The sequence below is a fragment of the Dickeya lacustris genome (assembly GCF_029635795.1).
In the GTDB taxonomy this organism is placed as follows: domain Bacteria; phylum Pseudomonadota; class Gammaproteobacteria; order Enterobacterales; family Enterobacteriaceae; genus Dickeya; species Dickeya lacustris.
The window spans coordinates 230,686-286,565 of record NZ_CP114280.1 but is presented as its reverse complement, the minus strand read 5'-3'; the positions used below and the strand labels follow the sequence as shown (position 1 = coordinate 286,565).

Genomic DNA, 55,880 nt, shown 5'->3' with positions numbered 1-55,880 from the left:
AACGAAGCCCAAATGTTGTTGCACGCCTCAATGGCACGCTCAATGCGGCCCGCGATCACGTCATCCAGCGCCCGGCGCTCGCGAATCAACTGAATCGCCAGCGAGTCTTGAGAGTCGGGGCTGAAATCTGGCAGTTTTAGCTGCGCTTTGTACGTCGGCCAATAACGATAGAGCTGCTGATAGCGCCCGGCAGCAGTGGAGCGCAGCCCCTGTTTGCTGAAAATTTTTCCCGGACGACCGCTGGCAAACGGGTGATCATGGTAATCAGTAAAGATTTCCGGTTTGCCATCAAGACCGGTGACTATCACGTCATAGCCACGGTTACGCGTCAGTGGGTGGGTGGCGGTGCCTTCTGAAAAAGCCAACATATCCAGAAACGCGGATAAATTTTTATGCCATGGTGGATCCTGAGTCATGGTATTTACGCCTGTGGGTTATTGCCGCCAAAGCGGTTGCCAAGAATGCGCAGCGCCAGCGTGCGGATCTGCTCAACGCCGATAAAGCCGATGCTGCCGCCAATCGCAACAGTGAGCGTGCGCGGCAGGCTGAAATACTCCAGTGATGAAATCACCGTCAGCGTCAGCGCGCCGCACAGCGCCGCTTCCAACAGCATTTTTTTGTGGCCACCGCCCATATACGCAACCCGCAGGACGGTAATCAGGATAGACAGCAGTACGCCGCCGAGCGGCATATCACCGTTCCACCACATACGGAGCAAATCCCAGAAGTCCGTCCAGGTATGAACATTATTTTGCATCTTCACGATCTCCACCTCCCCTGAGGTCGGCGTGCTGTCTGAAATAAAAAAGCCGCTGGGCGAACCATGCGGCTTGAGGACTGACCAATAAAAAACCGGAGCAGCTTTTTAAGGCACACTCCGGTATCTTTCGCAAATTTAGCGCGTATGAGATATAAGGTCAATCAGGGTGCTGTAGTAAACCAGCGTCTTTCAGTGTCAAAACAACATCTATTTGCCCATTCTCGTTTTCCGCAGCATCAGGACAATCTTTCGTGGCGATTCGCCACAATTCAGCCCTTGAATATTTTCTGCTGGGTTCTTTCAGTACACATTCTGCCGCGACCACGGCATATCTTTTATTTGGGCTATCTGGTGGTAGATAATCTCCCTTCGGGATCCCCTTAACATACCCATCCTGACACAAGCCAAGAAATGCAGATTTTGGACACCCTTTTCTCTGGCTGTCCCTGCTATTGGTGAACAGGGTAATTGAATATTCCCAGCACTCTCTTGGGTCAGGCTTATTACTGCTATCGTATGCTGATACCACTGCTACCGCTGTTTTGCCGTAAATACCCATCTTACGTTTCTACCTCATCGTGTATTTTCTTACTGAGAATATAGACGGCTTCTGATTCTTCAACATACAACCAACGCAAGCACTGCTTCACCAGCCCCAGATACTGCGACCATTCTCCAGTTGCTATCACAGCCCCTATGTTAGCCAGCGACGCCCGCAAGTGCTCATACGTATACGTTGCCGTAATGCGCCCACTCCCGCCGCACTCATTACAGAGTGCAATGACCGGTCTATGCGTCCGGCCAGTACCGCTGCACCGGGGGCAGACATTACTGCGCATTGCCTGCCGGTTGGCCCATGCCCTCAGTCCTTGACGTTCCGCCTCAACCCCTGCTGACAATGCGACAATTTGCTGGCCGATCAGATGATATTCCTTATCTGCGGTTTTCACCTGGCTACGAGCCTTTTCCAGACGCTTAATCTCAGCACGCAGCAAATCAATATTCTTGCGCACCTGCGAAAATCTCGGCCCGTATTTGCACAACAATTTACTGATGTGATTTATCTGGGCTGGCAAATTACGCTCCAGCATCATATTAAGCGCCAATTGACAGGCACTCCTTGCATGATCTAAATCGGAATGAATAGTTACCCAATCTGTAATCGCGGCACGTATCCGCTGCTCGGCCTGATTATCGTGGCGATATTTCGCCATCAGCACATCATAGCCTATTGAGTTATGGCGTTGCGCGGTCGCGAGCGCCCCCAAGATTTGCTCTTTGGACAGGGAAGCACGTCCGCGCCCGACGTTGAGTGATTCAATACTCATGCAGCGTGGATCGTGCATTTTAATCAGTTGTTCTATGGCTATGGTCATTTGGTCAGTCCTGCAATTATTTGTCACAGGCTAATTCTATAGACCATGAACGATCGTTGCAAAATCAGGGATTAACAGCAGAACATTTCATATTCTGCAAATACCGTTCTATCTCATTGCGGGCGGAATCAAATCCATAGCAAATTTCAGCTCTGTAACCAGCCGCGCGCATTAACTCTTGCCATTCCAATTGGCCCGGCGTCGGCCGACCACCTGCCGCCTTCATCTCGATCCATAAGCCAGCATATCCACCATATGGCAATGCCAGGAATAAATCGTGAACACCCGCCCTCATTCCCAATCGTTTGGCATCCCGCGCTGCTTTTGGCCCGCGCTTTCCCTCATTAGGAATGTGGATCAGGTAGTTACCAGGGCGAATGCCATTGATGGTAGCCAGTTTCGCCCACTGGATAAGTGCCGCCTGTTCCTCCAGTTCGGGCTGGTGACAAACCTTACGCACGCCATCACCATACGTCTCAAGTTTCGCCCGGCTGCCAACCACTGCCAGAGCGTCAATTGAATTACGCAAACCGGCCTCCTTTTGCCGCCAGCAGGCTTTCATCAAACCAGATGCGCCACGTCGCGTGCAGCGCGGCCAGATAAGTTTCCTCTTTCTCACCCGGCCGCCAGTCATATGGCACGCGTCCATCAATCACATCATGACAAGAAGAACAGCCGAATACTGCAAAGAAGTCATCCGACTTATAGGCCATGCCGTGCGTTGGGCTGGGTAAATGGCAGAGCACCGTTGTTTCGCGATCGCAATTACAAACGCCTGAGATTTGCAGCGTACAGGCACACCCACGGGCAGAATCACGGAGGGCTTTCGAGCGATACGCTGGAGATTTAAACATTACTTTTATCCTTAATCATCCTCATGTCACCGACCCGCTTTAGCACAAATTGAAGTTCCTGATTCGCCGCATGGATCTGCCCGTTGATATCACTGAGGCGATTTTGAGCGTTGCGAAGTCGCCCTTTGCAATTCGCCTCTTCGCGCTTCAGCTTTTCCAATCCCTCCCTGTGTGACTTTATTTCATGGCGTAACCCGGTTAGCTCCCACTCGATGCGGGTTTCTTTCTTCGCCAAAGCCAGCAGGTGATCAAACGGTTCCAGCACTGCGCCGCACAAGCGACACGCCACCGATCGCTCATGTTCAGAAACCACAACCCGCTCATGGCGACATGTCAGCCCTTCTGGCTTTGGTGCCTCAACAAAATTTCGCATCTCTTTGATATCAGCATTGTCATCAAAACGCCTGGTAAACTGCAAAACGTTGTCGCTATCATCTGGAAAATCCACATTATCGGTCATTGGTCAGTCCTCAAAAATTCATCAACTGGTTAACGGCGTTTTCCATTTCTGCTTCATCAGCAAAATACTGGTTCATCGTCTCGTTCCAGATCACGCCAAATACACCACGGTATACCTTGTCGAATTTCTCCTGCCCCATATTCACAAACGCGATACTCCAGCGCTGCTTCAGCGTGCCGCCGTCGGGGTTCGGCGCTAGGTCGTAAAATCCGGCCTTTACCATGACGTGGTTCAGGTAGGCATCTTTGGTTTTAACCGCTTCGGGATCAAAGCGCCGGCGACGTTCACCAGCGACTTCGCTCAACACCTGGGCTGCGATTTCTTTAGTCACGTTCTCGTATAGCTCAGGGTTCCCTGCCATCTGCGCAGTGCGCCTGGCAACACGGTGCGCAATCCATTCTTCCGGTGCGCTGACGAATGCCCATTCAGGAACCCAATAAGCAAACCCCAGTTCGAGCAGCTTCCAGAATTTGCGGTGATGCTTGATGCTGCGGCGGTCGCCGATAGGTGTGAGCGAGATCGGGGTGCCGATTGGCACCCCTTTCATTACGTCGCGGTCATGATCAGTACAGTATTTGATACCACCGCCGGGCAGCAGTACGCCCAGCGCTTCGGTTTTGTGCTTCTTAGGTGATTTGGTGCGGGTAGCGGTTGTCATGCAGCCGCCCCTTCACGTTCGGCGCACATTTCTGGCAGATTTGCACGCACAAGCGCTTCGGCAAACTGAGGTGGAACGGCGTTACCGCACCGCGCAACCTGAGCGGTTTTCGTGTGCCGCACGCCGCGATAGTCTATGTCAATGACGTACCAGCAGGGAAAACCTTGGGCAGCGTATAACTCTGGCGGCTGGAGCATACGCAGGGTGATATCTACTAGTACCCACCAGGCACCGCGATACGTCATCAGTACCATTTCGGCGGATTCAGCGAAATATTCAGGAAGATGAGAATGAAGCAACTCCGCACAGCGGCGTGCCTTCTCACGCAGTTCAGGGGAAAGGGAACCAGCAGGGACTTTTATAACCTCAACAACTCCCGCGCGGTCCTTCGCTGTAATGGTGTGCAACGGTTCATCAGCACGCTGCCATTGCCCGCCAGAGCTGTAATACTTGATCAGGTAGGCTGTCACCAGCCGCTGATTACTGCCAGAAGCAGTAAGAGTAGACATAGGCACGTCGGCGGCATGGCCGTCGCCATCGTAAAACCCTCCATTCGCTTGCTCGAATAGTGCCGTTGTCAGCGCACTCGGCGCAGCACTGGCTGTAACCGTGTTCAGTGGTGTTTTCAGCGAGCGAATGCCATCACTCCAGCGCCGCGCGCCCGTGCCGCACGATTCGCCATGCCCCATATCTACCAAGCTGGCAGTAACCAGCGCATGGTGCGCCCCGCTGGCCGTCACCGTTGATAACGGGCGTTCTATGCTATGCCCAAAAAGTTGGTGCTCATTCGTTCCACGCAGCGGAATCATTGTCGGTGCAACAACGGAGAAATGGCCGCCTTTCACCTGGGCGCATAACGTCCGCACGGGTTCATCAATAGACATCGTGCGCTGATTGCTCGCATTCGCGTGCTCGTTGATGAATGGTGTTAATACGGGCGTTACCACTGCACGGTGGTTTTCAGTAGCAATAGTGCCGAAAGGCTGATTGATAGCGACCGGCTTACCAGAATATTCGGGGCCACCAGCCCCAACAATGAACGGTTCGGCATTGGTAAGGACGTGGCGCCACAGCCCCTTCGCAACTCGGCGTAGAGTGTTGTCGGCTAATGCCTTCTTGCGCTCAAAAATCGACGGAGACGAAATCGACCAGTCAATGCAATCCGCTGCTTTCCGCCATGGTTTCAGTTGCCCCGCTTGAACTTCCAGAGATTTCGGATCGCCGTGGGTAGGTTTAGGCCAAACGATAGGCTGGTCATCGCAGCGCATAACCATGAAAAAACGCTTGCGGCGCTGCGGCGTGCCGTAGTTGTCAGCTCGTAATTCACGGTGATCTACGTTATATCCCAACCCACGCACCAACCGCTGCGCTGGCTCACTATCAAGCGTAATGCCCAGAAATTCACAGCATTCCGCTAACGCTGGGTGATCTGCGGTTACGCCATCAGACAACATGCTGACGAATGCAGCGAACGTCTCCCCTGATCGCGCAGGGTCTGGCTGGCGTGTGCCGTCAGCATCAATCAGCAGCGGTCCCCATGTTTTGAATTCGACCACATTTTCTAACAGAATCACCCGTGGGCGAGTCGCCAACGCCCATCGCACAACGATCCAAGCCAATCCTCTGATTTCTTTTTTCACCGGTGCGCTACCACGCGCCTTAGAGAAGTGCGTGCAATCGGGGCTAAACCACGCCAAGCCCACAGGACGGCCAGCGGTCGCAGCAACCGGATCAATATCAAAGACGCTCTCGCAGTAATGCAGCGTGTCTGGATGATTTGTCGTGTGCATCGCAATCGCGTTCGGATCGTGATTAATCGCGATATCAACGCTGCGACCAATTGCCAGCTCAATACCCGTTGACGCGCCACCACCACCGGCGAAGTTATCGACAACGATTTCCCTGTTATTTTTCATGCCGCTGCTCCCATGGCTACGGATAATGTTTCTGCGGTCGTGATAATTGCCGAATCCGGTACGCCTTCGAGTTTCAGGCGATTGATATGACTGCGGAGTTTGTTTTGCAGGCCAGCAGGCAGCGTGATCGCTGCCGGGATCTGCTCGAACAGAAAATTAACTTCCGCAGGCCAGACGGTATTCTCGGTATCTGGAATGATGATCGACTGCTGAGGTGCTAACCGCCCCGCCTCACGCCGGATTTGCGCTAAAAACGCGTCACCCGTCGCCAGCAGTTTTTCCCGCTGAATGTAACTGATAGCCGGGCCACGCCATTCTTTATCAAACACCGCGATAGCTGCGCCAAAGCCCGCGCTACTGGGAATTTGCTTATCGTCTTTCGGTTTAAACCAGGCGGGAACCTCAAACGCAATACGCCCGCGAATGAACGCAACGTGATCCGCATACTCAGGCCACCAGACTTCAGACGTGGCTGATTTGATGAGAAACACATACCGCCCACCGCGCTCTCGCATTTTGGCTGTGTGGGCCATGATGTGGCGCATACCAGTGATGTACTCACCCTCATGCATTTTCGCTGTGCTGTACGGCGGGTTAGCAAACGCCGCGCCGTTCAGTTCTGCCAGGCGCGCTGACCAGTCCTGCACCAGCGCGTTATCCTCCGCCGTGTAATACGCCGGACACGTCGAGTTTTCCCCGTCGCTGAACAGATCGAGCACCAGCGGGCCAAACATGGCATTGATACCCCAAAAAAGGGTATCCGGTGTACGCCATTGATCGCCTACATCTTTCAGTAAGTGCGCATCTTCAGCTTTCTGAGCATTCAGAGTCTGCACGTACTCGGTTTGGGAGAAATCAGTCATGCCGCATCCCTCCCCGCGATGATCGCCAACAGATCATCAGCCCGAGATTCGAAAAAGTGTGGCTGTGTCTCGCGCGGGTTAGCCGGGCTGGTCATATTTTTGCCGTAACGCAGCCCCTGTGATGTCAGCGACCAGAACGATTTGGTTTTCTTGCCCGTGCTGGAGCGTGTTTTACGTTCAACAATTCCCGCCGCCTCAAGCCGCAGATAGGCGATCGCCGCCGTCATGGTGAAACCGTGCTGGCGTAACAAATCGGTAAGCGCTTTTGTTGTCCGGCTGGAGCCGTCCGCCGCGTCACTGGGTGCATCAATGGCGTAGTTAGGCATCAGGTTGATGCCGATAATGGACTGTAGTTTTTGATATGCACCGAGCTTTGAGCTGTTAGATAGGTTTAGTGTTCGGGCGGCAGACTCTACGATCATTATCCCCGCCTGAACTCGCTCACGGACATTCTCCGCCGTTGGGTTCGGATTAGCAGCCGCATCAAAAGTGCGGATCACCCTCAGGTTAAATGACGCGCTGATCCACATCGCATAGGCATAAACCAGCTCTCGACACACGAAGGTGCCACCGTTGCGTCCCTCAAGCCTAACTACCGGAATCCCGGTAGTTTCCAGCTCGGCAATTAGCGCTATGGTTTGCTTGTTCGCCAGCCAGTAGCTTGGGGCGTGGCGCTTTTCTCCGCCAGACGCACGATGCAGATCATTCAAGTTGTAACGGCCATCAGCATCGCGACGAATGGCGATATTGGCAATCACGATAGGCGTACTCATTGCGACGCCTCCCCGATCACTGTCCGTGTGCCGTCATGCGTCGGCGCAGAGACTACACCTTTGCTTTCCATCGCCTCAATCAAATGTGCTGCGCGGTTATACCCGATGCGGAAATGGCGCTGGAGACCGGATATCGTCGCCTGGCGTGAAGACTGCACGAACTGAACAGCCTCCGGGTAAAGCGGATCATCTTGCAAATCGTGATTTTCTGGCTCTGGTGCCACACGGTCAGCCTCCCCACCCAGCGCATCAACCAGACTTTCGATCAGCGAAGCAAGCGCCCCCGTCAGTAGTACGAAATCAGCGTCAAATCGCTGTGCCGTATCTTCCCGGTCGATATCGTCGTTCTGCTCGAGTAAAACATCAGAGAATTTCAGCTTTTTCAGGCTACCGTCATCGGCCAGCACAAAGCTGATGCGTTCGCACCATTCCAGCGCCAGCTTGGTGACGACTTTCCCCGCTTCGATATGCCCGGCGATTTCATCCGTGACCAAATCCTGATGCTTACTGCGCAGAATACCGCCGTCCTCCAGCACCGCTTTTAGCTCGGCTTCGTCCTGCAAGGCGAAGCCAGCAGGCGCAGCACCGGAGCGTACCCACTCCGTCAGTGTCAACTCAATGGGGGTTTCCAGCATCAAGGGCACAACAGGCAATGATCCCAGCGTCTTGCGCAGCAGCGCCAGCGCGTCTTCGGCTTTTTTGGCGCTGGCCGCATCAACGATGATTAACCCGGCCCCTGCGTTAATCCAGATTTGGGTGGTATGGTATTTACTGAAAGCGCGCGGCAGTAAGCTGTGCAGCACCTCGTCTTTCAGCGCATCCTTTTCGGTTTTCTTCAGTTTACGCCGCTGTGTGGCTTCCAGTTTTTCCACCCGGGTCGCCAGTTCGCGGGCAATCACCGGCGCTGGCAGAATTTTCTCTTCACGCTGCAACGTGAGGAGAATCTGCCCGTTGGCCTGGTGGGTTAATTCGCTATAACCTTCTCCCAGCGGCGATATCCAGCCGGTTTTCGCTCTGTCCTGGCTGCCACATGGCGCAAAAGAAAAAACAGCCAGTTTGTCGTTCAGATCATCGAATGCGATATCGCGGGTCAGGCGATAAATCAGCGCATTCTTGAAAATCATGGTCATTGGTGAGTCCTCGAGTTACGGGTTCATTAACTGGCTGTGGTCAGCAGCCTGATGACGTTGTTCTAACGCTTCGTTCAGTTGTGCCTTTCGTTCCTCCCATTCATGCCGTTTTTGTTCTTCACGCTGCCGCTTCAGATCCAACAGCACCCCGGAAAATGCCTGTATCTTTTCCAACATCCTTGCCTGCTTCTCTGGCTCTACCTTTGGCGGTGGCAGACTGGCGGGCGGTGATAAGTATTTGTCCGCCTCAGGTGCAGGCAGCAGCCCGGCATTCACCGCATGTTGCACCGCGCCAGGCAAAGTCTCTTTGTTCCAGCCTTCAGAAACCGTCCATACCGGCAGCACACCAGCAGCCTTGGCCGTATTTATCAGTCGTTCATAGACCGAGATAAACGCCATGCGCGCACCGACCCGATCGCCACCTGTCATGATTGGGCTGGCGACGCGCCACGCCTCAGCAATTTCTGCCGTCCACACAACGGTGTTGGCTTCGTCCTGCGCGGGTAATGCAATCGCCCAGGCTTCGTTTGCACCGATCCACGATGGCCTACCGATGATGTTTTGGATATTGCGAATAATGTCAGCTGGCTTTGGTGCAAACTGGCCCTGATCTGGATCGGTGATCCACTGGCTGAGAGCCTGCCGAATCAGTGCAATATCGAATGTGCCAACGGCATTCCAGTACAAACGGATAACCGGTTTTGACGAATCCTTGCCGTACACCGACAGCGTGGCTTTCATCAGCTCGGCAAACTCCCGCATGACGGCAAGCTCGTCAGACTTATCCGTGGTTAACATCCAGATTCCTCCTATTGGCCAGTGCCTGAGCTTCCTCCTGTAGCCACTCTTCGAACGCCTGCGCATTGCGGGCTTCCAGCGCCTCCTGTCGGTTTACCGCACCCGTGTTGCGCGCCGGATTATTCCGGTTTGTCAGCCATTCGAACTTGAGCCCCTGCCAGCCTGCCACCATCGCCTCACCCAGCGCATGATCAACACTCCACCCTGCCGCCATCGCCTTCGTGAGTTCGATACCCAGCATGTTCACCACCGTCTGAGTGATGGGTGCCCGCTTGGCCTTCCGGTGTTTCTCGTAATCCTGCCAAACCTGAACGCTGGGCAGTGTCGGGAATGACGAGAAATCGAATTCGCCAAAAGGGGATTTCCGCGCGGGCGTACCTTGTGGTTCATGTTTTGAATTTACTTGTGATTCATGTTTTGAATTTACTTGTGGATCCCCGCCAGATTCTGGAGGGTCAAAACACGCTTTAGTGCCAGATTCTGGAGGGTCAAAACCGTTTGAACCTCCAGATTTCAGAGGGTCAGATTCTGAACCGTCAGATTCTGGCGGGTGACAAATAGCTGATTTTTTCGCCAGCCGGGCGGCTTTAACTTTGGCAACTTCACGCAATGCAATCTCCTCCAGTCGCTCTGCGTTGAGGTAATACAGGTTAGAGCAGTTACGATTACCTTTGCGGCGGCTCTCACGACACAACCAGCCTGCTTTTTCCAATTCAGTAATGGCGCTACGAACGGTGCTGATCCCAGCCCCAAGTTGACGGGCTATTGTCTCTACGCTGGGGTAGCTCACTCCATCATCATTCGAGTAATCCGCCAGTCGCGCCATGATCAATAATTGGGTTCCCTTAATACCGGATGCGGCACAGGCATCCCATACGTGGCCCAGTAACTTGCTACTCATACATCAAGCCTCGTGAAATACTTCTGCACCTGCCACAACGGGCGGGCGCATGGATGTTCATATCCGGGGCGAGTGAAAATCACCCGCTTGGTTACAGGTTCGTACCCTGTGACATGCACAATCACGCCGTTTTTATCCCGGTAGCGGCGATTAAGGGGTTTGGTTATTTCCATGATTCACCGCCGCATTCGTTTCACTTGTCACCAAGTGACGTGAATAAAACGTGCGCGTCACTTGAGACAAAGCCCCTGTGATAGCCAAACACCGGGTTTTTTCCCCGGTGATATCCAGCTTGCTACCAACGATATTGGCGACAAGATCAACGCTTTGTGTGGCGCTCATTGGGGTTTCGTGGGTGTGCTTCATCGTGATGCCCTCCCTGCCAATGGCGGCAGCCAATCGGGGATAGGCAAACCGGCGGCAGTCAGTTCACGATGCACATGGGCGAGCATGTCTGGTGATTCGGCGAACATCGCCAGAAAGCCCCGGATCGCGGCGGTATTGGTTTCAACGGCAGGATTGGACGACATGGCACCCGCCACGCTTTTGATGGTGGCAGCCTCGCTCTCCGTCCACCTGGTCTTGATCTGGTCTTCGCGCACAACGTGGAACGGCAAGCCGTTTTTGCCTACTTTTTTGCGTGAAAGCAGCTCCTTGCGAACGCCGGACGCGATCGCAGCCCCTGCCGTATCACCGGCAGGTCGATGTATTGTGGTCATTGGTCAGTCCTTAACGTTACTGTTTTTCTGTTATTTCCGGCACTTGGTCAGGGTGTGGAAACAGGTGCGGTAGGTCAGGACGTAACTGGTAGCCTTTTACTGCACCATGGGTTGCCATAACAACCGCTTGTACATTTTCAGGTGCCACCTTGGCCTTGTTGTACAACCACTTTTGGACGGCAGCCTGTGTTAATCCACAGGCTTGGCCCAATTTACGCTGCGATCCAACAATGGCGATGGCGGTTTTGATTACTTCATTCATGAAACCTCCGTTTGCTTTACGGAATAATACAACTATAGTTTTTATTTTGTCAAAACTATATTCGTTTGATGAATGACAACCTAAGTTGTAGATTTATGTTATGAAAACGACACTTGCAGAAAGACTAAAACAAGCTAGAACAGAGGCAGGGCTCTCCCAAGAGGCTCTAGGTAAAGCCATTGGTCAAAGCCAAGCATCAATTCAGAAGATTGAGAAAGGGAAGACATCTGAGACAACAAAAATTTTTGAGTTGGCTAACGTTCTAAAAGTGCGCCCTGAATGGCTATCCAGGGGGGTTCTCCCTATGCGAGAAAGTGAACCTGAGCCGGTCAATATAAAAGAATCTCGATTGAAAGCGGTCGTTTGGGAGGATGTAGAACAAGATCATGATGAATTCGTGACTGTGCCATTGCTCAACGTATTACTTTCAGCAGGTAATGGAAGCTGTGAAGTGGAAGAATCCTCTGAGTTTTCTCTTGTGTTTAGGCGTTATTATCTAACAAAAATGGGTGTACCAGAATCGGCAGCAAAGTTGGTACGCGTGACGGGTAACAGTATGGAGCCGACATTGCATGATGGCGATGTTGTCGGAGTCAATACCCAGGATAGAGCTATAAGGGACGGGAAAACGTATGCGATATGCCAGGCAGACCTGCTGAGAGTTAAAACACTGGTTGCCACTCCTACATCGGTAATAATCCGCTCGATTAACAGAGACGAATATCCTGATGAGATCGTTCCACGAGAGGAATTCCAGAGAGACGTAAGAGTAATCGGGAAGGTTTTCTGGTCATCGCATAGCTGGTAACCAGCCTTTTATTATAAAAAAGATATTTTAACAGTGCTCGCTTACCGCATATCTATTGAGCACTATTAATTGCGAACGCTGATCGCCATGAAATTATTGGTTATATAGTTCATGTAACTTCGATAACAGAGAGTTTAAGATGAAAAAATTACTAATAGTCGGATTATTAGGAATCTCTTTTTTTTCGGATGCACGCTCATACTTCCATGATGGAAACGAGTTAAACCAATGGGTTGAAGCTGATGAGAGAACGAGAAATGGGCGTGCTATGGATAGTGACTTTCAGGATGCAGCCATGCTTCATGGATACTCAATAGGTATATTTGAGCTTGGAGAAGGAAAGATTTTTTGCTCTCCCAAAACGGGAAGTTTGGTTGTCGGGCAAGTCAGTGATGTAGTATCTCAATATATTAAAACTCATCCAGAGCAAAGAAATCTACCAGCCGTTATATTAACGACCAAAGCTCTAACTCAGGCGTTTCCATGCAATGAGAATCAATAAGGCTACTGGTTTGTTAAAATTGCATTCGAGAGATTAAAAAGCTGTTAATGCCCACCCACTATTATTCAAGGCTAACAACCTAAACTCCTCACTTCGATAATGAGTCCTGCTCTTTCTCAGTATAGGGCGACTTTTCGTATCTGTTTTATCATCATTTTCTGGTATCAGTATTATTTGCAAATCCCAACAGAATTTACACAAAGCATATACATGCTCCCATTCACTAGATTCAGTTCTTCAAAAAAATTTCTTTATTTTTCAGTCGAAAAACAACCCCAAAAACACAAAAAACAACCAATGTTGTTGACACAAAAACAACTATAGTTTTTAATATGCATATCCCAACCGGATACGCTCTTTAACAGTCAGGTTAAGTTGCACACACCAACGGTCTGCATGTACCGGTGCGACGGCTACGGCTAAACATGTCAGCGTTCTTACTCAGCATCCACCTTTCTGGGTGCTGCTATAAGACCACTACTCAAAGGCAATCATATGAATGAAAACAAAAATCAGCCCACACAGGAAGAGGTGCAACACTTTAAAAAATTGCTGGAAAAACACCCTCGTTTTGTGTTCCAACAGCTCAACATATGGATGAATCAAGACGGCCTTTGTCTTTCAATCCGTACTATCGACGAGGGAAAAGGTGGTGCTAACGGCGAACACTGATATGCCGGTGAGCAATGCGATTCCCTGTAGAAAGAACCTCGAACAAAATTTCCAATGTCTTCTCTGCTGGCGCTGATTCAATAAGTGAGACGTAGAATGCCCTGCGTTCCTGAGGCATTTCTTTCACTAGCCGTTCGGCGTGGATACTAACTTCGAAGATACCGCAATCAGGGCATGTGTAAGCCTTAAAGTTTTCAGCATCAGTGAATACATAGCTTGCAGAGCCGCCACATAGCGGGCAATCGGCATCAAATCGCTCTTTCATTCAAGAATCCTTACTTGTTGTAATGACAGCAAGGATAGCACGGCTGGGCGTGCCTAAATATCCCGGCACCCGCTCAAGACAGAGGACTGACTAATGACCAAACATAAGAAACGTCGCACCGCCATGACCAGGCAGTGCATGGAAAAAATCCAACGCATCGGCAAACGCAAAAGCGATCGTGTGGGCAAGGCTATTCTGCTCGCCGAGTGCTGCAAAAAGATGCAGGATTGCCCTGCGCCGAAGAAAGCACTCGAAAGCAGTGACAATCCTGAACGACATACCGGCTACACGGCCATTGGTCGCCAGAAAATGCGCGGCTGTAGCACCATCCCTCACGGGGTTTACTAAATACCTAAATCAAGCTCACTTCGGTGGGCTTTTTTTTCGCCTGAAAAGCGAGTTTTACGCCTCACCAGGGCAACACAGCGGCCACCTCCGGGTGGCCTTTTTATTGCTTGAAAAAAGGTAAAATCTCAATGACTGATTTCGTTTCTTTTCTTAAACAGCGCCGTATTGCGCACGTTGTTAACGGTGATGGTTCTGTGACCATTCCTGGCAGCCTGAACATGGCGTATGAGCGCGATATTAGGGCACTACCGGACGGCCTGCAGGTTGGCGGATGGCTGGACCTCACCGGCTGCACCGGGCTGACCGCGCTGCCGGACGGCCTGCAGGTTGGCGGATGGCTGGACCTCACCGGCTGCACCGGGCTGACCGCGCTGCCGGACGGCCTGCAAGTTGGTGGAGGGCTGCTCCTCACCGGCTGCACCGGGCTGACCGCGCTACCGGACGGCCTGCAAGTTGGCGGATGGCTGGACCTCACCGGCTGCACCGGGCTGACCGCGCTACCGGACGGCCTGCAAGTTGGTGGAGGGCTGCGCCTCACCGGCTGCACCGGGCTGACCGCGCTACCGGACGGCCTGCAAGTTGGTGGAGGGCTGCGCCTCACCGGCTGCACCGGGCTGACCGCGCTACCGGACGGCCTGCAGGTTGGCGGATGGCTGGACCTCACCGGCTGCACCGGGCTGACCGCGCTACCGGACGGCCTGCAGGTTGGCGGATGGCTGGACCTCACCGGCTGCACCGGGCTGACCGCGCTGCCGGACGGCCTGCAGGTTGGTGGAGGGCTGCGCCTCACCGGCTGCACCGGGCTGACCGCGCTGCCGGACGGCCTGCAAGTTGGTGGAGGGCTGCGCCTCACCGGCTGCACCGGGCTGACCGCGCTACCGGACGGCCTGCAAGTTGGTGGAGGGCTGCGCCTCACCGGCTGCACCGGGCTGACCGCGCTGCCGGACGGCCTGCAGGTTGGCGAATGGCTGGACCTCACCGGCTGCACCGGGTTAACCGCGCTACCGGACGGCCTGCAAGTTGGTGGAGGGCTGCTCCTCACCGGCTGCACCGGGCTGACCGCGCTACCGGACGGCCTGCAAGTTGGTGGAGGGCTGCTCCTCACCGGCTGCACCGGGCTGACCGCGCTGCCGGACAATTTCTCTTGCCAGTCGCTTTACTTGAACCCTGAGCATTTTAATAACGTCACCCACCGTCAACGGTGCGGCTACCACGACAGAGCAATTTTTGCCGTTTGGACGAAAAACAATTTCCAAATTGCTGCTGGTTGTTTTTTCGGCCCGCTCGATGTGTTTGAGAGCCGTGTCACCGAGAAGTACGGCAGCGGTAGTGCAGGCGCAGCTTATAAGCGCGCAGCGCAGGAATGTATCGCGGAATTAACGGAAAAACTGAACAAATCGGGAGCTGACAATGGCCTGTAAGTGCTTTCAGGAAACCAGGAAGGCAATGGATAAAAGATTGCGCGATGCAGCAGCAAGCAACTGTGCCGAAGTGGATGAATCTGACTTCGATAACAGGGTAATTGTCCTCGAAAAGGGTGATTACTGCGACGTCATGCTTTCTTATCGCTTCCGCTACCGCAAGCGTAAGAAAAATGGCGATCTCGAACAACGTTGCACGAATGGTGACACAAGAATCGCCATCAATTTTTGCCCATTCTGCGGCACCAAATTCAAGGGTAAAGCCGATGGGTGATGCTGGTGACTACTTCAGGGATATCAAACCATTTCTAAAAGAAAACCGCCGCAAAGCCCGTGATGGCGCACATGAACGCATTAAAGCGTTTTTTATCCGAAACGGCATAGAGCTGGAGGAAGGGAATAACACGCTGATATTCCGCACACCACACGGAACAGTTGCGTATTACCCACCCAGTAAGCGAATGCAACACAAAAACGAATGGAAAACATGCAGCCCGACCTACTGCATGAACTATGTACGCAAACTAAGAGGACTCACCAATGACCATTAACATGACCCCTGTTAAATCATCCCAGATCCATAGCATCGGACACGACCCTGTAACCAGCACACTGGCCATCCGCTTCAATGGCCGCGATAACGCGCCGGGCAGCCTGTACCACTACAGCAATGTGAGCGCCGATGATTTCGCCGCGTTCTCCGGCGCTGAGTCGGTTGGTTCGCATTTCTACCGCAATATCAAGCCACACGCTGATCGTTTCCCCTATCAGCGCATCAACGAAGACAAGAAATAAGCGGCTTTTCCCCCTGCGTCCGCTCCGGTGGGCGCATGAGTGAGGCCACTTACCTTAGGAGGCACTGATGAACGATTACAACCATCAACGCATGATTGAAGAAATATTGGAGGAATACGAAAGCAGGCTGGAGCAAAACCCGGAAGAACAGAAAATCCTGAACGAGCGCATCACCAACATGCACCGCAACGCACGGCTTATCGGTGACATGAAGGCGTTACTGAAAAATCGTTGCCACATCGCTGGCACCGATGACCGTCCCATTGGCGCGCTGGTCGAATTACCTCAGACAGAAAACTATCTGCTCGATGTGCAGGAAGAGATATTCCGCCGCGTCGCCATGATCGAGCGAGCAATGGAATTGTCCGGGCTGAGTATTGCCGCCTGAAAAGAGAAAAGCCCCAGCTTACGCCGGGGCTATCCCGGTTGTGCAGTGACCAAACCGCACAACCTTTAAGGACTGACCAATGACCACAAGGGTCATCAGCAGTTGATCGGAGACCAATCCGATCGCAAGGAGAATACCATGACCACCCGCTCCGTTAAACACATCCAATATCGGCACGGTATCGGTAGCCACAATATTCACCACCACCCGCAGCAGAAGAACGGTGTGATGTTCCCGTTGATCATCGTACTGGCCGCGCTTTCTGCGTTGTCACTGATTCTGTAATAAGGACTGACCATGACTTTCACTGATTCTCAAGCACTGACTGTACGTCAGGATTTTGGCGGCGTCAGCAATACCCTGGCAGCGCCAGAAACATCTGCCACTGCGGTGGCAGCACAAGCGAAGGCGATGGTTGAAGCCCGCTACATCATGGCACTTCGCCGCCCACGCCAGTGGGATCAAGTACGCCAAGACCTGTTGAAGGAATGCCGACGCCCCAGCTTTGCCAACAACAAAAGCGCGTATTACCGTAAACCCATCGGCAACGGCGTTGAAGGTTTGGGCATCCGATTCGTTGAGGTAGCACTGCGCTGCATGACGAACGTATTGGTAGAAACCAGTATGATTTTTGAGGATGACCACAAAGAGATCCACCGCGTCTCTGTGACCGACCTGGAATCCAATCTGACCTATCCATTGGATGTGCGCGTAACCAAAACAGTTGAACGGTCAAAGCCCTGCGATGACGGCAGTTACATTAGCGTGCGTAAGAATAGCTACAATAAAAACGTCTACACCGTTCCCGCCACCGATGACGACCTGCTGAACAAGCGATCGGCGCAAATCTCAAAAGCCATTCGCACCCTAGGGCTGCGCATTATCCCTGGCGATCTGCAAGATGAAGCAGAGTCCATCATCAAGGCTATCCGATTAGATGAAGCGGCACGCGACCCCGACACCGAGCGCAAGCGTATCGCCGATGCCTTCGCAGAAATCGGCGTTAAAGCGTCAGAACTGACTGAATTTTTAGGCCACAGCATTGATACTTGCTCGCCCTCAGAGTTGGTTAACCTGCGTGGTATCTATGGCGCAATTCGTGACGGTGAAGCCTCATGGAAAAGCGTCATGGAAAATAAAGCTGAACAGGCTCATTCAACCACCTCTTCCGCGAACGCCCTTCCCATATGCAGTGATGCCGCTTTCGAGCAGAAAAAAGCGGGATGGCGCAAGGCCATTGAAGGTGGCAAAGCGGCCGATGACCTGATCGCCATGATTCAGACAAAAGAGCAACTCACCGACGCACAACGCATGGAGATTGCCTCTTGGGTAAATAATGGGAGCGATCGGCAATGAAAATTCACCCCCTTGTACAAGGCACTGATGAGTGGGCGGCCTTCCGCCTAACTCACCACGGAGCCAGCGAAGCAGCCGCAATGTTAGGTCTTTCGAAGAAGACAACACGCTCCGAGCTGCTTCGCATCAAACACACCGGGACGCCTAAAGAATTCACCAACTGGGTAAGGGAAAATATTCTTGACTACGGGCATGAGGTTGAGGCGCTTGCCCGCCCGCTGGTTGAGAAAATCATTGGTGATGACCTCTATCCTGTCACCTGCTCTGACGAAGATGGAGGCGGGAAATTATCGGCATCGTGCGACGGCCTGACACTGCTCGAAGACACTGCATTTGAACACAAGCAGTGGAATACCGATCTGGCCGCTTCTGTGTCTAACAATGTGCTCCCCGACGACCACATGCCGCAGTGCCAGCAAATCATGCTGGTTACGGGCGCGCAGCGCGTCATTTTTACGGTATCTGATGGTACACCTGAGCGCCTGGTCTGGATGGAAGTGCGGCCTGATGCTAGCTGGTTCGAGCGAATTCGGGCTGGCTGGGCTCAGTTCGATCGCGATCTGGCTGAATACATATTGCCTGCCCCGGCTCCGACTGTTGTGGCCGAAGCGGTGCAAGATCTGCCAGCAGTGACTGTGCAAGTTAACGGTCAGATTGAGGTACGAGAGAATTTCAAAATTTTCGAAGTGGCACTACGCGATTTCATCGAAAACAAACTGATCAGAGAGCCACAGACCGATCAGGATTTTGCCGACCTTGATTTGCAAATCAAGGCCATGAAAAAGGCAGAAGAAACACTGAATGCCGCCGAGTCGATGATGCTGGCGCAAATTCAGCGTGTTGATGAGGCAAAGCGCCAGAAAGATATGCTGTCCAGGCTGGTGCGCGACAATCGGCTCATGGCCGAGAAACTGCTGGCCAGTGAGAAAGAACGCCGGCGCACGGAGAAAGTCGTCGCGGCACGTCAGGCATTTGCCGATCACGTCACCGAGCTACAGCGCGAAATTAGCAGTGTCCGCCTTGATATTGTCGTGCCGGATTTTGCAGGCGCGATCAAGGGACTGAAAACCATGTCCAGCATTCAGGACAAGTTAGACACCGCACTGGCGAATGGCAAAATCGCGGCTGACCAACAGGCCGCCGACCTGCGCACGAAGCTGGCATGGCTGGATGCCAACACCGCCGACTATCGCGCGCTACTGGCTGACCTGCAACAACTGGTTGCCAAGCCATTTGATGACTTCAAATTGGCAGTAACAGCGCGCATTGATGCACACAAGAAAGCGGAGGAAGCCCGACTGGAAGCGGAACGTGAGCGCATCCGCCAAGAGGAAGCGGCGCGACTGGAAGCGGCGCGACTGGAAGCGGAACAACACCAGCAGCAGGAACAGCAGCGCCCCAGCGAAACGGAAAGCACGACAACCATGGCGCCGTGTCGCATAGCAATGAGCAGCAGCAAGCAGATTGAGCCGAATGAACCACCTGCGTTGCGTCTGGAGCAAATCAACGACCGTCTGGCACCACTCTCTCTGACTGTTGATGGTCTGGCGCGTCTTGGCATCATGCATGCCGCTACGGACAAATCCGCAAAACTGTATCACGAGCACGATTTTTCACGCCTCTGCACTGCATTGCTGCAACACATCCAGTCAGTTCAGGCTAACGCCGACTAATCACATCAGGAAATTCTTTATGACAACCACAACAACCGTCGCCGACGTGTTGGAGTCATCCCTGCGCCCTGTTCGGGCGCAGCTTGATCTGGCGACATCCCAAACTACCGGCATGGCGCAGCGTTCTATAGAGAGCGCCGCAGTTCTGTTGAATCAAGCACAGGCCCTGTGTATTGAGCAAATCAACCAGGAGACTGATGAATACAACGCCATGCTTGATAGGCTGGAGACTACAGACAGCACCTTAGCCACCAAAGCGTTGGAGCTGAAGCAGATTCAGGAACGCATCGAAACCGCCGAACTGAGTGCGGTGGAAGCGATTGCTGAACGTGACAGCATCACCGCCAGGCACAAGCTGGCGCTTACCGATAATGCCATGCTGGCAAACGAGCGGAATCAGTTGAAATCGCTCAATCCAGAACGCATGAAATCGCAAATTGTGCGCCTCAAAGAGGAGCTGGCCGACAGCCGGAAACTACGAGACCAGCAGTTGACGGAAATACGCCAACTGAAAAAAGAACTCGCCGACAAAACCAGTAAGCTTTCAGGCATGGTGCAACTCAACGACGAGTTAAACCGGCATCTGGCCGATATTCAAGCGCGTTTACGGCGTGCCGACGGCGATGTGGCACCACGTTACTGGCAGGCCAGCAATGGCGTGCAGTTTTATTTCTACACCTTCCAGTGGGGGCTTGAGCTCCGTTCCCCTGAATATGACGTAACAATCCTGAATGGTATCGACTGGCACCTGGAGATCCGTAGCACCATCGGCATTTGCATGATCGTGTCTGTAACGGATTGGGCTGTCCCGATGTATCCCACTATTGAGAGTTTCAAAGATGCCTGGCCGGAAGGGCTAAATGAAGCTGTCACGGCACGCATCCGCGAGCTACTGGAAGAAACCCACCCTCACCTGGTACGCCGGGCGGAATGGGCCGAATCAGTGCTATCCGGCACGCTACCGCTGAAAGAGCAATATCTGGATCTCCTCAGCGCCGCTGGCATCTATTCGCTATTTGACATTGTGCGCCGCACGCCGGAAATGCTGGCGGATAAGGTGAAAGGGTTCGGGCTCACCACCGCGCGCCAAGTACATGCAAAATGCATGGGGCTGGTGAAGGATTGGGAACAGGCTCAAAAACGCAGCGAGGCCGCCTGATATGGAAGAATTGCATTTAGGCGTCCTCTATAAACCGGAAGACGATCGCTGCAACTGGCTGAACGTCATTATTCATCGCATGCGGGCGCGGTCATCAATTCGACTGGGCGAACCCTACAAACCGGAGCCCAAGCCAATCTATACCGGTGATACGTTCACCCAGATGCCCTCACCCATGCCACGCATCGGTGCGCGCCGCTACTACTCATCAACCATTATGCTGGCCGTGTACCAGCTTCACCGGCTAGGCATCAATGAAAACATGATAGCCAAAGATACCGGCATTCCCGTTGGGGACGTCCGCAAACTGCTGGCCCACAAAACCCAAACACAACGCAAGCAATGGCAACGAGCCCATCAACTGCCACTGCCATCCAAATCGGTGATCTTGGGGCGGCTGGGAAAGGAGGTTTGAATGAAACGGTTTTTTTCTATTGCAGGGGCGTTTGATGCTGGGTTTGCCATCGGCTTTGCTCTGGGCCTGCTGGTTGCGAAGTTTGCCATTGAATATGACTACTTATGGCTGAACTTATGAAAAACGGCCGTATTGAAACGGCAAATACCTCACCCACCGGAAAGGTTATCCATCCAATTTCACATCCAACAACATTTGACCGCGCTATGCGGTTTTTTTATTTGAGGACTGACCAATGACCCATATTACAGAAGCAACTCCCACCGTTAACGCAACCAGTCTGGCGACGGCTATCAATGATCACTGCCGTCAGTTTGAAGCATCTGAAGAATTTCGTGACATGATTCATAAGCACGTCCGGGCGCTGTATGAAAAAACCATTGAAGACACGTTCCGCTGGGGGAGATTTCCCGATGCGGTGAAAAAGGCGCTCGAAGAGGCGTTACCCGGCAATATCACCGAAATCGCTGACCTGCCGCGCTATAACCTGCTGCTGGCCCGTGCCCTTGATGAGCAATGGAAGACCAATGCAGTTAGCGAGCAACTGGTAACGCATATGCAGGCGCTGGTGAAGGATTTCATCGAACAAGACCAATTACCAAAGTTCATCAAGGCATCTGACCTGTGGCGGGCCTATGTTGAGCAGTATCAGGAAGAGGCCGAGCAAGAGGGATGGGAACGCCCGCAGGTTGTTGTCAATGACGACCGTGACGGCTTTTTCTACATCGGGTTTGAAAAAGAACCCGCTTCCGAAAGATCCTATCGTTACCAGAGCAAAGAACAGAAAGAGAAAGCGCATCAGTGCGAGGTCTATCTGGGCTTTCATCAGAAGACCGTTCGCGATGGGCGCAACAACAATCCTGTTATGCACGAAGGGAACCCTGTTTATTCGCTTTTCAACGGTAAGCTCGAATTTAACGATGCGCTGGGTAAGAAGCCGGTTCAGTTCAGAAGCACCTTCGAGAAAATGGTAGGTGCATTGTATTACGGTGATAGTCTGCTGGTGCTCGATGACGAGGCTGACGACATCTGCTACCCGAATGACAATTAATCTCAATATCACCGCATCCTCACCGTGATGCGGTAAATCCCCCCTTGACCCAATGAAACCCGAAGGAGGCCGCTTTGTTCGGTCTATTTCTTTTTGTCTGTTACACATTCCAGCCGTGCCAATACGAGCCGCAAGGTTGGGTATATCCAGATCGGAAAAATTGCGAGGCGGATATCAGGGCGCAGAAATTGCCCACTGAATACCAGTGCCTGCCCGTTGAGGCCATCATGCCGGCATGGAGCGAAAACGATGAGTAAATCCCTGATAAAACGTTGCCAGCGGCGCTGGCGCATTCGCCTGAAACCATGGGGTGATTCAAAGGTTTCCCCTTACTGGTGTAAAGCTGACATCAAGCCGTTTGCGCGGGAGAATGGAAAAATCACCGCTGATTGCCTGGTAGCAGAAATGGCAGAAAACAACGCCAAGGCCGATTTTGCCGGGCAAGGTAATCCATACGGCTGGACACCGGAGTTTTCTCGTTATTTTGATGAAAACCGTGAGCGCTACACCAAAGAGGCGCTCCACTTTCTGACTGGCAAGATCACCATCGAAGAGATTGACGACAGCATTGATGCTGAAATTGATTGCTGGGAGCCGTAAATGTCTATGTCACCCCAACGCCCTATTCTTGATATGTGCTGCGGATCAAGGATGTTCTGGTTTGATAGCCACGATGCCCGGGCAGTATTCACAGACATTCGCCGGGAGCAGCACACCCTTTGCGATGGCCGCAGCCTGGAGATAAATCCCGATATTGTCGCCGACTTCCGCGCCCTTCCCTTCAACAATGCGCAATTTGCTCTGGTCGTTTTTGATCCGCCCCATCTGATACGCGCCGGAGAGAATGGCTGGCTGCGCAAAAAGTACGGCGCATTGAACAGGGATACATGGCGTGATGACCTGCGCACTGGATTCGCTGAAGCGTTTCGGGTACTGCGGCCGCTCGGCGTGTTGGTGTTTAAGTGGAATGAAACGCAAATCCCTATCCGTGAAGTGCTGGCACTGACTGACCAAAAACCAGCGTTTGGCCACTTATCTGGTAAGCGCAGCAATACGCATTGGGTTTGTTTTATCAAAGGAGATTAATGTCGATCACATTGATTCCAGATTCCACTATGACATCAGCCCGTCGTGACAGCATCATCCTCGTGTCGTAATGATGCGATGAATATGGAAGAAGAAAATGGTTACTATCGACGATCAAACCATAGATAAGATTATCTCGGCCTTATCCGATACTAACAACCCTACAGCCGCTTTTGAAGCGGCCAGGATTATAAGCAAATGGCTCCTGGAGTACGAGCTAACTTACTTATCGCTGACAGATGAACAACTCAACCGGCTCAGAAAAGCTGAAGCATCAATTTAACCCCCTAAACCCTGTGAATGCAGGGTTTTTTATTAGCTGGAGAAAAATATGCCAAACCACATAACTAATGAAATTAAGGTACTCGGTGGCACGAACAAGGAACGCTTTGCATTCATCCGCGCCATTACGAACAAGCGTGGACTTATCGACTTCAATAACATCACTGCCATGCCAAAGAGCATGGATATTGAAGAAGGCACCTACGTTGAAATGATGGCCTCCGCTATCGCCGGTGAGCCTATGGGCAATCCATACTTCTGTGAAGTAAAGCCCGTGAAGGACGTGGTTAAAATGCTTCGTGATAAAGGGGTTAAGCCATGGTACATCAAAAAGTTAAAGCAACAGGCGAAGATACGTATCGATAATAAGCGCCGCTATGGATTTTACTCTTGGCTTGACTGGTCACGGGAAAAGCGGGGAACGAAGTGGAACGCTTATAGCGTGGAAATGCCGGTAGAAATGCCAAAGCAGCGCATGAAGTATGGATATAAGCACCAGAAAACTCATGTCCGTGCGTATGCAAAGCGGCTGTTTAAGAAGCGCCTAAGTCGTTATGCAGCCAGTGGTGCGGAGCTGGTTATTCGTTTTGACACTGCATGGTGCTGTCCTGAGCCGATATTTATAGAAATGGCTCGCCGGTTCCCTCACCTAGAGTTCCACATTCGTTATGCTGATGAGGATATGGGAAGCAACTGTGGATCGATTTTCATGACAAATGGAGAGAATGCATCTTCCGATATTGATCCACGCCGGAGTGAACAGTCCGAAGAGGAACGCCATAAATGGCGTAAGTTTGCTTTTGAGGTTCGCTACCCTGGGAAAACGCCGCAACAACACGGCATGAACGATAAATACGAGTACGTAGATAGTGACGAATAACCGATCCGCCTAATCAGCGGATTTTTTTATTGCCTAAACTTAGGAGGAACACATGCCTCAATCATGGTCAGTTCCATTTCCATAATCGAAAACAGAACATAACGGATATCCTGTCTACTGGCGATATTTTGAAACCGTTCAAGCGGCGGGAATTGAAGTTATCGCCGAGCAGTATATTGCCTTCCACCAGACTAATAGCTATGCCTTTCTATGCCCTGCTCGCTGGGCTAAGGATTATGATATCGATCGGGATAAGGCGCGATGGCTCGACGGATGGAAAAAGAAAGATATGCGATACGCGATCAAGAAAGTTGCAAAATCAGCAGAGCGATCTTTTGCTTTCCCATCACAGCAATTAGCGCTAGAAAGTCTGCTGCGCCGAAAGAGATATCATCTAATGCGGCTAAAGCAGGACATTGCCATTATCACCACAGTCGTTGAAGAAATGGCAAAGCTGGATTTTTCATCCGCGCAAATTGAATACAATTTCGGCCATAATGCCGAAACAGAAAACTGGATTTTCAACTAACCACAGCCCCTTCCTTACCCAAATAAAACGACCAAAATAAGGGCGTGTCTTTGGCATGCCCTTTTCCCGAGGACTGACCAATGACAAAGCTATTAACATTAGAAGAATGGCGAGAACAAAAATACTCAGGTAACCCCCCAACCATACAAACACTACAGCGTTGGGCGCGCGCAGGGAAAATATATCCAGCGCCAGAAAAACACGGTAGAGAATATAGAGTCACTGAAGATGCAATTTATATAAACCCTAAAAGCTTTTCACTGGCTAAAAAGATGATTCAGGGCGATCCAGCGTTATCACCATTGATAGGGAAAATTATTCATGGCGAAAAGGCAGACAAGGTATGATGCCAATTTACCGCGAAATCTCACATACAGAAAACGGCGTAAGTCTTTTTACTGGAGAAATCCGGTAACAGGTGAAGAATTTAATCTTGGGGCAGTAGCACGCAGAGATGCAATATCACAAGCAATAGAGGCTAACCATTATATTGAAAGCAATTTCACGCCAGTTGCATTGATGCAGCGCCTGATAAAAAAGAAGGATGATAGCGAGCCCACAGCAACATTCTCAGACTGGATGAAAAGTTACGAAGCCATATTAAAACGACGAGATTTGGCAGATAACACAATCAAGGCCAGAACAAAGCAAATAGGTTATTTATGCAACAGGTTTGGGAAAAAGGATATTACGAAAATCACAACAAAGGATATCGCAGAATTTATTAACGGCTATATTGACTCAGGTAAAAATACGACAGCATCAACGATGAGATCGCTACTGGTTGACATATTTCGCGAGGCGATCGCAAACGGCATCGCCACAAACAATCCGGCAGAAGTGACAAAAACACCAAACGTGCGTGTTAAACGCGAACGTCTTACACTTGATGAGTATTGGGTAATCCGCGCAGCAGCCTGCACAAACCAGCCGGAATGGGTTGAGTTAGGTATGCTTATGGGGTTAGTTACTGGCCAGCGGCGTGAGGACATTTGTGAAATGAAAAAGAGCGATATTCGAGACGGCAGGCTGTGGGTCGCTCAGGGAAAAACGGGGGCGCAAATCTCGATCCCCTTGGATTTGAAACTGAATGCCGCCAGCCTCACGTTACGCCACGTTGTAGAACGGTGCGTGGCATCAAATAGCAGTGAATACCTGATAGGTTCAGATAGCCGCAAAACGGGCCGGGAGCCCGGCGCACTTCACCCGGATACACTGACTAAGGCATTCGTTGCTGCCAGAAAAAATTGCGGGCTGACATTCACAGATTCGCCACCAACATTTCATGAAATACGCAGTTTGGCGGGCCGATTATATGAAAAGGAATATGGAAAAGAATTCGCGCAGAAATTACTCGGTCATAAATCAATGAAAATGACTGACAAATATTTGGATAGCAGAGAAAAAGAGTGGACGATGCTGTAGCTAAATAATGGCCGCCAGCGCTTATCTCTTGTTGCAACATGGTTATTGAAAGGCTGATATTGCGACAGATAATGATTATTATCTGACCGTTGCGATTTACACCGGGTACGGATTTTCGGGCCGATTTCGGGCATTTTCGGGCTGAATAATATTTTTTATTTAAAAATCAATGAGTTAAAAAAAGACCGAATACGATTCCTGTATCCGGTCTAGGGAAAGGGCTCTTGGGATAGAGCCGTGCGCTAAAAGTTGGCATTTGTGCGTGCTGCATCACAGCCCGCTCTTTAAGAGTAGTCGACACACTTTCGTTTTCCAGTTTGCCCCAGTATTTGCCAGCCATTATTGCAACAATCTGTACACTTTGTGACAACACGCTCAAACCCGCCTATTTCTCTCCCACATTCCGTTCCCAACTGCTAGCAACTTACTCACACAGCCCCTGGGCGCGTTCAATAAACGGTTGCAGGCTCATTTTTTGCCCAGCGTGTGCCGGGTCATCCAGTAAAATCGTGTCCAGCGGCGTGGCGCTGACTTTACCGCTGCTGACCTGCGCGCGGGCAATGTCGTTAAGCGGGTATTGCATTAACGTACTGGGATTAATGACGTACAGAGCCTGACCGGGACGACAAATCAGTTGTACCTCTTCGCGATTAAACGCCCAGCGCGAGCCATATTCCAGCTTGCTCAGGTTTGCGACTTGCGACGCCGCCTGTACCGATAACGACACCAGGCAGCCCAAGCATAGCGGCATGATTTTATTCATGATGTATTTCCTATCACTCATCCATTCGCAGAGATATTGTGGTTGTATATCGCATCATGCCTGTGCCCGACCAGCCACTGACCTCGCGATAGACTTACCGAAGCGGGATAATAGCGAGCCCCCCTAATGAAGTCGAGCGGCGGCAAGCGCCCCACGCCGCGCCGACACAAACGCATCAGGCCGTGCCCTCTTCTGCCATAAACCCGCTAACGCGCTGCACCCGGCGGCTGACCGCCTCTGCCAGTATGTCACGGCGCCGCCCGGCACAGCCGAGGCTGAAGTAGCGTCTGGCTCGGGTAATACCGGTGTAGATAAGCTCGCGCGTTAAGATAGGGCTCAGGCTCTCTGGCAGCAGTAGCGCTGTATGCGTGAACTCGGAGCCCTGCGATTTATGAACCGTCATGGCAAAAACCGTCTCTACCGATGACAAACGCCTCGGCAGCATCCAGCGCACGCAGGAGCGGCCATCACCGGCGGCGAAAGCGACCCGGTTTACCCACACTCGCGAACCATCCGCCTGTTGCTGGGGCACCGACAACGTGATGCCGATATCGCCATTCATCAGTTGCAGGCTATAGTCGTTACGCGTCACCATCACCGGCCGCCCTGCATACCACCCTTGCCAGTCCTCCAGCAACTGCGCGCGGTGTAATAACCGGGCGATACGCGCGTTCATGCTCTCAACTCCACAAGGCCCGTTTCGTAACGCGCATAGCAGTTGAAACTCACTAAAGGCGTTGAGAATCGTCATGGCCCAATCATCAAACGCCGTTGCAGGCGCGGTCAGCGCCGGACGGGTGTCATGCATCAATTGCAGGTAATGCCGATACCCGGCGGCAAGGCCGCCTGAAGCCGCAAAATCGCCAACGGCCCCGTCAACCAGCCAGGCATTGAGTGCCGAGGTATCCTCGGGGTGTAACAACAGGCAGGCCAAATCGGGGTAGCCTTGCTGCCATATCGCCGCTAACGCACCGGTATCACCGCGATTAACGGCCTCCGCCAGCCGACCAATCCCGCTGCCGCTGCCAAAGCGATAGCTATGGCGCAACATCACAATCGCCTGGTCACGCGCCTGACCCTCGGCATCAACCAACGAATCATCCGGTGCCTGCCCCGTCACGGCCAGTAACCAGTCGCGGGTGGGCGGCAGGTAGTGCCCTTGTTCAGCACGCTGGCACCAGGCCCCCATCAGTGCGCCAGCCTCAACGGACGCCAGTTGATCCTTGTCGCCCAGTAATACCAGCCTGGCCGCAGGCGGCAGCGCATCCAGCAACGCCGACATCATCTCCAAATCCACCATTGAGGCTTCATCCACCACCAGCACATCCAGCGCAAGCGGGTGACTGGCGTGATGGCGAAAGCGACGGCTGTCGGGTCGGCTGCCCAGTAAACGGTGCAGGGTAACGGCTTCACTCATCAAACTGTTGCGGATAGCTTCCGGCTGCGCCAGCCCCTGTAGCATGAGTTTGTCGATAGCTCCGGCAATCGACTCATTAAGGCGCGCCGCCGCCTTGCCGGTCGGTGCCGCCAGCCGAATGCGCAGCGGTTTACCCTGCTGCTCCAGCGCCAAAGACTGTAACAGCGCCAGCAATTTCAGTACCGTGGTGGTTTTGCCGGTGCCTGGCCCACCGGTAATAATGCTAAACGCACTACCGGCGGCCAGCGCGCAGGCAAGCTTCTGCCAGTCGGGTTGCATCGTTGATGACGTTGGGAACAGCGCATCGAGGCGCTGGCGCAGCACATCCACCGGCAGCGCCTGTTTCAGCGCGGCGTTATCCGCCAGACGCTTATCGATGGCGTGGCGAACATGCTGTTCATACTGCCAGTAGCGACGCAGATAGAGCCGGGTGCCCGCCAGCACCAGCGGCGTGTTGCCTGCGCCGCAGGCTATCAGCGGCGAGGGCGATAACGCCGCCAGCCAATCCTCGAGCGTGATGCCATACAGCGCCTGCGCCGGGCGAGGGACGGTGCCTTGGCGCTCATCGCCGTGCTCCGGCGGCAACGCCAGCGACAGATCGCTGTCAGCCACCAGCGCCTCAAGATCAAGACAGACATGGCCGCGCCCTAACTGGTAACTGGTCAGCGCCGCGCCGAGCAAGAGCAGCGGCGAGGTTTGCGGGCACTCCTGATAGAAAAAACGCGCCAGCGCCCGGTCAAGCTCACGCAGCCAGCCGCTGTCAACCCACTGGTCAAGCAGCGCCAAGACCTGATGATGATCGCTGTGTTTCATGCTCGCTCCTCGCCCGCATCGCCAAACAAGTGTTTACCAAACAACTGTTCCAGCGCCTCAATAACGGCTTTCTCTGGGCGCAGATGGCATACGCCGCCGCCCGGAGCCTGGCTGCCGCGCAGGAACAGGTATACCGCGCCACCGACATGGCGATCGTAGTCATAATCCGGCAGGCGGGATTTTAGCAACCGATGCAGTGCAAACAGGTACAGCACCAGTTGCACGTCATAACGGTGATTCAGCATCGCCTGAACCATCGGCGCAGGCTGCGCCGGAGTGAATGGCGTTAACTGATAATCCTCCGCCTGCGTGCCCAGCCAGTTCGATTTGTAATCCAGCACGTAATAACGTCCCTGATGTACAAACACCAGGTCAATAAACCCTTTCAACATGCCATTGAGCTGTTCGTCCACGAGCGCGGGCCGGGATGCGCCAGCAAAGAGGGCCGCACGCACCCGCTCATCAAGCTCGCGCGTGTCCACCTGATGTAGCGCAAACCAAAACTCCATCTCAACCTGATAGTGCTGCAACTGCGCCAACGCCACCTCCCCTGCTGGCAAGGCCATCGGCTGGCGCAGTTGTTGCATTAACCACTCGGTTAACACCGGTATCCACGACGGCCAGCCCTGCCGGTTACAGCGTCGCGCCACCTGGTCAGCCACGCGCTCGCGGTCATTGGCCAGCAACGCAAACCCTTCCCGCCCGGCCCACTCCAGCAAGCCGTGCAAAAAACTGCCCGGCGCGGCCCCGCGAGGAAATGCGTGTAAATCAAGTCCGCCATGCGCCACGGCAGAAACCGGGGGCTCGGCTTGCGTTTGCGGCTCAATAAAGGTTTCCTGCTGCGCGGTTTGCACCTCAGCCAATACCTCACAGTTATTATTATCGTGATTATTATCATCGTGACGGCCAGCCAGTTGCAGGCCGGAATAGCTGGTAATACGCCAGCGGTGGCGGCGCAGATCGGGTAGCGGCGGCTCCGCGCTCATGACGCGCAGGTCAGCCGTATCTTGATAGTGAACCTCATCGGCCTGCGGCAATGGGCACTGCACACTGTGCGCGCCACACCAGGCCGACAGGCTTGTCGCCAGCGCCTCTGAGGTCACGTTCGCCCCAATCCCCAGCAGATAACCGGGCGCGCTGCGCTCAAGCCCTTTGAGCGGGGCTATCCCCACCCAGGTGGCGTAACGCGCGCGGGTCAGCGCCACATAGAATTTACGCAAATCCTCACCGAGGCGCTCCTCGTCAGCGCGCGCGGCGGCCTCATGGTCGGCGTCAAGCTCAATACGGCGTTGCCCGTCATCATCATGGTAGACAAGCGGTGTGTCGGTTGCGCTCACCGGGCGATAAGCACAGGCAAAAGGCAGGAACACCAAGGGGTACTCCAGCCCTTTTGATTTATGTACCGTGACCACTTTCACCCGGTCAGCATCACTCTCAAGGCGCAGCTTCAGGCTGTCTGCACCGGGGTTTTCATCCTGACACTGCTGCGCCAGATAACGCAGCAACGCGTGTTCGCCATCAAGCCGTACGGCGGCGTGTTGCAACAACTCCGAAAGATGCAGCACATCGGTCAGCGCACGGGCGTTGCCGCTACGCAGTAAGCGGCGCGGCACCTCAAACTCCCACATCAGCCGGCGCAGCATCGGCAACACCCCTTGCTGACGCCAGATGCGCTGATAGGTGAAAAACTGCATCACCCGCCGCTCCCACACCCGCTCATCATCACTCAGGCTCGCCAACGCCTGCCAGCTTAACCCCAGCATCGGGGTGGCCAGCGCCGCACGCAGCAGACGATCATTTTCCGGGTCGGCGCAGGCGGCCAACCAGGCCTGTAACTCCGTCGCCTGCGCCGTCTGAAATACCGATTCCCGATCAGACAAATACACACTGCGCACCCCGCGCCGTGATAACTGTTCACGCACGGCGGCGGCTTCCCGGCCATTATTGACCAGTATCGCCATGTCGCCCGGCTGCACCGGTTGTAGCGCCAGACCGGGTTGAACAAACCCGGCCTGCCCCTGCACGCCCTGCTGCAACAGTCTGACCACCTCTCGCGCACAGCCGGTCGCCATGCGCTGGCGATAGTCGCTGGCGGATAACGGCGCGTCGGCGGCCAGCAACCAGCAGGTCAACGCGGCCCCCTCGCCTTGCGCATGTTGCCAGCGCGCCGCCCGGCCATTGGCCCGCACCGGCAAAAACGGCAGCGGGTTATCCTCGGCGTGGCGAAAGCGAAATGCACCGGGGCTATCGGGGCGCTGTTCAGCCTGCATAAAGACCTGGTTGATGGCCGCGACCATCGGCCCGGTCGAGCGGAAATTGGTCGCCAGTGTGTAATGTCGGGGGGCGGTATCGCGGCGGGCACGCAAATAGGTGTGGATATCCGCGCCGCGAAAAGCGTAGATGGCCTGCTTGGGGTCGCCAATCAAAATCAGCGCCTGTTGCGCGTCCGTCTGCGCCACCCGGTAGAGCGCATCGAAAATACGGTATTGCAGCGGATCGGTATCCTGAAACTCATCAATCATCGCCACCGGGAACTGCTCGCGGATGCGCTGCGCCAGCCTTGCGCCATTTTCGCCCTGTAGCGCCCGATCCAGCCGGGTCAGTAAATCCTGAAACCCCATCTGCGCCCGCTGCATCTGCTCGCGCTGAAAACGTTGACTCACCCAGCGGCAGGCATGTTTTAACACCTGATTGTGCGGCACTGGCAGGGCCTCAAGCTGCGCGCGAAGCTGTTCAATCGCGGCCAGTGCCGGGTGTTGTGGCACGGGTGAGGCGTCTTTCCAGCAGTCGTGCAGTCCGGCAGGCGTCAGGCGCTCCCAGCCGGTTTTTAAATCAGGCCAGGTGTCATCCCCACTGGCCCAGAGGCGCAGGGTATTGAGCCACGGATGAAGATAGCGCGCTTGCAGCTTGCGGCCATCGACCCACCGGTTGGCAATCGCCTCATCCAGCAACGCCTGAAGCTCGTCGCACCACACTGCCCACGGCGCTTTCAGCTCGCTTAACCGGCGGGCTTTCTCCTCACGGGTGACGCGGAACACCTCCGCCGGTGGCGTGTCCTGACCCAGCGTGTCGGCACTGTCGAGCAAGCGAACCACGCTGTCGTAAAACGCCTGCGGCGAAGGCCAGCGCTCACGCAGTTCCCGCACATCGGCTGGCGTGAGCACGAAGAAAAAGGTGCGCCAGTAGTCGCGTACCACTTCCAGCAGCAGTTCGCGCGGGTCGGTTTCCAGCGTTTGATTAAACAGGCTGCCGCTGTCAAAGGCGTGCTCACCTAACATGCGGTAACACCAACTGTGGATGGTAGAGACCGCCGCCTCATCCATCCACTCCGCCGCCAGTTGCAATTTACGCGCGCAGGCCGGCCACTCATGCGGCGGGTATGCGTCGCGCAGCGCCTGTAACAGCGGGTCGGCGTCCGGGGTTGGCGCTAACGTTGCCTGGAAAAACGCCGCCGCCTGCGCCAGTCTGGCGCGGATACGGTCGCGCAGCTCGCGGGTCGCCGCCTCGGTAAAGGTCACGACCAGAATCTCCGGCGGCGTCAGCGGGCGACCAAACGCCTGCTCGCCGCCGTGCCCCAACACCAGGCGCACATACAGCATGGCGATGGTAAACGTCTTGCCCGTACCGGCGCTGGCCTCAATCAGGCGGCTGCCGGTAAGCGGGAAGCGCAACGCATCCAGCGTTGCCGGTGAAATTGTCGGTGAAGTTCCCGGTGAAGATGCAGACGTCATGACTGGCCTCGTGAGGATGATTTTTTGGCGGATGCGGCTTTTAAGGTGTGGTAGAGCGGCGCCAGTAGCCGGTCAACCCAGCGGGCAAACGCCCCTTCGCACCACAGCGCATCAAAATCGGCAAACGCGCGCGCCAGATAAGGATTATCCACCGACTCGGCCCGGCGCGCTGGCGGGTCATGTTCGTCATAACAGGCCCGCGCCGCGCGGCCTGCATCACTGTCCAGCGGCTGCTCTGGCGTACCGCCCGCCTCAAGCCAGGCAAAGCCGGTTTTCGCCGCCAGCGGCAGCGGCGCGGCCATTCCCGTCTGCCAGCCATCGCGCAAGGCTTGCCAGTAGGTTTCAACGTGCTCAGGCGTCAGCGCATTGAAGTGTACCGTGCCGTTTTTACTCACTATCGTGGTGTGCAACGTCTGCCCGTTGAGGTGCCCGGCCAGGTGCATCACCCAGAAGGGCAGCAGGCGCTCAAAGCGATAACTGCGGCGGCTGGCATGCAGTAACCCGCTACTCTCCAGCACCAGACGGCAGCGGTTGCCCTGTTCATCGGCCCGCAACTCTGTCAGCCAGTCTTCCAGCGGCAATGACTCGCCAAACGGCACCTGAATCACGTCATCGTTTAGCGCCTGCGGCCATTCAGCCAGCGCCTGCTCGTAGCGGCTAAACAGGTCAGCCATCGGTTCAGCAAGGTCTTGCGCCATCACATCGGTAAAACCGCCGGGTGCCAACTCCCCCCGGCGCACCATGCTGTCAAGTTGCGCCTTCAGCGCCTGCTCTCGCGGCAGCCGCTGATGAACCGCCTGTTTCTGCGCCAGAATCAGTTCATGCTGTAAGCGCCAGTTATCCAGCGCATCGATAACAAACGGCTCGTGATCGAGGCTTGCCGGATCGTCACGCTCAAACCAAACGTTAAGGCGCAGGCGAAAAAACTGCCGCACCGGGTCACGCACAAAATCGGCCAGGTGGCGCAGCGTTAACGCGCCTTCATGGTGATACGCCGCGAGCGGCACGCTGGGGTTATCCGCCGGTGCGGGGGCGAGCCCGCTGCGCCATTCGCGCGCGTAGCTAAACAGGGTGCTGTCAGCGCTAAAATACTCGGCGTTAAACGGTTGCAGGCGGTGTTCTACCGTCAGCGCATCGGGCAGCGGCTGGCCATCGACGCTACGCCAGACCGAGGCGAGATGATCGCGTAATTGCGCCACCAACACCGAAGGCGGCCGCTCGCTGTTATCGTGAATGCTGCGCCCCACCCAGCTGATGTAGAGCCGCTCCCGCGCCGAGAGCAGCGCTTCGAGAAACAGATAGCGGTCGTCCTCGCGCCGCGAGCGGTCGCCGGGACGGTAATCCTGCCCCATCAGGTCAAAATCCAGCGGCACACGGGTACGGGGGTAATCACCGTCATTCATACCGAGCAGGCAGACGTGGCGAAACGGAATGGCGCGCATCGGCATCAGGGTGGCGAAAATCACCGCACCGGCAAAAAACGGCTGCGTCAGGCTGCGATGGTCAAACATCGCCAGCCAGTGCTCACGCACCACCGACAGCGGCAAAAGCTCTTGTAACCCGGCGGCCTCGCAGCTGTCGCTAAAGCGTTGCAGGCTGTCGTCAAGTTGCAGCAGCATAAAGCCTTCATCACCCTCCTGCGCCTCAAAAAACGTCGCCAGCAGCGTGCGCAGCCGCTCCCCCCATTGCGCAGCCAATACCGGCTGGCTTAATTGTTGCCAGGTGGCGTCCAGCCGGTCGAGCAACAGCGCCAGTTGCCCGGCCAGTACCGCATCCAACCCGCCGATTTCATCAAGCGGTTCAATATCATGCCAGGCGTCGCCAGCGCCTACTGCATAGCCCAGTAACATGCGGCGCAGGCCGAAAAACCAGCTGTTTTGCTCGGACTCGCCCGGCAAATCCAGGCTCTGGCGCTGGCGGGCATGGAGCCCCCAGCGCACGTTGGCCGCCCGCACCCAGCGCTGCAACAGCGGTAATTGCGCCTCACTGATGGCAAAGCGCCGCCGCAGTGCCGGGACATCCAGCAAATCCAGCACATCGCTAACGGCAATGCGCGATTGCGGCAAATGCAACAAGCGCTCCAGCGCCGCCAGCAACAGGTTGTTCTGGCGCGGGCCGCTATCGGCCACGCTAAACGGGATGTAGCGCGGGTCTCCGCGCTCAATCAGCCCGAATACCGCTTGAATGTGCGGGGCGTACGCGTTGATATCCGGCACCATCACGATAATCTCGCCGGGGCGCAGCGTCGGGTCAGCGGCAAAGGCGGCCAGCAGTTGGTCATGCAGCACTTCGACTTCACGCTGTGGGCTGTGGACGAGATGAAAACAGAGCGAGCGGTCTTGCTGTGGGTCAATGGCCGACCAGCGTGTGGCGCTTTCCTGCACCGGGCGCAAATCGAGAATGTCGTCCTGCAACTGGTTGAGCAGGCAGGCGTGGCCGGGGGAGAGAAACAGATTAACGCGCTCCATCAGCCCCGGCGTGTGCGCCTGTTGCTCATACTCATCGAGCAGCCCGATGTAATCGCGCCCCTGCTTGCCCCAGGCGGCCAGCAGCGGGTGCGCGTGTTGGTGTAACGCCTCATCGCTGATATCCAGCGGCATGCCGGGTTTACGCGCCTGACGGCGCTCCCAGCTTCTCAGCAGGTCTTTATCGGCGATGATATCGCCCCAATAATGCTCGCACGGGTTATGTACGCACATCACCACCTGGCACCAGTGACTGAGCGCCGCCAGTACCTCCAGCGCCTGTTGCGCCATGGATGAAATGCCAAACACCACCACGCGCGCGGGCAACCCCGGCGGCGGCGGCAGGCCAGCCTCTCTGCGCTCTGCCACGCATTCGAGAAAGCGCTGATGCAGCGCGGCGCGGCTGGTCGCAGACAGCGCCTCGCTGGTGTCGGCCAGCAGCGCACGCCAGAGCTGCGGCTGCCAGCGCTGCGCTTGCGGCAGCGGCGTGACACCGCGTCGGCTGGTGGTCAACACATCACGCCCCGCAGCCCAGTCACCCAGCCAGTCGGCGCGGTAGACCTGATACTGATCAAACAGATCCGCCAGCCGCCCGGCCAACTGGTAGCGCTTACGCAGGTCATTGTCCTCACGCAAAAAACCGGCCAAGGCCGCAAAGTCCGGTTGCGCCAATAACGCCGGTAACAGGCGCATCAATCGCCAGAGCAGTTGATCTTTATCAAACGGCGAGGTTTCGGGCACCTGCTCAGTCCCCAACACGCGGCGATAAACCTGCCAGAAAAAACGGGCCGGTAATTGAATATCGAGCGCGGCGGCAATACCGCAACCGCCCTGTTGCCTGTCACGCGCCAGCGCCAGCTTCAACCACTGGCCAATGCCGTTGCTCTGCACCAAAATGTGCTCGTTCTCAAGCCCCGCCAGCGGGTGTGCCGCCATCCACGACACCAGTAAATCACGCAGGCTTTCCGGGTGGTTGCTGTGAATGACCATCAGGCCAGGTTGCAGGGACTGTTCGCTCATCTGTCTCTCTGAAGGGTTTGTGGCTGAAATGACTCTCGCCGCTGCCTCACGCATCGGCTGACCCATCAATATCTTAGCATTCAATAAGATTATCTCGCACCGGAGACGTACAAAGGCAGGTAAGATAGCGCGGCAGGTTACGTCACCCACCGGTACAGAGGAATAACCATGTCACAGGTCTTATTGGTCATCGATATGCAGCAGTTTGTCAGCCAGCGCATCGCGCAAAGGCATCGGCTATTATCCTGTCGATAGCATTGGCCATATGCGGCAACTGCTGGCGCACTATCGCGCCAGCGGCTGGCCGGTTATCCATATTCACCATCACACCCCAGCGGCGGGCAGCGCGCTGGAGGCAGGTTCCGTCGCCGCCCAGCCGGTTGACGGCTTTGCGCCGCAGGCGGGCGAGCCGGTGTTTATCAAGCAGACGTCCTCTGCGTTCAGCCAGCCCGATGTGCTGCCCTACCTGCAAGCGCACCGGTTAAATGCGATACAGGTCATCGGCGCGGTGGCCGGGTTTTGCGTCAACTCCACGGTGCGCGCCGGGGCCGATGCCGGTTTTGCCATGACGGTCGTGTCAGATGCGGTCATCAGTTTTGATCTCGCTTCACCGCCGCTTGCCGCCCAGAACCTGCATGAGGTGACGCTCGGGCTGTTAGGTGCCGATTTCGCCCGTGTCACCACCACCGAGGCATTGCTGCGCGCACGCGAGACGGCATAACGCGAATCACGCTATCTGGCTCAAGCCGCGTCCATCTGGGCCAGCGTCTGCACCACAAAGCTGCGCGTTTGCTCGACCTGGCGCAGATAGCCGTTTAGCAGCGCGGTGAAGCCCGGCTCGTCAAGTTTGTCGAGCGGATACTGGGTACACAGGCGCAGGTTGTCGTACTCATCGAGCGCCAGCCAGCAACCGCGCATCGCTGCCATCTCAAAGTTCAGCAACAGCATCAGGCGATAGGTGCTGTTGCGCGTCTCCCCTTTCAGGCTCGCCATCTGACAATGCAGCAAAAGATTGTCGCTTTGGGCCGGTACTTCAATGACGGCGGCTTCCTGCCCGTCCGGGCCCTTGAGCACACAGATGCCGTTATTGAGCGTCAGGCGGGTTTTAGTGAACTGGCTAAAATGTTGCAGCAAGCGCGCCGCCTGCTGTTGTGCGGGTGTCATCACTGTATTCTCCTTATCCTTGGTTAAGCCGGTTACGATTTCGCTATCGTCACGCCTTGTTGGTGTAATTGATTTATCGCCTGCGACACATCCGGCGTGGCTTTCGCTATTGCCCCTTCCAGGCTGAAGCTTGCCGGGCTGTCTTGATTCTGGCCGTAGCTAAAATTAATTTTGCCCAGCATCTTGGTCATGCTGACATCGGCATTGCTGCCCGCGCTGACGATCGGCAGCGGGAACGTCAGCCCCTCTTTGTTTTTCACCGTTTGCGTGAAATCTATCGATTTAATGCGCAGGTTATTGCTGTCACGAAAGAGTGCGACTATCTCCTCCTGACTGATAGGCGGATGTGCAGACGCCTTATTTGCGGCAGAGGGGCTGTCTTGTTTTAGCCGATCTTCAATCATCGCCTTCACGCTATCTTTTAGCTCAAGGCTGACGCCCGCAGAAGCATTGGTCAGCGATTGCATCTGTTTCACTACCGCGTTCAGCGCCGGGTTCTGTGCCATAAAGCCGTGGATACGTTCGGCGTTCGTCGGCGGCAAGTTATCGCTCACCAGTTTGCGTAACGCATGAAAGACACCGTTGCTATCAAGCTTCGACAGATTGGCATACGAGGTGCTATAGCTGGCGCTATCAAGGGTAACGCCTTGATGTTGCGCCGCCTCCTGCTGACGTATTTTCGCCTGTAACCCCTGCACCGCCGCGTACTGACCATCGCCTATCGGCGTTTTTGCCGCAAAATGCTTGCCAAGAATGGTCAGTTTTTCCGTGATGGTGTCCTGCGCGGTTTGCTGCTCGCCTGCGCTCAACGCTTTCACGCCTTTAAGCAGTTGCTGCGTTTGCGGGTCGGTGAAGTTTTTCTCCAGCGATGAGATAAGGCTGTCCATGTCAGCGGGCTCGAGCGGCTGGGCCGCTTTGAGCTGCATGCTGATGCTGTGGTTGGTTTTGGTATCCACCGTCATCGTGGCCGAGGCGCCGACCGATAAGGGTGCCGTCCAGCTACCGTTAGGGTCTGGGTTGGTTATCCCGACAAAGGCCGTCGCATTCGCGCCAACATTCATCTGATTAAAAAAACGTGGCCGGTTATTGGTGGTCGCATTCTGCTCGGTAAACTGGCCGCGCACGGTGCTGTGCTCATGACTGGCGGACATCACATTGGCACCCGCGCTGACGCCCAACGACAGGCGAGCTGCTGATGTCGGCACCTTACCTTTATGCGCAGCATCGGGTTTGTTGGCCAGATTGACCTCAGCACGCGCATCCGCCGTCAGCGCGGCATCGAGGTCAAATTTTATCGAAAACCCTTCTTTAACCCGGTGATCGTTACCTTTTGCCACCAGATCGAGAGGGTTGATATTGCCCTCCATCAGGTTGTCGATGAAGCCGGGCAGTTCTTTTTCACTGAGGGTAAATTTCAGCCCGTTTTGCTGCACCGTCCCCACCCCGGCGTTAATGCTGCCGCCAATGCGTACATCAAGGGCAACCGTGTGTTTTTTATCATCAAAATCAAACCCTTTTTTCGCATCATTCGGCGACTGCCCGGTAGCGACCCCGGCTTTGACATTCAGCCCACCGTTGCGGCCAAAATTCACATCAATACCATTATCACCCCGGCTAAAACTCAGGCTGTAGCTGCGATCGCCGGTTACGCCACCGCTGGGCACTATCTGAAACGGCGTGGCATTCAATAACACCTTGGCTTTGGATGGCACATAGGCGGTACTGACCCCGGCGTTATAGTTACGGTTCACCGCCAGGCTTTCGCCGTTATCCAGCGATAAAATGGTGTCTTTAAGTTTACCGGCCAACTCCGCTTTATCAGCGGCTTCCAGCGAGGTACGCGATGTGAGGCTAACGGCGCTTTTATCGTTGCCAAACGCCTGGGTAAAGGTTCTTACTGCGTCGTAATCGGCCTCCAGTTGGCCAAAGCGGGTGAAGCCCATGTCGGTGACTTTTTTCACCTCATTACCGGCGTATTTTTGGTCACGCAGTTCGCCCAGCGCCGATTGCACCGCGTGCAGGTCTGCCGCCGTCGGCTGTTTGCCCGACAAGCTCTCCAGCTTATCCACAATGCCGTGCAGGTCGCTTGCGGTCATCACATCGAGCGCCAGCCGTGATTTGGTTAGCGCCATCGCATCCCCTAAATCGCGGTGCGGCCCCTGCGCCACCTTGTCGCTCTGGTAACTCATGTCCAGGTTCTTATGCACAAACGTATTGAGCAATTCAGCCGCTTTGCTCTCTTTGGCAAGCGGCGCGGCGTTCATCACTATCGACAGCGCCAGGCTCAAATCTTTCCCCGAGCGCTTGTCGTTAAACGCCTGCACCACCGTCTTTAAGGGCGAGGGCGAGAATTTTTCATTCACCTCGCCGCTGCTTTTGAGTACGCCCTGATGCTTACCGAGCATGGTGGCGGATTTTGCCGCGCTCTGCTCCAGCGTTTGCTGGAAAGCCGCAATGTCACCCAGCAGCGGTTTAGCGGCCTCACCCAAATCAAGCTTCGCCAGTCGGCTTTGCAAATCCTCGCGTTTGGCGCTCCAGGTGTGTGTCGTCACCTCTTTTTCCAGCCGTTTGAACATGCTGGCCTGCGCGTCATACAACGACAGCAACCCTTCCCGCCCCTTAACATGATGCTGGGCGGCATCTATCGGTTTTCTGACCATCTCTTTGAGGGTCTCTTTGCCATAGGCACTGAGTTTGTCAAGAAAGCCGCTGTTGAGTTTGTGCCCTTCCACCCCGGCATTGCCCAACACCTGCGCCTCGATTTTACCGGTCAAGGGCGTGAGCGGAATATGCACGACTTTAGTGGCATCGGCCAGCCGGTCATACATGGCGGCAGCGGCGCGAGGCGCATCGCCCGTGGTGTTTGGCGTCACGGGCGGCGCGGCTTGCCACTCACTACCGGTCAGATGATGCGATTGATGGTCGTCGCCAGACACCGCCACCTCGTGATTCGCCGTCGTGGTCAGTTGCTCAAGCTTGCCCGCACCGGGCGGGCTGACAGGTTGCCACTGCTGATGCTGGCGCGCGTCGGCGCTGCCTGACAATGCCTGGCTGTCGAGCTTAAAAGAGCTGGCCGTCTTTATTAAGGGCAAACAGGTTGTGGTCTTTATCCAGCGCCACATCCTGAATATCCCCCTGCAAACCTTTCGTCGGCAGCGGTTGCGGCGGCAGCGCCGGACGGCGCAGACCCGGTTCATTCACATGCAGGTGCAGCGCATTTTTATCATTTGCCGTCACAAAGAGGTTGGCATGGGCTACCGCCAGTGCGGTTATGCCGGCGCCCTTTTGCGTGCCGGGTAAAGGGTCGCCAGCCGAAGGCGTATTTCGCCCGTGGGTCAGCGCAAAAACGTTGTTGTCGCCATGATTGACGCTGTCTGCTTTTTGATTGATGGACAGTTTTTTCACCTGGCCGTCATCCAGCACATAGGCTTGATTATCCAGCCCGCGCTTAAGCTGGCTGGCACCGACATCGGTTTTCGTCCAGCTCTGGGTGGTGCTGTCGAGGTAGTGCAGTTTACCTTCATGCAGCGCCATCGTGCCTAAACGCCCCATGTCCATCACCTGATGAGAGGGCGGCTCCTGCTTTAATAGCCCGGTTTTATTCTCCAGCACCAGCGCATCACTGAGGTTCCAGCCGGGTTTAAACCCCGCGCCGGTTTGATCCAGCACCGCCAGGTGCTTTTGCCCGCGCGCGTCATTCACCAGCGCCTGCATTTGCCCACCCTCACCGGCAACAAAGCTCTGTACTTTGTGTGCCTCGCCAAAGGCGGCATGCAGCGCCGGGCTATGGTAAGGCTCCAGTTTTACATCGTGGCTGCCATCGTGCGGTAATGTGCCGCTAAACACCTTGCCTTCATCATCCGCGACAAAGAGCTTATCGCCTTGCAACCCGACCGCTTTGGCGTTCACCTGTTCACTGCCGCGCACCAGCGCCTGTTCCCCCTCGAGCTTGAGATGAAGCGGTTGATGCGCCGAGGCGGGAACATCCAATTTTGCCAGCAGGTGCAGCTGTGCGATGCCATTGTCCTGCTCCGTCAATACCGCGATATTCCCCTCGGCATTGGCAGAAAACGATTTGATTTTGTCAGTGAATGCAGCGGAGTCCTGCTGCTGAGACAAACCGCTGAGTGTGCGATCGTCTTTGACGGCATACAGTTTGCCGTCGGCCTGACTGGCGAGCTGGCTATGCGGCGTCTCGGTTTTTTTCTGCCAGAGATTATCTGCGCCCAGCCCGTAGAGCGTATTGTCCTGCACCCGCAGCTTCTCGTTGCCATGGGCGCTATCGGTGTGTACGCCGGTGAGTAACGCGGTCATCGCCTGTCCCGGTGCGGGCAGAGAAAGCGTGTGCTCCTGATGCGGTGTTTTCACCGTCGCATGCAGTTGCGCCCCGCTGCTTTCCAGCGTGTAGCTGGCAGCCTGCTTACCCGATAGCGCCTGCGCCGCTGCACCGGCCTGCGTGGGCGTGCTGCTGTGGAGCGCAACGAGCGTATCGCCGGTTTGTTGCACGCTGAAAAGGCGGCCACTTTTATCCATCAACGTTTGCTGGCTGTTATCCGCACTTGCCTGATGCGCCACAAACGGCAGGCTATTTTTCACTAACGTCTGTGACAACAGCGTTTTGACCTGCGCGCTACCACCGTCGCCCAGCGTTATTTTACCCGAGTCATTCAGTGACATTGTCACGTTTTCATGTGCGGGTTTCGCGGCTCCACTCGCCTCCGACGGTATTGCGGTAGCAGGTGATGTGCTAGCGGATAATGTAGTAGCAGACGATGTGCTAGCGGATGATGCCGTAGACGATGACAGCGCGCGGGCTATCGCGGGTGTGTCTTTTAAATCAGCCGCGCGCCCGGCCTGCATCCCTTCATGTTCAGGCAGCGTCGCCTGTTGACTGACGTGCGGCGCACCGCCGCGCATTCCCTCTTGTTGCAGTGAGGGTAAATCAGACTGCCCCGCCACCGGCGCAGAGGCGCTCTGCGTCAAGGCGTGACTCGCATTGGCAGAAGTCGCGGCAACATCCGTTACCGATTGCTGACGTTGAATGTGATTAATATTGTCCAACATTGGCCTGCTCCCTGTCTTCTCGCTGAGTGGGGGTGATGATGGGTAAGTGGCGTCGCCGCGCCATCAGTTCCGATACGCGCCGATTTTCGCACCCCCTCGCCACAGGCGGGCCATCACCGGAACCGCTCTGCGGTTTTACCTACTCAGTCAATAGCGGCATTAGCCGTGTACCTGTCCGTTATCTGACTGCGGGCAGCCATCATTTGATGAATTCGAGGTAAATCATGGCGGATATCAATATTACGCTCAGTATTCCCGGCGCGGGCATGGGCGGCGGCCTTGGCGGTGCGGGTGGCGTAGGCGGAGCGGATAGCCTGGGCAATGCTCTGGGCGGAAATGGCCCTGGCGGTAAAAAATCGACGGCGCAAGAAAACCAGTTATTGGAAGCGTTAGCGGTTGTGTTGACAGCGTTGCTGCCTACGTTACTCAACGGCGCGGCGGGACAAGGTAACAGCGGCGCGGGCGGCGGATTGGGTGGCGCAGGCGGTGTTGGTGCGGGTGCGGGCAACGGACTCGGCGCTGATACCGGCGGTGGTTTGGGCGGTGCCAGTGGTCTTGGCGGTGGCCTTGATAGCGGGCTGGGCGGCGGATTAGGCAATAGCGCCAGCGGCAGCCAAGGGCAGAACGGCCTGACCGATATCCTGACCAAATTGCTGGACATGCTGATCCCCAAAAACGGCGCATCGGGCGCTCAGGGCGCGGGTGGTGCGGGCGGTGGCGATGCGCTTTCCGGCGCACAAGGTGCAGGCGGCGCAGGAGGAGCCGGTGGTACGCAGGGGCTGGAAGATTTAAGTAAATCGCTGCTGCAGGACTCAGGCGCGAATGGGCTCAGTAATGGTATCTCCCCCACGCAGGATGGCGGCGGCCAAATCAGTGATAACCCGCTGCTGAAAATCTTACTCGCACTGGTTGCGCTACTGATGGAAAACCAGAAAAACCAGTTCGGCCAACCACAAGGGGACGCAGCTGGTGGCAGCGGCGCACCGGTTAGCGGCGCGCCCGCCGCGAGTGCTGCGGGTAGCGCGCCTGCCAGCACAGGCACCACCGCGCCGGCCACCGGCGGTTCAGCCCCTAAAACCGGCGGTGTGAGCGGCAGCAACACGGACAACAACACCCTGGGCTTTGGCAAAAATACGGCCTCGCCGGGTGGCGATGCCTTGTCTGGTCAGTCGCCGTCGCCGTTAGCCTCCGGTGCGGCCCTCCCCACGTTCTGATGTATGCAGTGCCCGTCTGTTTTACGCCGTTTTCTGGAACCCGACGGGCATTTTTTTTACTCACCAGAAGGTGGCATCACCGTGTCATCACCATGACGGTGGCCAACTTCTTTCGGGAACGGCATCTCAATTTCTGGGTTAATAACGAGGCGAATTATGGCGGACATCAGCATTACAATCAGCATCCCCCGCGCAGGACTCAATGGCGGTCTGGGTGGCGCGAACGCATTTAACAATGACAAAGGCATCGGCAATCAAGGGCTCGCTGGCGGAGCGCCATCCCAGGGCCAGGATAAGCTATTGCAAGCCTTATCCGTGGTGCTCAGTGCGTTATTGCCGGGCCTGGCCAATCACGGCGGCGGACAAGGCACAGCGGGCCAGCCGCTGGGACGCAGCAGCGACGCGCTCGGCGCTCAGGGAAATGGCGGTGTGGACGGCGGGCCGGGCGGCGGCCTGACGAATAGCCCGGGGGCGGGTGGTTCATCGGGGCAAAACTCGCTAGAGGGCCTGCTCACCAAACTGATGGATATACTGATGCCCAACGCGGGCCAGTCTGGTCAGGGGCTGCAAAATAGCGCTAACGGCGGCCTTGCCGGTGCCCAGGGGAGCGGTGGTACAGCGGGCACCGGCGCAAGCTCCGGGCTGGAAGACTTAAGTAAGTCGCTGCTTCAGGATAGCGGTGAAAGTGCGTTAGGAAACGGCATTTCCCCGACCAAAGATGGCGGCGGGCAGATCAGTGACAATCCGCTCCTCAAAATCTTGCTGGCGTTGATAGCCATGATGATGGAAAACCAGAAAAGTCAGTTTGGCCAGCCACAAGAGGGTAATGGTGGCAATAGCGGCGGCGGCGCTCCGGCCATTGGTGGCGGTAACAGCGGCGGCGGTGCTCCGGCCATTGGCGGTGGTAACAGCGGCGGTGGCGCTCCGGCTATTGGCGGCGGCAACAGCGGCGGCGGCGCTCCGGCCATTGGCGGTGGTAACAGCGGCGGTGGCGCTCCGGCTATTGGCGGTGGTAACAGCGGCGGTGGCGCTCCGGCCATTGGCGGTGGCAACAGCGGCGGTGGCGCTCCGGCCATTGGCGGTGGCAACAGCGGCGGCGGTGCTCCGGCCATTGGCGGTGGTAACAGCGGCGGTGGCGCTCCGGCCATTGGCGGTGGTACGGTAACGCCCTCCCGCGAGGCAAGCACCGCAACTGGCGCAGGCGGCACCAGTAAAGCAGGCGCAGTCAGCTTCCCCGTAGCCGATAACGCTAATGCGATTGTCGTGAATACGCCTATCAAAGTCGGACCAGGCGAAGTTTTTGATGGCAAAGGAAAAACCTACGTTGCCGGGCCAGGTTTAGGTGATGGCAGCCAGAAAGAGGGCCAGAAACCGTTATTTGAGGTGGCCAATGGCGGCAGCGTGAAGAATGTGATTTTGGGTAATAATGCCGCCGATGGTATCCACCTGCACGGCGATGCCAAAATCGACAACGTACACTGGACTAACGTTGGTGAAGATGCGCTGACGGTGAAAAGTAATACCGGCGGTAAACCGGCCAATGTGACTATCACCAACAGCAGTGCGCAGGGCGCATCAGACAAGGTGTTCCAGCTCAATGCCGACGCCAACTTTACTGTTGATAATTTCAAGGTGAAAGATTTTGGCACGTTCGTGCGCACTAACGGCGGTCAACAGGGCAACTGGAATCTCAACCTGAGCAATATCGATGCGCAAAACGGCAAATTCTCCTTTGTGAAAAGCGACAGTGAAGGATTAAACGTCAACGTTAAAAACGCCAATCTGGATAACGTCAACAATCACTACAAAGTCCCTAAATCCACCCACTTGCAGGTCAGCTAAGAGGAGCCCTGTATGAATACACATAACACCCCTGCCCGCTGGACTGATTTAGTTGAGCAAGGCGGCTATATTACCCCGGTGCAAAAACAAGCGTTTGAGAAAGCGATTTATATGGTGACACGGCGTCTGAATCTGGTGCTCAACCAGAAAGATCTGCCGCGTAGCGGCCAGTTTGATTTCGACACCTTTGTTGACTCGCTGGAAACCGATTTTTTAAACAGTGTCGATGGCACATTAAACCCGGAATTAAACAGCGACGTAGGACAAACCGCATTCTGGGTGATCCGCCAGATTGCTGACCACCTGATCAATTTGCAAAAACAACGCCACGCACTCTGACATCGCATGATGCCCTTACGCCCAGACCATCGCCGCGATGGGCGCAGGGGCCATCCATTCTCTTTTTTCTTCTTTGCTGCATCTCTTATTTCGTCTCTCTTCGGCGATGCGCTTTCTCGCCATCAGTATCCTTCTCCGCCGCGCTGGTATACCCTCATCGCCGTATCCCTGGTGCATACCGCATCGCACTTTTTCAGGAGCACGCCTAATGAGCACAGCACAGCGCGCCTTAATTATTGGCGCATCACGCGGCCTGGGGCTGGGCATTGCCACAGCCTTATATCAACGGGGTGACACGGTTTGCGCCACGCGCCGCCATCCCTCAGCCAGCACGGAAGCGCTGCCGGTACGTTGGCTATCGCTTGATATCAATGACGCGGCACAGCGCGAAGCCTGTTGTCTGGCGCTGGCGCATGACCGCTTTGATCTTATCCTTATCAATGCCGGTATTTATGGCCCGGCGCAGCAAGACCCTGCGGCCATCACGCCAGAAGCACTACTGCCGCTGTTTATGACCAACACGCTGGCACCGATTGCGCTGGCCTCGGCGCTGTCATCGCTGTTAGCCCCGCAAGCTACCCTCGCGTTCATGACGTCACGGCTGGCGAGCCTGACGGAAAACCCGACGGCGGAACTGCCGTTTTATGCCGCCAGTAAAGCCGCATTAAATATGCTAACGCGCGGCCTTCACACCAGCCTGTCATCGCGTGAGGTGACGGTGTTATCGCTGCATCCCGGCTGGGTGCAGACTGAGTTGGGTGGAGAAAACGCGCCACTGAGCATCGCCAGCAGTGTGAGCGGCCTGCTGGCGCAAATAAACCGTTATCACGGACGGGGCGGGCACCACTTTATCGACTACTCAGGCGCCTCGCTGGCCTGGTGATCGGCATGATATTCTGTGGCCTGAGCTTATCGCAGGCCATATTCCGCATCGGGTATTAAAAATCAGGTGAGCGCACACAGAAATCGCCAGAGAGCAGAAATAACCTGCTGTACCGGTTAACCGGTAACGGAGATACCCGCCGTTGCTGATGACTTTTTTCTTTCAACTTTTAGCGAAAGTTAATAACAAAATTACACTTTCATTACGCTTGGGTTTATTTATTTCAACGCATGAATACAATGCGAATTTATTTTCGCATTCTTTACGAAATACTATCAAATAACCTTATTGCGCTTTCGATAAAACAGTAAAAACCGATTTGATTATATTTTCAAACCACCTTCTTATCGGCAGAAAAGGCGCTGACTTTAGCCCCTTATGGTGAAATAAGTTCAATTATTCTATATACATAAGCAGCACCATGCTTTGTTCATGGCACCATTGCGCATCGCAATGCAGTAAAACACCACAGTAAAGAGACGACCATTTCAGCAAACACCATGCAGCGGTCTATTTTCTGGCAAAAAGATAAGTTTTCTGGCAAAAACAATAAGGAGACATATTATGGTGATGTCTATTTCCTCGAGTTATTCAGGTTTATATAATTCCATCATGCAGGTTTCTGGCACCAGTGCCACAACCACATCAACCTCTTCGGCGGTGACGACAATTCCTCATCGCAAACCGGGAAATAATGAAGAAGGCGGGCTGTTTGCCGCACTGACCAGCGCCTTATCCGCTATCGGGATTACGTTGGGCAGCAGCACGACACAAACCAGTGCAACCACATCGTCAACGGACTCAACCAGCAGCACCTCGGACACCACCTCCGCCAGTGCCAAGGAAGCCGTGGCGACATTTCTGCATACGCTGATGGACACGTTACACAGCGTCGGCGAGTCCTCGAATTCGTCATCACTGTCTGACAATCCGATGAAGAATGACTTATCCACGCTGATTAGCGCGCTCTCTTCAGACTCAAGCTCCAGCAGCGCCGTTTCGAGTAGCCAATTGAGCGAATTGCAGAGCGCGTTCAGCTCAATGGTGAGCGCGCTGGGAGGCGATAGCAGTAGCGCATCGCTATCGACATTCCTGCAAAATTTTTCATCGTCGTTGGCGTCATTCTCCACACAGGGTAATCTGGTCAATACTGCGGCCTGATTATCATCAGGAACGCCCATTCGGGGCGTTCCTGCTCTCTTTGGTGTCTTACTTCGTTGTATTTTATTTCACTTCGCCTGTCGCGCGTTCGGGGTGTATTGTTCGCAGCCGTTACCTTTTCGCCGTATTTCCGTGATAAACATCACAGAAAAACATCTTCAACGCATTGGCCGAACTAAAGTAAAAAACACAGTGAATCCGTGTGCAAAAATGATAGCAAACCGGAATGTTGTTTATTTTTATCCGTTTTATAGCCCGATATTGCCAGCTTTACCGCATCACGTTACTTCAATTTTTTTAATCAATTCATTCATTTTTTCTTCCTGTCGCTTTTTGTCTAATCCGCTTAGGCTGTCAGCCAGCACATCACCTCAAGGATGTGCCGATTATCTCGCTACCGGTTGCAGTTAATCTGCAACGCGGGTACGACGCCCTGAGTCAAGGAGACTACAATGCAATACACTGGGAAGTACCTGAAGAACACCCTGCTGACGCTGGCGACGATCGCCGGATTTAGCGCCTGGCAAAGCCAGGCGGCGCTAACGACGGATAACCGATCGCTGGATCAAATCTATCAAAGCGCGCTGAAAGAAGGCGGCACCGTGACGGTCTATGCCGGCGGCGATGTTCAGTCCCAACAAACGGGGTTCAAGCAGGCATTTGAGAACCGTTTCCCCGGCATGAAACTCAATATCATCGTTGATTACAGCAAATACCATGACGCCCGCATCGATAATCAACTGGCAACCAATACGCTGGTGGCCGATGTCGTGCAGTTACAAACGGTGCAGAATTTCCCGCGCTGGAAGAAGCAGGGTGTCTTACTCAACTACAAACCGGTCGGCTGGGACAGTGTCTATCCTGCGTTTCGCGATGCAGACGGCGCATGGACTGGCGCGTATGTGATTGCGTTTAGCAATCTGGTCAACACCCAGTTACTCGACGAAAAATCCTGGCCGCGCGAAGCCAATGACTACCTGCGTCCAGACCTAAAAGGCAACCTGATTCTGGCCTACCCTAACGATGACGATGCGGTACTGTTTTGGTACAAACAGGTGGTCGATAAATACGGCTGGGAATATGTTGAAAAACTGCAAGAACAAGACCCGGTTTATGTGCGTGGCACGAACGTACCGGGCGCGCAAATCACCACCGGCAAATACAGCGCAACCGTTGCCAGCTCTGGCGCACTGGTGCCTGCGGCTAATGCCGTCACCCGGTTTGTGCTACCGAAAAGCGACCCCTTCGTCTCCTGGGCGCAGCGTGCCGCCATCCTCAAGCAGGCTAAACATCCCGAAGGCGCGAAGCTATATCTGAGCTGGTTGCTTGACCCACAAACCCAAACGCAAGTCGCACGCATGTGGTCAGTACGCACGGACGTCGCACCGCCAGCAGGCTACAAACGCATCTGGGAATACAGCAACACCAACCCACAGGCCTTTGCTGATTTCATGTCCGATCGCGGTGCCGTTGAACGTTTCCGCGCTCAAATGAGTTTGTATGTTGGTGAAGTCAAAGGCGAACCGACCCCCGGTTGGTTAGGCCCACGCCCGGAAACGCCACTGGCAAACTGAGCCTCTTTTTTCGCCAAACCCAACGGGCACGGATAGACATCTGGCACAGATAGACATCCCCCGTGACACACAAGCGATAAAAGAATCTCATGCCCTGCGGCCTGCGGGTTCGCATCGTCAACACCACGATCCCGACAAGCACGTCGGGATCGTCACGTATCAATGAGTAAGAACGCCGCCTGAATACCGGTGAGCCATTTTTTATAACTTTATAACGAAAATTAGTCGCTGCATTATTTGTTTCATTAACTCTCTGGTTGAGGGGCATCCTCCTTGGCGGCCAATATTAAAAATAGCCAGCGTGTTTTAGCAATGACCTATCATATATTTCTATTGATATCAAAGCCCTGCAAAAAAAGATAAGGTTGCCGAATGCATTGACTCTCTGCTGAAGCGTCAATGAAATAGGGTATGATGCTCTCATTAATAACAGACCAATAAGGCACGTGATATATGTTCGAGGATTGTGCGTTTTACCCTTGGGTCAATCTGACTCAAAAACAAGATATTAATAAGTATCCTAACGAGCCAGGCGTCTATATGATTGCACAGAGTGCCGTTTATCCCGGCGATAGCGAAACCAGCAATAAGGCGATTATTTATATTGGTGAAACCACCTCACAAGAGCTTATCCGTCGCATTAATCAGTTCGCGGTTTCAGCCTTTAATGAGAAAGCCGGTCACTCCGGCGGTAATACTTTTCGTAATAAACACATGAAAGTGATTGACGGAGAGAGGGTTCATACCGTTCCTCAACATCATATTTGGATTTCTGTTTGCCCGATAGCACCAAACAATAGTTACACATCGACTTATATAAAATACCTTGAGCGTAAATTACTTTGGGATTTTTTCCTCACCCACGGAAAATTACCTGAGCTTAATAAAAAATAAGGATGAAGCATGCTGATGCTTATTTTTTATCATCTATATCCCTCACTATCTCCCTCACTGAGGGCACAAAGCGCTTAATGCTAATGCACTGAATTATGGTAACTTATGTCAACGGCAATACCAACTGCGGCATGCCGTTGTCTATTATTAATCACCTGAACGGATAGCTGAATTATTATGATAACACTCTATTACACTCCAGGAGCCTGTTCGATGGCATCGCATATTATTCTGCGTGAATCAGAATTGCCTTTTACTGCTATACCGGTAAACCTTGCGACTCATACGCTGGAAGATGGCAGTGATTACTATCATATTTCACCTACCGGGCAAGTGCCGTTACTGGTGTTGGAAGATGGCACACCGTTAAGTGAAGGCGTGGCGATTTTGCAATATCTGGCCGATCAGGTTCCTGCCAAGGCGCTGGCACCAGAAAACGGAACGTTAGGGCGTTATCAATTACAGGAAGCGCTGAACTTTATCAGCAGCGAGTTACATAAAACGTTCTCGCCTTTGTTTCGCCAGACGACGCATGAAAGCACGCAAGTGACCGCTCGTGAACGGCTACGCACCCTGTTTGTCCGTATCAATCAGCGCCTGAGCGCGCAACCCTGGTTTTGTGGTGAGCGCTTTAGCATAGCGGATGCCTACCTGTTTACGGTGACGCGCTGGGCCGCTTACGCAAACGTAGATTTGTCTGATTTAAGCGCACTCAATGCCTATATGACGCGTGTTGCCGAGCGTCCGGCGGTAAAAGCAACCTTGCTTGCAGAAAACCGCCATTGATTCATTGATTCATTGATTCATTGATCGATTAATTCAATGTCCCCGATGTCTATTACGCTTACTTCGGGGATTTTAGTCAGCGCATATGGCACGTTTCTGCCAACCCGTTTCCTATTCAGCGCCCTCTTGCCAGCGAATGGCAACATTCTCGCACCCCCTCGCCCATCGCTCAGAAACAAACGGCAGCAAGGTGATGATTGCGCGGTCGATGTTATCGCGCGTCTACCGATTAGCCCCATTATTATTGCTATACCCGTCATCCTTCAAGTTGCAGGTACGTTGGCTTTCCTCGCTCACCCCAGTCACTTACCTGAGTAAGCTCCTGGGGATTCGCTGCGTCGCCGCCTTCCTGCAACCCGAATTATTTAGGGTATATATTCATTAATTACAGAATGACAGCAAATTAATTTCTGACAAAAATTGACATTCGGTGAGTTTATACCCTAAATACATCTCACCGCGCCTTATCGTTATGCTTTTTATGCTGATACTCCGTCAAGCTGATGCAGCGCATTGTCAGCGTGTTATTACGGCTATTTATCATAAAAACATAGGGCGCTAAATATCCGATACGGGCCAGCCCGTTTGCATCAACACGATGGTTGTTTTTATATCTGGTGTAAAAAAATTTACTCACCTGAAGCATGGAAAATAAGACAGGAGCAGATGAAATGAGAAAAATCTATTCGTTGATTGTCGGCGCTATTCTGGCTATCGCCACGCTAACCAGCCCAGCAAGCTACGCCAAGGGCACCGCCGGTGTTTTTGATTATTACCTGTTAACGTTGTCCTGGTCGCCCACTTTTTGCCTGACACATGCCAGCAATGAGCAGTGTACCAAGGGGTATGGTTTCGTGTTGCACGGATTATGGCCGCAATACACCAATGGCGGCTGGCCTGAGAGCTGCCCGCCAATCGCTACGCTAAACGCACAACAACGTAAGTATGGTAATACGTTGTTCCCGACCGATGCATTACTGACCCACGAGTGGGAAAAACACGGTACGTGCAGTGGACTGGGCGCTACAGGGTATCTGCAGGCGGCGGACAAAGCCGTGACCAGCGTGACGATCCCGCCAAGCTTCCAGGCACCCGCCAGCCCGCTGCAAATGACTGCCGACCAGATTCTGAACACTTTCCGTCAAAGCAACCCTGCGATTCCGAAAGACGGCATTGTGGCTGTCTGTAGCGGCCCTGAGCTTTCTGAAGTGCGGGTGTGTCTTGATAAAAACCTGAATTTCCAATCCTGCGCAAAATCGGTTAAATCACAGTGCCGCGACGGCAACATTCGTGTCCCTAACGTGCGCTAATTAACCACACCACTCCCCTTTTTAAGCCTGCGCAAGCAGGCTTTTCTAAACCAATCCTCTCTGTGTCAATTTTTTACCTCGCTTTGTAAAGATCTCTATTGAATTAATTTCAAATGTGAAATATCACTGTAATAAACCAACCCTAGCATGGTCGGTCGGATACGCTCACATTCTCTCAAGGTAGGTATAACAATATGTTTTTGTTTTCGCCGCAGGATAGCGCCTACACCCGTATGCTGTGTCAGTTTGAGTTTCAGGCTAAACAGGAAGGGATCACCCGGCAAACGATGTCCGCCGCCGTCGTTTTTCACGGCGGGATTTTACTGGTGCGCCGCAGCGCGAATGCCGCCCTGCTCCCTGGCTACTGGGAAATTCCAGGCGGAGGCCGGGAGCCGAGTGATCATAACCTGATGGCGACACTGATGCGGGAATTACAAGAGGAGACTGGCCTGCGCTTGCGCTATATTCGTCATTATCTGGGCTTTTTTGATTATCTGACGCCGGATAACGAGAAAATACGCCAGTGGAATTTTCTTGTCGATGTCATGCAAGAAGAGATAAAGCTCAATGCAGATGAGCATGATGCATGGCAGATAGTACGCCAGCCTGACGATATCCCGGCAGATGGGTTAATCAGCGAAGAGAGCCGCTTTGTCGTTAATGCGGCGATGCGCATGCTGGCCTGAATATTGCGCTGCCCGCGTACACAGGCAGCGCAGATGGCTTGATGAAGTCAATGACTTGACGAAGCCAATGGTTTTTTACGCAGCGCTAGCGCGTGCGCCGGGGCGTTTACACCAATTGACCCAGTGACGCAACATCAAACCCTTTCAGGCTATCGAGCTCCTGACGATGAACTTTTGCTACCCACTGAGCATCCGTTATCAGAGCACGGCCTACGGCAATCAGATCAAATTCATCTCGCTCCAGGCGCTCAAGCAGTTTATCAAGTCCGGCGGGGCTTGAACCTTTTCCTGCAAACGCGCTGAAAAACTCATCCGATAAACCAACGGAACCCACGCTAATAGTGGCAGCACCGGTCACTTTCTTCGCCCAACCCGCAAAGTTCAGCCCGTTTTCACCATCAAGTTCTGGAAACTCTGGTTCCCAGAAACGACGCTGTGAACAGTGCAGGATATCCACACCCGCTTCAACCAAAGGTGACAGCCAATCCTCCATCGCCAGCGGCGTAGGAGCCAGACGAGCACCATAGTCCTGCTGTTTCCACTGGCTGACTCGTAAAATCAGCGGGAAATCGGGGCCAACCGCCGCACGCACACTCTTCACTACTTCAGCGGCAAAGCGCGAGCGTTGCTTGATAGTCGCACCACCGAACAGATCGGTACGCTGATTGGTTTCACCCCAGAAGAACTGATCGATCAGATAGCCGTGCGCGCCATGCAATTCCAGCGTATCAAAACCCAGTCGTTTCGCCTCTGCCGCTGCGCGGGCAAAAGCCGCGATGGTATCGGCAATATCTTCTTCGGTCATGGCATTGACCGCGCGCATTATCCGGCGCAAACAGCCCTGAGGGGCTTTCAATATACTCAGGCTGCCACTCGACGCCTTGCACCGGCACAGAGCCAACATGCCATATTTGCGGCCCCATTTTTCCGCCAGCGGAATGTACTTGCTTAACCACATTCTGCCAGCCATTGAGCGCAGCCTCGCCATGGAAAAGCGGAATACCAGGATGGTTACGCGCCCCTGGGCGCTCAACAACCGTACCCTCAGACAGAATCAGTCCAACCTCACCTTCAGCGCGACGGCGATAATAGGCTGCGATATCCTCACCGGGGATGCCTTCTGGGGCAAAGGTGCGCGTCATCGGAGCCATTACGATGCGGTTTTTTAATTCCAGCGTTTTAAGTTTGAACGGACGAAACAGAACATCAACATTGGCCATATACGTCATCTCCTTGGGCATGAACCCGTGATGGTATACAATGTAAACCAAGTGTCAATCAGGCACATTAATGCTACCAGGTAGCCTTAAGGATACTGCCATGCTGAAATCTTGTTCTACGCCTTTCTCCCACGCGCACTGCCCCAGCCGTTTTTTGCTTGAGCAAATCGCCGATAAATGGTCGGTACTGGTGCTGGGCGCACTGTGCGATAAGCCGCTGCGTTTTAACGAAATCAAACGCAGCCTCGAGGGGATTACCCAAAAAGCCCTGACTCAGTGCCTGCGCAAGCTGGAACGTAACGGTATTGTCGCCCGCCGGGTGCTGACTTTTTCACCGATTGCGGTGGAATATCACATCACGCCGCTCGGCCATACTCTCAAAGAGCCCTTTCAGGCGCTCTACCGCTGGACGGTAGAATATCTGCCGGAAGTGGCAAAGGCGCGTGACGCGTTTGACAGGCGTCAGGAAGAGCAGCAGCTCGCCACAACTGACGCAAGCGTGATATCGAGCGACGAACGGCAGCGGCTCTCCCCGGCGTTAAGCGTTAAGACACCGTAAATGCCAGCATCATGCCGGTGTCTTCGTGCTCCAGCAGATGGCAATGCGCCATAAATGCCCGTTCACGCGGGGCCAGATGGTTAAACTGCACTAACACCTCGCTGTCTGCCCCTTCGACATGCACAATGTCTTTCCAGCCACGGCGGTGCGGCGCAGGGGGTTTACCGTTCTCTGACAAAATACGAAACCGGGTGCCGTGAATATGGAACGGGTGCAGCATCATGTCGCCCTGCCCGGAAATGCGCCAGACTTCCAGCTCACCGCGTTTGACATCAAACATCGGCTGCGCCATCTGAAACGCGGTATCGTTGATGCGATTGCCTGACATGAACCATGGCTCAGGCTGGCCTGGATTGCCATGCGCCATCGGCGCACCGCTGGGGTTATCCGCCATATCGCCATGTTGCATACCGCCGTGGTTCATGTCGCCGTGGTTCATACTGCTGTGAT

General features: G+C 54.5%; 61 protein-coding genes and 2 pseudogenes (2 of these 63 only partly in view). 33 read left to right on the top strand and 30 right to left on the bottom strand.

The window, feature by feature from the left end; all coding sequences use genetic code 11:
- The 19 genes and pseudogenes from O1Q98_RS01305 to O1Q98_RS01215 all read right to left on the bottom strand — a co-directional run.
- Positions 1-416, bottom strand: partial view of a glycoside hydrolase family 24 protein gene (locus O1Q98_RS01305; protein ID WP_125259437.1) — the 5' portion only. It extends 91 nt beyond the left edge of the window; the window shows 416 of its 507 coding nt (coding positions 1-416); it begins with the start codon at positions 414-416; its stop codon lies beyond the left edge, outside the window.
- Positions 417-421: 5 nt separating this feature from the next.
- The gene (locus O1Q98_RS01300) at positions 422-763 is read right to left on the bottom strand and encodes a phage holin, lambda family (protein WP_067486800.1); all 342 of its coding nucleotides are present in this window, start codon (positions 761-763) and stop codon (positions 422-424) included.
- Positions 764-917: 154 nt separating this feature from the next.
- Positions 918-1,319 carry a DUF6979 family protein gene (locus tag O1Q98_RS01295; RefSeq protein ID WP_125259436.1) on the bottom strand — a complete coding sequence of 134 codons (402 nt, stop codon included), beginning with the start codon at positions 1,317-1,319 and terminating at the stop codon, positions 918-920.
- A 1-nt stretch (position 1,320) separates the two neighbouring features.
- Positions 1,321-2,088, bottom strand: coding sequence for a TIGR02642 family protein (locus tag O1Q98_RS01290; protein ID WP_278142643.1), 768 nt, complete (start codon positions 2,086-2,088; stop codon positions 1,321-1,323).
- Positions 2,089-2,200: 112 nt separating this feature from the next.
- Complete coding sequence (locus O1Q98_RS01285) at positions 2,201-2,665, bottom strand: VRR-NUC domain-containing protein (protein ID WP_125259434.1); 465 nt, start codon at positions 2,663-2,665, stop codon at positions 2,201-2,203.
- The gene (locus O1Q98_RS01280) at positions 2,658-2,990 is read right to left on the bottom strand and encodes a nuclease domain-containing protein (protein ID WP_125259433.1); all 333 of its coding nucleotides are present in this window, start codon (positions 2,988-2,990) and stop codon (positions 2,658-2,660) included. Before O1Q98_RS01280 ends, O1Q98_RS01285 begins: the two co-directional genes overlap by 8 nt.
- Positions 2,983-3,450 (bottom strand): hypothetical protein, encoded by a 468-nt coding sequence (locus O1Q98_RS01275; RefSeq protein ID WP_125259432.1) that lies wholly within the window; start codon positions 3,448-3,450, stop codon positions 2,983-2,985. The genes O1Q98_RS01280 and O1Q98_RS01275 overlap by 8 nt, the downstream gene beginning before the upstream one ends.
- A 10-nt stretch (positions 3,451-3,460) precedes the next feature.
- Positions 3,461-4,108 carry a DUF1367 family protein gene (locus O1Q98_RS01270; RefSeq protein WP_125259431.1) on the bottom strand — a complete coding sequence of 216 codons (648 nt, stop codon included), beginning with the start codon at positions 4,106-4,108 and terminating at the stop codon, positions 3,461-3,463.
- Complete coding sequence (locus tag O1Q98_RS01265) at positions 4,105-6,024, bottom strand: DNA cytosine methyltransferase (RefSeq protein ID WP_125259430.1); 1,920 nt, start codon at positions 6,022-6,024, stop codon at positions 4,105-4,107. The genes O1Q98_RS01270 and O1Q98_RS01265 overlap by 4 nt, the downstream gene beginning before the upstream one ends.
- The gene (locus tag O1Q98_RS01260) at positions 6,021-6,887 is read right to left on the bottom strand and encodes a phage N-6-adenine-methyltransferase (RefSeq protein WP_125259429.1); all 867 of its coding nucleotides are present in this window, start codon (positions 6,885-6,887) and stop codon (positions 6,021-6,023) included. The genes O1Q98_RS01265 and O1Q98_RS01260 overlap by 4 nt, the downstream gene beginning before the upstream one ends.
- Positions 6,884-7,660 carry a KilA-N domain-containing protein gene (locus O1Q98_RS01255; protein WP_125259428.1) on the bottom strand — a complete coding sequence of 259 codons (777 nt, stop codon included), beginning with the start codon at positions 7,658-7,660 and terminating at the stop codon, positions 6,884-6,886. The genes O1Q98_RS01260 and O1Q98_RS01255 overlap by 4 nt, the downstream gene beginning before the upstream one ends.
- Positions 7,657-7,818, bottom strand: coding sequence for a DNA translocase FtsK (locus O1Q98_RS01250; protein WP_278143648.1), 162 nt, complete (start codon positions 7,816-7,818; stop codon positions 7,657-7,659). Before O1Q98_RS01250 ends, O1Q98_RS01255 begins: the two co-directional genes overlap by 4 nt.
- 72 nt (positions 7,819-7,890) lie before the next feature.
- Positions 7,891-8,784, bottom strand: a pseudogene (gene rdgC, locus O1Q98_RS01245) (recombination-associated protein RdgC); the annotation flags it as partial.
- Between the two features lie 21 nt (positions 8,785-8,805).
- Positions 8,806-9,588, bottom strand: a complete 783-nt coding sequence (locus O1Q98_RS01240) for a hypothetical protein (RefSeq protein WP_125259426.1) — start codon at positions 9,586-9,588, stop codon at positions 8,806-8,808.
- Entirely contained in the window at positions 9,572-10,489 is a 918-nt protein-coding gene (locus O1Q98_RS01235) for a helix-turn-helix domain-containing protein (RefSeq protein WP_125259425.1), read from the bottom strand. The genes O1Q98_RS01240 and O1Q98_RS01235 overlap by 17 nt, the downstream gene beginning before the upstream one ends.
- On the bottom strand, positions 10,486-10,662 hold the full coding sequence (locus O1Q98_RS01230) for a DUF4222 domain-containing protein (RefSeq protein ID WP_125259424.1): 177 nt from the start codon (positions 10,660-10,662) through the stop codon (positions 10,486-10,488). The genes O1Q98_RS01235 and O1Q98_RS01230 overlap by 4 nt, the downstream gene beginning before the upstream one ends.
- The gene (locus tag O1Q98_RS01225; protein ID WP_125259423.1) at positions 10,640-10,855 is read right to left on the bottom strand and encodes a porin; all 216 of its coding nucleotides are present in this window, start codon (positions 10,853-10,855) and stop codon (positions 10,640-10,642) included. The genes O1Q98_RS01230 and O1Q98_RS01225 overlap by 23 nt, the downstream gene beginning before the upstream one ends.
- Positions 10,852-11,208 (bottom strand): hypothetical protein, encoded by a 357-nt coding sequence (locus tag O1Q98_RS01220; protein ID WP_125259422.1) that lies wholly within the window; start codon positions 11,206-11,208, stop codon positions 10,852-10,854. The genes O1Q98_RS01225 and O1Q98_RS01220 overlap by 4 nt, the downstream gene beginning before the upstream one ends.
- 16 nt (positions 11,209-11,224) lie before the next feature.
- Positions 11,225-11,470, bottom strand: coding sequence for a transcriptional regulator (locus O1Q98_RS01215; RefSeq protein ID WP_125259421.1), 246 nt, complete (start codon positions 11,468-11,470; stop codon positions 11,225-11,227).
- Between the two features lie 100 nt (positions 11,471-11,570).
- Between O1Q98_RS01215 and O1Q98_RS01210 the strand changes: the two genes are divergently transcribed.
- From O1Q98_RS01210 to O1Q98_RS01200, 3 genes are all read left to right on the top strand, one after another.
- Complete coding sequence (locus O1Q98_RS01210) at positions 11,571-12,278, top strand: S24 family peptidase (protein ID WP_125259420.1); 708 nt, start codon at positions 11,571-11,573, stop codon at positions 12,276-12,278.
- 139 nt (positions 12,279-12,417) lie between these two features.
- The gene (locus O1Q98_RS01205; RefSeq protein ID WP_125259419.1) at positions 12,418-12,780 is read left to right on the top strand and encodes a Rap1a/Tai family immunity protein; all 363 of its coding nucleotides are present in this window, start codon (positions 12,418-12,420) and stop codon (positions 12,778-12,780) included.
- Between the two features lie 495 nt (positions 12,781-13,275).
- Entirely contained in the window at positions 13,276-13,452 is a 177-nt protein-coding gene (locus tag O1Q98_RS01200; RefSeq protein ID WP_164512985.1) for a hypothetical protein, read from the top strand.
- Here O1Q98_RS01200 and O1Q98_RS01195 read toward each other — a convergent pair.
- Positions 13,436-13,717, bottom strand: coding sequence for a hypothetical protein (locus O1Q98_RS01195; RefSeq protein ID WP_125259418.1), 282 nt, complete (start codon positions 13,715-13,717; stop codon positions 13,436-13,438). The genes O1Q98_RS01200 and O1Q98_RS01195 overlap by 17 nt on opposite strands.
- A gap of 93 nt (positions 13,718-13,810) precedes the next feature.
- On the opposite strand from O1Q98_RS01195, the gene O1Q98_RS01190 reads away from it, so the two are divergent.
- The 19 genes from O1Q98_RS01190 (at position 13,811) to O1Q98_RS01100 (ending at position 26,525) form a co-directional block, all read left to right on the top strand.
- On the top strand, positions 13,811-14,065 hold the full coding sequence (locus O1Q98_RS01190) for a hypothetical protein (RefSeq protein ID WP_125259417.1): 255 nt from the start codon (positions 13,811-13,813) through the stop codon (positions 14,063-14,065).
- 107 nt (positions 14,066-14,172) lie between these two features.
- The gene (locus O1Q98_RS01185) at positions 14,173-15,486 is read left to right on the top strand and encodes a hypothetical protein (RefSeq protein WP_278142637.1); all 1,314 of its coding nucleotides are present in this window, start codon (positions 14,173-14,175) and stop codon (positions 15,484-15,486) included.
- A 25-nt stretch (positions 15,487-15,511) separates the two neighbouring features.
- Positions 15,512-15,760 (top strand): hypothetical protein, encoded by a 249-nt coding sequence (locus O1Q98_RS01180; protein ID WP_125259411.1) that lies wholly within the window; start codon positions 15,512-15,514, stop codon positions 15,758-15,760.
- Positions 15,753-16,037 carry a hypothetical protein gene (locus tag O1Q98_RS01175; RefSeq protein ID WP_125259410.1) on the top strand — a complete coding sequence of 95 codons (285 nt, stop codon included), beginning with the start codon at positions 15,753-15,755 and terminating at the stop codon, positions 16,035-16,037. The genes O1Q98_RS01180 and O1Q98_RS01175 overlap by 8 nt, the downstream gene beginning before the upstream one ends.
- The gene (locus tag O1Q98_RS01170) at positions 16,027-16,281 is read left to right on the top strand and encodes a KTSC domain-containing protein (RefSeq protein WP_125259409.1); all 255 of its coding nucleotides are present in this window, start codon (positions 16,027-16,029) and stop codon (positions 16,279-16,281) included. The genes O1Q98_RS01175 and O1Q98_RS01170 overlap by 11 nt, the downstream gene beginning before the upstream one ends.
- A gap of 67 nt (positions 16,282-16,348) precedes the next feature.
- Entirely contained in the window at positions 16,349-16,669 is a 321-nt protein-coding gene (locus O1Q98_RS01165) for a hypothetical protein (protein WP_125259408.1), read from the top strand.
- Between the two features lie 138 nt (positions 16,670-16,807).
- Positions 16,808-16,954 (top strand): hypothetical protein, encoded by a 147-nt coding sequence (locus O1Q98_RS01160; protein ID WP_164512984.1) that lies wholly within the window; start codon positions 16,808-16,810, stop codon positions 16,952-16,954.
- A 12-nt stretch (positions 16,955-16,966) separates the two neighbouring features.
- Entirely contained in the window at positions 16,967-18,025 is a 1,059-nt protein-coding gene (locus tag O1Q98_RS01155; protein ID WP_125259407.1) for a hypothetical protein, read from the top strand.
- Entirely contained in the window at positions 18,022-19,698 is a 1,677-nt protein-coding gene (locus O1Q98_RS01150) for a YqaJ viral recombinase family protein (RefSeq protein WP_125259406.1), read from the top strand. The genes O1Q98_RS01155 and O1Q98_RS01150 overlap by 4 nt, the downstream gene beginning before the upstream one ends.
- A 19-nt stretch (positions 19,699-19,717) precedes the next feature.
- On the top strand, positions 19,718-20,857 hold the full coding sequence (locus O1Q98_RS01145; RefSeq protein WP_125259405.1) for a hypothetical protein: 1,140 nt from the start codon (positions 19,718-19,720) through the stop codon (positions 20,855-20,857).
- 1 nt (position 20,858) lies between these two features.
- A complete protein-coding gene (locus O1Q98_RS01140) occupies positions 20,859-21,272 on the top strand; it encodes a hypothetical protein (protein WP_125259404.1) in 414 nt (137 codons plus the stop codon).
- A gap of 235 nt (positions 21,273-21,507) precedes the next feature.
- Positions 21,508-22,323, top strand: a complete 816-nt coding sequence (locus O1Q98_RS01135; RefSeq protein WP_125259403.1) for a hypothetical protein — start codon at positions 21,508-21,510, stop codon at positions 22,321-22,323.
- A 249-nt stretch (positions 22,324-22,572) separates the two neighbouring features.
- Positions 22,573-22,923 (top strand): hypothetical protein, encoded by a 351-nt coding sequence (locus O1Q98_RS01130; RefSeq protein WP_125259401.1) that lies wholly within the window; start codon positions 22,573-22,575, stop codon positions 22,921-22,923.
- A gap of 6 nt (positions 22,924-22,929) precedes the next feature.
- A complete protein-coding gene (locus O1Q98_RS01125) occupies positions 22,930-23,409 on the top strand; it encodes a class I SAM-dependent methyltransferase (RefSeq protein WP_125259416.1) in 480 nt (159 codons plus the stop codon).
- 97 nt (positions 23,410-23,506) lie between these two features.
- The gene (locus O1Q98_RS01120) at positions 23,507-23,692 is read left to right on the top strand and encodes a hypothetical protein (protein WP_125259400.1); all 186 of its coding nucleotides are present in this window, start codon (positions 23,507-23,509) and stop codon (positions 23,690-23,692) included.
- A gap of 48 nt (positions 23,693-23,740) precedes the next feature.
- Positions 23,741-24,571: a DUF1281 family ferredoxin-like fold protein gene (locus O1Q98_RS01115; protein WP_125259399.1), complete on the top strand. Its 831-nt coding sequence runs from the start codon at positions 23,741-23,743 to the stop codon at positions 24,569-24,571.
- Positions 24,572-24,860: 289 nt separating this feature from the next.
- Complete coding sequence (locus tag O1Q98_RS01110; RefSeq protein WP_240632754.1) at positions 24,861-25,100, top strand: hypothetical protein; 240 nt, start codon at positions 24,861-24,863, stop codon at positions 25,098-25,100.
- Positions 25,101-25,180: 80 nt separating this feature from the next.
- Complete coding sequence (locus O1Q98_RS01105) at positions 25,181-25,447, top strand: excisionase (protein WP_125259398.1); 267 nt, start codon at positions 25,181-25,183, stop codon at positions 25,445-25,447.
- On the top strand, positions 25,422-26,525 hold the full coding sequence (locus O1Q98_RS01100) for a site-specific integrase (RefSeq protein ID WP_125259397.1): 1,104 nt from the start codon (positions 25,422-25,424) through the stop codon (positions 26,523-26,525). The genes O1Q98_RS01105 and O1Q98_RS01100 overlap by 26 nt, the downstream gene beginning before the upstream one ends.
- Positions 26,526-26,949: 424 nt before the next feature.
- On the opposite strand, the gene O1Q98_RS01095 is transcribed toward O1Q98_RS01100, so the two are convergent.
- From O1Q98_RS01095 to recC, 4 genes are all read right to left on the bottom strand, one after another.
- Positions 26,950-27,288 (bottom strand): YebY family protein, encoded by a 339-nt coding sequence (locus O1Q98_RS01095; protein WP_125259396.1) that lies wholly within the window; start codon positions 27,286-27,288, stop codon positions 26,950-26,952.
- Positions 27,289-27,463: 175 nt separating this feature from the next.
- Complete coding sequence (gene recD, locus O1Q98_RS01090) at positions 27,464-29,518, bottom strand: exodeoxyribonuclease V subunit alpha (RefSeq protein WP_125259395.1); 2,055 nt, start codon at positions 29,516-29,518, stop codon at positions 27,464-27,466.
- On the bottom strand, positions 29,515-33,249 hold the full coding sequence (gene recB, locus O1Q98_RS01085) for an exodeoxyribonuclease V subunit beta (protein WP_125259394.1): 3,735 nt from the start codon (positions 33,247-33,249) through the stop codon (positions 29,515-29,517). Before recB ends, recD begins: the two co-directional genes overlap by 4 nt.
- Positions 33,246-36,734, bottom strand: coding sequence for an exodeoxyribonuclease V subunit gamma (gene recC / locus O1Q98_RS01080; RefSeq protein WP_125259393.1), 3,489 nt, complete (start codon positions 36,732-36,734; stop codon positions 33,246-33,248). The genes recB and recC overlap by 4 nt, the downstream gene beginning before the upstream one ends.
- A gap of 205 nt (positions 36,735-36,939) precedes the next feature.
- On the opposite strand from recC, the gene O1Q98_RS01075 reads away from it, so the two are divergent.
- The gene (locus tag O1Q98_RS01075; RefSeq protein ID WP_278142628.1) at positions 36,940-37,455 is read left to right on the top strand and encodes an isochorismatase family protein; all 516 of its coding nucleotides are present in this window, start codon (positions 36,940-36,942) and stop codon (positions 37,453-37,455) included.
- A 20-nt stretch (positions 37,456-37,475) separates the two neighbouring features.
- On the opposite strand, the gene O1Q98_RS01070 is transcribed toward O1Q98_RS01075, so the two are convergent.
- Genes O1Q98_RS01070 through O1Q98_RS01060 form a run of 3 tightly spaced genes read right to left on the bottom strand, consistent with a single transcriptional unit; the run spans position 37,476 to position 42,962 of the window.
- Positions 37,476-37,898, bottom strand: coding sequence for a type III secretion system chaperone (locus tag O1Q98_RS01070; protein WP_125259415.1), 423 nt, complete (start codon positions 37,896-37,898; stop codon positions 37,476-37,478).
- A 32-nt stretch (positions 37,899-37,930) separates the two neighbouring features.
- A complete protein-coding gene (locus O1Q98_RS01065; protein ID WP_278142626.1) occupies positions 37,931-40,990 on the bottom strand; it encodes an AvrE-family type 3 secretion system effector in 3,060 nt (1,019 codons plus the stop codon).
- On the bottom strand, positions 40,959-42,962 hold the full coding sequence (locus tag O1Q98_RS01060; protein ID WP_278142624.1) for an AvrE-family type 3 secretion system effector: 2,004 nt from the start codon (positions 42,960-42,962) through the stop codon (positions 40,959-40,961). The genes O1Q98_RS01065 and O1Q98_RS01060 overlap by 32 nt, the downstream gene beginning before the upstream one ends.
- A gap of 224 nt (positions 42,963-43,186) precedes the next feature.
- Here O1Q98_RS01060 and O1Q98_RS01055 point away from each other — a divergent pair, with 224 nt between their 5' ends.
- The 4 genes from O1Q98_RS01055 to O1Q98_RS01040 all read left to right on the top strand — a co-directional run bounded on the left by O1Q98_RS01055 (position 43,187) and on the right by O1Q98_RS01040 (position 47,240).
- The gene (locus tag O1Q98_RS01055) at positions 43,187-44,176 is read left to right on the top strand and encodes a type III effector protein (RefSeq protein ID WP_240632755.1); all 990 of its coding nucleotides are present in this window, start codon (positions 43,187-43,189) and stop codon (positions 44,174-44,176) included.
- Positions 44,177-44,332: 156 nt separating this feature from the next.
- Complete coding sequence (locus O1Q98_RS01050) at positions 44,333-46,018, top strand: pectate lyase (RefSeq protein ID WP_125259390.1); 1,686 nt, start codon at positions 44,333-44,335, stop codon at positions 46,016-46,018.
- A gap of 12 nt (positions 46,019-46,030) precedes the next feature.
- On the top strand, positions 46,031-46,357 hold the full coding sequence (locus tag O1Q98_RS01045) for a DNA-binding protein (RefSeq protein WP_125259389.1): 327 nt from the start codon (positions 46,031-46,033) through the stop codon (positions 46,355-46,357).
- Positions 46,358-46,565: 208 nt separating this feature from the next.
- Positions 46,566-47,240 (top strand): SDR family oxidoreductase, encoded by a 675-nt coding sequence (locus O1Q98_RS01040; RefSeq protein WP_125259388.1) that lies wholly within the window; start codon positions 46,566-46,568, stop codon positions 47,238-47,240.
- A gap of 674 nt (positions 47,241-47,914) precedes the next feature.
- Here O1Q98_RS01040 and O1Q98_RS01035 read toward each other — a convergent pair.
- Positions 47,915-48,421, bottom strand: coding sequence for a hypothetical protein (locus O1Q98_RS01035; protein WP_164512983.1), 507 nt, complete (start codon positions 48,419-48,421; stop codon positions 47,915-47,917).
- A 432-nt stretch (positions 48,422-48,853) separates the two neighbouring features.
- On the opposite strand from O1Q98_RS01035, the gene O1Q98_RS01030 reads away from it, so the two are divergent.
- From O1Q98_RS01030 to O1Q98_RS01010, 5 genes are all read left to right on the top strand, one after another.
- Complete coding sequence (locus O1Q98_RS01030) at positions 48,854-49,975, top strand: ABC transporter substrate-binding protein (RefSeq protein WP_125259386.1); 1,122 nt, start codon at positions 48,854-48,856, stop codon at positions 49,973-49,975.
- A 540-nt stretch (positions 49,976-50,515) separates the two neighbouring features.
- Positions 50,516-50,869, top strand: a complete 354-nt coding sequence (locus O1Q98_RS01025) for a hypothetical protein (RefSeq protein WP_278142619.1) — start codon at positions 50,516-50,518, stop codon at positions 50,867-50,869.
- 177 nt (positions 50,870-51,046) lie between these two features.
- Positions 51,047-51,655: a glutathione transferase GstA gene (gene gstA / locus O1Q98_RS01020; RefSeq protein ID WP_416232416.1), complete on the top strand. Its 609-nt coding sequence runs from the start codon at positions 51,047-51,049 to the stop codon at positions 51,653-51,655.
- 671 nt (positions 51,656-52,326) lie between these two features.
- Positions 52,327-52,965: a ribonuclease T2 family protein gene (locus O1Q98_RS01015; RefSeq protein WP_125259384.1), complete on the top strand. Its 639-nt coding sequence runs from the start codon at positions 52,327-52,329 to the stop codon at positions 52,963-52,965.
- 194 nt (positions 52,966-53,159) lie between these two features.
- Positions 53,160-53,651 (top strand): NUDIX hydrolase, encoded by a 492-nt coding sequence (locus tag O1Q98_RS01010; protein WP_125259383.1) that lies wholly within the window; start codon positions 53,160-53,162, stop codon positions 53,649-53,651.
- A 106-nt stretch (positions 53,652-53,757) separates the two neighbouring features.
- On the opposite strand, the pseudogene O1Q98_RS01005 reads toward O1Q98_RS01010, so the two are convergent.
- Positions 53,758-54,871, bottom strand: a pseudogene (locus O1Q98_RS01005) (NADH:flavin oxidoreductase).
- A gap of 70 nt (positions 54,872-54,941) precedes the next feature.
- Between O1Q98_RS01005 and O1Q98_RS01000 the strand changes: the two are divergent.
- A complete protein-coding gene (locus O1Q98_RS01000; protein ID WP_125259381.1) occupies positions 54,942-55,430 on the top strand; it encodes a winged helix-turn-helix transcriptional regulator in 489 nt (162 codons plus the stop codon).
- Here the strand turns inward: O1Q98_RS01000 and cueO are convergent.
- Positions 55,417-55,880, bottom strand: the final stretch of a protein-coding gene (gene cueO / locus O1Q98_RS00995; protein WP_125259380.1) for a multicopper oxidase CueO. It continues 1,258 nt past the right edge of the window; only the last 464 of its 1,722 coding nucleotides appear in the window; the start codon falls outside the window, past its right edge — the gene reads right to left on this strand; the stop codon is at positions 55,417-55,419. The genes O1Q98_RS01000 and cueO overlap by 14 nt on opposite strands.

Excerpts from the sequence above, each read along its gene's own strand:
- O1Q98_RS01295 (WP_125259436.1), bottom strand. The coding sequence starts at position 1,319 with ATGGGTATTTACGGCAAAACAGCGGTAGCAGTGGTATCAGCATACGAT.
- O1Q98_RS01290 (WP_278142643.1), bottom strand. The coding sequence starts at position 2,088 with ATGAGTATTGAATCACTCAACGTCGGGCGCGGACGTGCTTCCCTGTCC.
- O1Q98_RS01280 (WP_125259433.1), bottom strand. The coding sequence starts at position 2,990 with ATGTTTAAATCTCCAGCGTATCGCTCGAAAGCCCTCCGTGATTCTGCC.
- O1Q98_RS01275 (WP_125259432.1), bottom strand. The coding sequence starts at position 3,450 with ATGACCGATAATGTGGATTTTCCAGATGATAGCGACAACGTTTTGCAG.
- O1Q98_RS01270 (WP_125259431.1), bottom strand. The coding sequence starts at position 4,108 with ATGACAACCGCTACCCGCACCAAATCACCTAAGAAGCACAAAACCGAA.
- O1Q98_RS01265 (WP_125259430.1), bottom strand. The coding sequence starts at position 6,024 with ATGAAAAATAACAGGGAAATCGTTGTCGATAACTTCGCCGGTGGTGGT.
- O1Q98_RS01260 (WP_125259429.1), bottom strand. The coding sequence starts at position 6,887 with ATGACTGATTTCTCCCAAACCGAGTACGTGCAGACTCTGAATGCTCAG.
- O1Q98_RS01255 (WP_125259428.1), bottom strand. The coding sequence starts at position 7,660 with ATGAGTACGCCTATCGTGATTGCCAATATCGCCATTCGTCGCGATGCT.
- O1Q98_RS01240 (WP_125259426.1), bottom strand. The coding sequence starts at position 9,588 with ATGTTAACCACGGATAAGTCTGACGAGCTTGCCGTCATGCGGGAGTTT.
- O1Q98_RS01235 (WP_125259425.1), bottom strand. The coding sequence starts at position 10,489 with ATGAGTAGCAAGTTACTGGGCCACGTATGGGATGCCTGTGCCGCATCC.
- O1Q98_RS01230 (WP_125259424.1), bottom strand. The coding sequence starts at position 10,662 with ATGGAAATAACCAAACCCCTTAATCGCCGCTACCGGGATAAAAACGGC.
- O1Q98_RS01225 (WP_125259423.1), bottom strand. The coding sequence starts at position 10,855 with ATGAAGCACACCCACGAAACCCCAATGAGCGCCACACAAAGCGTTGAT.
- O1Q98_RS01220 (WP_125259422.1), bottom strand. The coding sequence starts at position 11,208 with ATGACCACAATACATCGACCTGCCGGTGATACGGCAGGGGCTGCGATC.
- O1Q98_RS01215 (WP_125259421.1), bottom strand. The coding sequence starts at position 11,470 with ATGAATGAAGTAATCAAAACCGCCATCGCCATTGTTGGATCGCAGCGT.
- O1Q98_RS01210 (WP_125259420.1), top strand. The coding sequence starts at position 11,571 with ATGAAAACGACACTTGCAGAAAGACTAAAACAAGCTAGAACAGAGGCA.
- O1Q98_RS01205 (WP_125259419.1), top strand. The coding sequence starts at position 12,418 with ATGAAAAAATTACTAATAGTCGGATTATTAGGAATCTCTTTTTTTTCG.
- O1Q98_RS01200 (WP_164512985.1), top strand. The coding sequence starts at position 13,276 with ATGAATGAAAACAAAAATCAGCCCACACAGGAAGAGGTGCAACACTTT.
- O1Q98_RS01195 (WP_125259418.1), bottom strand. The coding sequence starts at position 13,717 with ATGAAAGAGCGATTTGATGCCGATTGCCCGCTATGTGGCGGCTCTGCA.
- O1Q98_RS01190 (WP_125259417.1), top strand. The coding sequence starts at position 13,811 with ATGACCAAACATAAGAAACGTCGCACCGCCATGACCAGGCAGTGCATG.
- O1Q98_RS01180 (WP_125259411.1), top strand. The coding sequence starts at position 15,512 with ATGGATAAAAGATTGCGCGATGCAGCAGCAAGCAACTGTGCCGAAGTG.
- O1Q98_RS01175 (WP_125259410.1), top strand. The coding sequence starts at position 15,753 with ATGGGTGATGCTGGTGACTACTTCAGGGATATCAAACCATTTCTAAAA.
- O1Q98_RS01170 (WP_125259409.1), top strand. The coding sequence starts at position 16,027 with ATGACCATTAACATGACCCCTGTTAAATCATCCCAGATCCATAGCATC.
- O1Q98_RS01165 (WP_125259408.1), top strand. The coding sequence starts at position 16,349 with ATGAACGATTACAACCATCAACGCATGATTGAAGAAATATTGGAGGAA.
- O1Q98_RS01160 (WP_164512984.1), top strand. The coding sequence starts at position 16,808 with ATGACCACCCGCTCCGTTAAACACATCCAATATCGGCACGGTATCGGT.
- O1Q98_RS01155 (WP_125259407.1), top strand. The coding sequence starts at position 16,967 with ATGACTTTCACTGATTCTCAAGCACTGACTGTACGTCAGGATTTTGGC.
- O1Q98_RS01150 (WP_125259406.1), top strand. The coding sequence starts at position 18,022 with ATGAAAATTCACCCCCTTGTACAAGGCACTGATGAGTGGGCGGCCTTC.
- O1Q98_RS01145 (WP_125259405.1), top strand. The coding sequence starts at position 19,718 with ATGACAACCACAACAACCGTCGCCGACGTGTTGGAGTCATCCCTGCGC.
- O1Q98_RS01140 (WP_125259404.1), top strand. The coding sequence starts at position 20,859 with ATGGAAGAATTGCATTTAGGCGTCCTCTATAAACCGGAAGACGATCGC.
- O1Q98_RS01135 (WP_125259403.1), top strand. The coding sequence starts at position 21,508 with ATGACCCATATTACAGAAGCAACTCCCACCGTTAACGCAACCAGTCTG.
- O1Q98_RS01130 (WP_125259401.1), top strand. The coding sequence starts at position 22,573 with ATGAGTAAATCCCTGATAAAACGTTGCCAGCGGCGCTGGCGCATTCGC.
- O1Q98_RS01125 (WP_125259416.1), top strand. The coding sequence starts at position 22,930 with ATGTCACCCCAACGCCCTATTCTTGATATGTGCTGCGGATCAAGGATG.
- O1Q98_RS01120 (WP_125259400.1), top strand. The coding sequence starts at position 23,507 with ATGGTTACTATCGACGATCAAACCATAGATAAGATTATCTCGGCCTTA.
- O1Q98_RS01115 (WP_125259399.1), top strand. The coding sequence starts at position 23,741 with ATGCCAAACCACATAACTAATGAAATTAAGGTACTCGGTGGCACGAAC.
- O1Q98_RS01110 (WP_240632754.1), top strand. The coding sequence starts at position 24,861 with ATGCGATACGCGATCAAGAAAGTTGCAAAATCAGCAGAGCGATCTTTT.
- O1Q98_RS01105 (WP_125259398.1), top strand. The coding sequence starts at position 25,181 with ATGACAAAGCTATTAACATTAGAAGAATGGCGAGAACAAAAATACTCA.
- O1Q98_RS01100 (WP_125259397.1), top strand. The coding sequence starts at position 25,422 with ATGGCGAAAAGGCAGACAAGGTATGATGCCAATTTACCGCGAAATCTC.
- O1Q98_RS01095 (WP_125259396.1), bottom strand. The coding sequence starts at position 27,288 with ATGAATAAAATCATGCCGCTATGCTTGGGCTGCCTGGTGTCGTTATCG.
- recD (WP_125259395.1), bottom strand. The coding sequence starts at position 29,518 with ATGAAACACAGCGATCATCATCAGGTCTTGGCGCTGCTTGACCAGTGG.
- recB (WP_125259394.1), bottom strand. The coding sequence starts at position 33,249 with ATGACGTCTGCATCTTCACCGGGAACTTCACCGACAATTTCACCGGCA.
- recC (WP_125259393.1), bottom strand. The coding sequence starts at position 36,734 with ATGAGCGAACAGTCCCTGCAACCTGGCCTGATGGTCATTCACAGCAAC.
- O1Q98_RS01070 (WP_125259415.1), bottom strand. The coding sequence starts at position 37,898 with ATGACACCCGCACAACAGCAGGCGGCGCGCTTGCTGCAACATTTTAGC.
- O1Q98_RS01060 (WP_278142624.1), bottom strand. The coding sequence starts at position 42,962 with ATGTTGGACAATATTAATCACATTCAACGTCAGCAATCGGTAACGGAT.
- O1Q98_RS01055 (WP_240632755.1), top strand. The coding sequence starts at position 43,187 with ATGGCGGATATCAATATTACGCTCAGTATTCCCGGCGCGGGCATGGGC.
- O1Q98_RS01050 (WP_125259390.1), top strand. The coding sequence starts at position 44,333 with ATGGCGGACATCAGCATTACAATCAGCATCCCCCGCGCAGGACTCAAT.
- O1Q98_RS01045 (WP_125259389.1), top strand. The coding sequence starts at position 46,031 with ATGAATACACATAACACCCCTGCCCGCTGGACTGATTTAGTTGAGCAA.
- O1Q98_RS01040 (WP_125259388.1), top strand. The coding sequence starts at position 46,566 with ATGAGCACAGCACAGCGCGCCTTAATTATTGGCGCATCACGCGGCCTG.
- O1Q98_RS01035 (WP_164512983.1), bottom strand. The coding sequence starts at position 48,421 with ATGGGCGTTCCTGATGATAATCAGGCCGCAGTATTGACCAGATTACCC.
- O1Q98_RS01030 (WP_125259386.1), top strand. The coding sequence starts at position 48,854 with ATGCAATACACTGGGAAGTACCTGAAGAACACCCTGCTGACGCTGGCG.
- O1Q98_RS01025 (WP_278142619.1), top strand. The coding sequence starts at position 50,516 with ATGATTGCACAGAGTGCCGTTTATCCCGGCGATAGCGAAACCAGCAAT.
- gstA (WP_416232416.1), top strand. The coding sequence starts at position 51,047 with ATGATAACACTCTATTACACTCCAGGAGCCTGTTCGATGGCATCGCAT.
- O1Q98_RS01015 (WP_125259384.1), top strand. The coding sequence starts at position 52,327 with ATGAGAAAAATCTATTCGTTGATTGTCGGCGCTATTCTGGCTATCGCC.
- O1Q98_RS01010 (WP_125259383.1), top strand. The coding sequence starts at position 53,160 with ATGTTTTTGTTTTCGCCGCAGGATAGCGCCTACACCCGTATGCTGTGT.
- O1Q98_RS01000 (WP_125259381.1), top strand. The coding sequence starts at position 54,942 with ATGCTACCAGGTAGCCTTAAGGATACTGCCATGCTGAAATCTTGTTCT.